Origin of the sequence: Pseudomonas sp. NY11955 (genome assembly GCF_048068035.1) — a bacterium.
Classification (GTDB): domain Bacteria; phylum Pseudomonadota; class Gammaproteobacteria; order Pseudomonadales; family Pseudomonadaceae; genus Aquipseudomonas.
Map to the genome: position 1 here is coordinate 114,635 of NZ_JBLUPS010000010.1, position 55,751 is coordinate 170,385.

At 62.9% G+C, this 55,751-nt stretch carries 54 protein-coding genes and 1 pseudogene (2 of these 55 running past the window's edge); 30 read left to right on the forward strand and 25 right to left on the reverse strand.

What is annotated here, in order from left to right; genetic code table 11:
• Both ACNFBR_RS19290 and ACNFBR_RS19295 read left to right on the forward strand, forming a co-directional pair.
• A protein-coding gene (locus tag ACNFBR_RS19290; protein ID WP_416736337.1) for a sigma-54-dependent transcriptional regulator crosses the window boundary here: on the forward strand, positions 1 to 754 show its 3' portion. Its footprint begins 653 nt before the window's first position; 754 of the gene's 1,407 nt are visible here — the last part of the coding sequence; its start codon lies beyond the left edge, outside the window; it ends in the stop codon at positions 752 to 754.
• Positions 754 to 1,209, forward strand: coding sequence for a YiiD C-terminal domain-containing protein (locus ACNFBR_RS19295; protein WP_416736338.1), 456 nt, complete (start codon positions 754 to 756; stop codon positions 1,207 to 1,209). Before ACNFBR_RS19290 ends, ACNFBR_RS19295 begins: the two co-directional genes overlap by 1 nt.
• A gap of 120 nt (positions 1,210 to 1,329) precedes the next feature.
• On the opposite strand, the gene cysQ is transcribed toward ACNFBR_RS19295, so the two are convergent.
• Both cysQ and nudE read right to left on the reverse strand, forming a co-directional pair.
• A complete protein-coding gene (gene cysQ / locus ACNFBR_RS19300; RefSeq protein ID WP_416736339.1) occupies positions 1,330 to 2,148 on the reverse strand; it encodes a 3'(2'),5'-bisphosphate nucleotidase CysQ in 819 nt (272 codons plus the stop codon).
• The gene (nudE, locus tag ACNFBR_RS19305; protein WP_060501240.1) at positions 2,145 to 2,711 is read right to left on the reverse strand and encodes an ADP compounds hydrolase NudE; all 567 of its coding nucleotides are present in this window, start codon (positions 2,709 to 2,711) and stop codon (positions 2,145 to 2,147) included. The genes cysQ and nudE overlap by 4 nt, the downstream gene beginning before the upstream one ends.
• A 64-nt stretch (positions 2,712 to 2,775) precedes the next feature.
• Between nudE and yrfG the strand changes: the two genes are divergently transcribed.
• Complete coding sequence (gene yrfG / locus ACNFBR_RS19310; RefSeq protein ID WP_416736340.1) at positions 2,776 to 3,438, forward strand: GMP/IMP nucleotidase; 663 nt, start codon at positions 2,776 to 2,778, stop codon at positions 3,436 to 3,438.
• Positions 3,439 to 3,588: 150 nt separating this feature from the next.
• On the opposite strand, the gene lysM is transcribed toward yrfG, so the two are convergent.
• On the reverse strand, positions 3,589 to 4,029 hold the full coding sequence (gene lysM, locus ACNFBR_RS19315) for a peptidoglycan-binding protein LysM (RefSeq protein WP_416736341.1): 441 nt from the start codon (positions 4,027 to 4,029) through the stop codon (positions 3,589 to 3,591).
• 176 nt (positions 4,030 to 4,205) lie between these two features.
• On the opposite strand from lysM, the gene fdhD reads away from it, so the two are divergent.
• The 3 genes and pseudogenes from fdhD to ACNFBR_RS19330 all read left to right on the forward strand — a co-directional run bounded on the left by fdhD (position 4,206) and on the right by ACNFBR_RS19330 (position 6,003).
• Positions 4,206 to 5,036, forward strand: coding sequence for a formate dehydrogenase accessory sulfurtransferase FdhD (fdhD, locus tag ACNFBR_RS19320; protein ID WP_306578822.1), 831 nt, complete (start codon positions 4,206 to 4,208; stop codon positions 5,034 to 5,036).
• Between the two features lie 126 nt (positions 5,037 to 5,162).
• Positions 5,163 to 5,327, forward strand: a pseudogene (locus tag ACNFBR_RS19325) (hypothetical protein); the annotation flags it as partial.
• A 196-nt stretch (positions 5,328 to 5,523) separates the two neighbouring features.
• Positions 5,524 to 6,003: a glycine zipper domain-containing protein gene (locus tag ACNFBR_RS19330; RefSeq protein ID WP_012270060.1), complete on the forward strand. Its 480-nt coding sequence runs from the start codon at positions 5,524 to 5,526 to the stop codon at positions 6,001 to 6,003.
• A 55-nt stretch (positions 6,004 to 6,058) separates the two neighbouring features.
• Here ACNFBR_RS19330 and ACNFBR_RS19335 read toward each other — a convergent pair whose 3' ends face one another.
• A complete protein-coding gene (locus ACNFBR_RS19335) occupies positions 6,059 to 6,499 on the reverse strand; it encodes an acyl-CoA thioesterase (RefSeq protein WP_416736342.1) in 441 nt (146 codons plus the stop codon).
• A gap of 125 nt (positions 6,500 to 6,624) precedes the next feature.
• Between ACNFBR_RS19335 and ACNFBR_RS19340 the strand changes: the two genes are divergently transcribed.
• Entirely contained in the window at positions 6,625 to 7,068 is a 444-nt protein-coding gene (locus ACNFBR_RS19340) for a hypothetical protein (RefSeq protein ID WP_416736343.1), read from the forward strand.
• Complete coding sequence (locus ACNFBR_RS19345) at positions 7,068 to 7,340, forward strand: type II toxin-antitoxin system RelE/ParE family toxin (protein ID WP_416736344.1); 273 nt, start codon at positions 7,068 to 7,070, stop codon at positions 7,338 to 7,340. The genes ACNFBR_RS19340 and ACNFBR_RS19345 overlap by 1 nt, the downstream gene beginning before the upstream one ends.
• Before the next feature lie 59 nt (positions 7,341 to 7,399).
• Here the strand turns inward: ACNFBR_RS19345 and ACNFBR_RS19350 are convergent, their stop codons facing one another.
• The gene (locus ACNFBR_RS19350) at positions 7,400 to 8,941 is read right to left on the reverse strand and encodes a phosphoenolpyruvate carboxykinase (protein ID WP_003255806.1); all 1,542 of its coding nucleotides are present in this window, start codon (positions 8,939 to 8,941) and stop codon (positions 7,400 to 7,402) included.
• Between the two features lie 179 nt (positions 8,942 to 9,120).
• A complete protein-coding gene (hslO, locus tag ACNFBR_RS19355; RefSeq protein WP_416736345.1) occupies positions 9,121 to 10,020 on the reverse strand; it encodes an Hsp33 family molecular chaperone HslO in 900 nt (299 codons plus the stop codon).
• A 119-nt stretch (positions 10,021 to 10,139) separates the two neighbouring features.
• Here hslO and ACNFBR_RS19360 point away from each other — a divergent pair, with 119 nt between their 5' ends.
• The gene (locus ACNFBR_RS19360; protein WP_416736346.1) at positions 10,140 to 10,934 is read left to right on the forward strand and encodes a phosphatase PAP2 family protein; all 795 of its coding nucleotides are present in this window, start codon (positions 10,140 to 10,142) and stop codon (positions 10,932 to 10,934) included.
• A 26-nt stretch (positions 10,935 to 10,960) separates the two neighbouring features.
• Here ACNFBR_RS19360 and ACNFBR_RS19365 read toward each other — a convergent pair whose 3' ends face one another.
• Complete coding sequence (locus tag ACNFBR_RS19365) at positions 10,961 to 11,362, reverse strand: RNA-binding S4 domain-containing protein (RefSeq protein ID WP_416736417.1); 402 nt, start codon at positions 11,360 to 11,362, stop codon at positions 10,961 to 10,963.
• 109 nt (positions 11,363 to 11,471) lie between these two features.
• Here ACNFBR_RS19365 and ACNFBR_RS19370 point away from each other — a divergent pair, with 109 nt between their 5' ends.
• Positions 11,472 to 11,954, forward strand: coding sequence for an ATP-dependent zinc protease (locus tag ACNFBR_RS19370; protein ID WP_416736347.1), 483 nt, complete (start codon positions 11,472 to 11,474; stop codon positions 11,952 to 11,954).
• Entirely contained in the window at positions 11,951 to 12,856 is a 906-nt protein-coding gene (rimK, locus tag ACNFBR_RS19375) for a 30S ribosomal protein S6--L-glutamate ligase (RefSeq protein WP_012316721.1), read from the forward strand. Before ACNFBR_RS19370 ends, rimK begins: the two co-directional genes overlap by 4 nt.
• A 115-nt stretch (positions 12,857 to 12,971) precedes the next feature.
• Here rimK and ACNFBR_RS19380 read toward each other — a convergent pair whose 3' ends face one another.
• On the reverse strand, positions 12,972 to 14,285 hold the full coding sequence (locus ACNFBR_RS19380) for an ATP-binding protein (protein WP_416736348.1): 1,314 nt from the start codon (positions 14,283 to 14,285) through the stop codon (positions 12,972 to 12,974).
• Positions 14,286 to 14,298: 13 nt separating this feature from the next.
• The gene (gene ompR, locus ACNFBR_RS19385; protein WP_012270052.1) at positions 14,299 to 15,039 is read right to left on the reverse strand and encodes a two-component system response regulator OmpR; all 741 of its coding nucleotides are present in this window, start codon (positions 15,037 to 15,039) and stop codon (positions 14,299 to 14,301) included.
• A 217-nt stretch (positions 15,040 to 15,256) separates the two neighbouring features.
• On the opposite strand from ompR, the gene ACNFBR_RS19390 reads away from it, so the two are divergent.
• The 4 genes from ACNFBR_RS19390 (at position 15,257) to ACNFBR_RS19405 (ending at position 20,327) form a co-directional block, all read left to right on the forward strand.
• The gene (locus ACNFBR_RS19390) at positions 15,257 to 17,581 is read left to right on the forward strand and encodes a Tex family protein (RefSeq protein WP_416736349.1); all 2,325 of its coding nucleotides are present in this window, start codon (positions 15,257 to 15,259) and stop codon (positions 17,579 to 17,581) included.
• On the forward strand, positions 17,581 to 17,964 hold the full coding sequence (locus tag ACNFBR_RS19395) for a PaaI family thioesterase (protein ID WP_416736350.1): 384 nt from the start codon (positions 17,581 to 17,583) through the stop codon (positions 17,962 to 17,964). Before ACNFBR_RS19390 ends, ACNFBR_RS19395 begins: the two co-directional genes overlap by 1 nt.
• 153 nt (positions 17,965 to 18,117) lie before the next feature.
• Positions 18,118 to 19,695 carry a glutamate--cysteine ligase gene (gene gshA / locus ACNFBR_RS19400; protein WP_416736351.1) on the forward strand — a complete coding sequence of 526 codons (1,578 nt, stop codon included), beginning with the start codon at positions 18,118 to 18,120 and terminating at the stop codon, positions 19,693 to 19,695.
• On the forward strand, positions 19,695 to 20,327 hold the full coding sequence (locus ACNFBR_RS19405) for a TetR/AcrR family transcriptional regulator (protein ID WP_416736352.1): 633 nt from the start codon (positions 19,695 to 19,697) through the stop codon (positions 20,325 to 20,327). The genes gshA and ACNFBR_RS19405 overlap by 1 nt, the downstream gene beginning before the upstream one ends.
• 123 nt (positions 20,328 to 20,450) lie before the next feature.
• On the opposite strand, the gene ACNFBR_RS19410 is transcribed toward ACNFBR_RS19405, so the two are convergent.
• The 8 genes from ACNFBR_RS19410 to ACNFBR_RS19445 form a co-directional block, all read right to left on the reverse strand.
• A complete protein-coding gene (locus ACNFBR_RS19410; RefSeq protein WP_008095172.1) occupies positions 20,451 to 20,666 on the reverse strand; it encodes a TOBE domain-containing protein in 216 nt (71 codons plus the stop codon).
• Positions 20,667 to 20,710: 44 nt separating this feature from the next.
• Entirely contained in the window at positions 20,711 to 21,523 is an 813-nt protein-coding gene (gene ssuB / locus ACNFBR_RS19415; RefSeq protein WP_416736353.1) for an aliphatic sulfonates ABC transporter ATP-binding protein, read from the reverse strand.
• Positions 21,520 to 22,317: an aliphatic sulfonate ABC transporter permease SsuC gene (gene ssuC, locus ACNFBR_RS19420; RefSeq protein WP_012270045.1), complete on the reverse strand. Its 798-nt coding sequence runs from the start codon at positions 22,315 to 22,317 to the stop codon at positions 21,520 to 21,522. Before ssuC ends, ssuB begins: the two co-directional genes overlap by 4 nt.
• Before the next feature lie 10 nt (positions 22,318 to 22,327).
• Entirely contained in the window at positions 22,328 to 23,476 is a 1,149-nt protein-coding gene (ssuD, locus tag ACNFBR_RS19425; RefSeq protein WP_416736354.1) for an FMNH2-dependent alkanesulfonate monooxygenase, read from the reverse strand.
• A gap of 60 nt (positions 23,477 to 23,536) precedes the next feature.
• On the reverse strand, positions 23,537 to 24,502 hold the full coding sequence (locus tag ACNFBR_RS19430) for a sulfonate ABC transporter substrate-binding protein (protein WP_416736355.1): 966 nt from the start codon (positions 24,500 to 24,502) through the stop codon (positions 23,537 to 23,539).
• An 85-nt stretch (positions 24,503 to 24,587) separates the two neighbouring features.
• The gene (ssuE, locus tag ACNFBR_RS19435; protein ID WP_416736356.1) at positions 24,588 to 25,181 is read right to left on the reverse strand and encodes an NADPH-dependent FMN reductase; all 594 of its coding nucleotides are present in this window, start codon (positions 25,179 to 25,181) and stop codon (positions 24,588 to 24,590) included.
• A 228-nt stretch (positions 25,182 to 25,409) separates the two neighbouring features.
• Positions 25,410 to 26,048: a peroxiredoxin gene (locus tag ACNFBR_RS19440; RefSeq protein WP_019096904.1), complete on the reverse strand. Its 639-nt coding sequence runs from the start codon at positions 26,046 to 26,048 to the stop codon at positions 25,410 to 25,412.
• 165 nt (positions 26,049 to 26,213) lie between these two features.
• A complete protein-coding gene (locus tag ACNFBR_RS19445; RefSeq protein WP_258654642.1) occupies positions 26,214 to 27,542 on the reverse strand; it encodes an OprD family porin in 1,329 nt (442 codons plus the stop codon).
• Positions 27,543 to 28,060: 518 nt separating this feature from the next.
• Between ACNFBR_RS19445 and tauA the strand changes: the two genes are divergently transcribed.
• From tauA to tauD, 4 genes are read left to right on the forward strand one after another with little or no spacing between them, the layout of a single operon-like run.
• Positions 28,061 to 29,032, forward strand: coding sequence for a taurine ABC transporter substrate-binding protein (gene tauA / locus ACNFBR_RS19450; RefSeq protein ID WP_416736357.1), 972 nt, complete (start codon positions 28,061 to 28,063; stop codon positions 29,030 to 29,032).
• A gap of 13 nt (positions 29,033 to 29,045) precedes the next feature.
• A complete protein-coding gene (tauB, locus tag ACNFBR_RS19455; protein WP_416736358.1) occupies positions 29,046 to 29,834 on the forward strand; it encodes a taurine ABC transporter ATP-binding subunit in 789 nt (262 codons plus the stop codon).
• Positions 29,831 to 30,670: a taurine ABC transporter permease TauC gene (gene tauC / locus ACNFBR_RS19460; protein ID WP_416736359.1), complete on the forward strand. Its 840-nt coding sequence runs from the start codon at positions 29,831 to 29,833 to the stop codon at positions 30,668 to 30,670. The genes tauB and tauC overlap by 4 nt, the downstream gene beginning before the upstream one ends.
• Positions 30,671 to 30,718: 48 nt before the next feature.
• Positions 30,719 to 31,552 carry a taurine dioxygenase gene (gene tauD / locus ACNFBR_RS19465; RefSeq protein ID WP_416736360.1) on the forward strand — a complete coding sequence of 278 codons (834 nt, stop codon included), beginning with the start codon at positions 30,719 to 30,721 and terminating at the stop codon, positions 31,550 to 31,552.
• A gap of 99 nt (positions 31,553 to 31,651) precedes the next feature.
• Here the strand turns inward: tauD and betT are convergent, their stop codons facing one another.
• Complete coding sequence (betT, locus tag ACNFBR_RS19470; RefSeq protein ID WP_416736418.1) at positions 31,652 to 33,613, reverse strand: choline transporter BetT; 1,962 nt, start codon at positions 33,611 to 33,613, stop codon at positions 31,652 to 31,654.
• A 313-nt stretch (positions 33,614 to 33,926) separates the two neighbouring features.
• Positions 33,927 to 34,859 (reverse strand): serine O-acetyltransferase EpsC, encoded by a 933-nt coding sequence (gene epsC / locus ACNFBR_RS19475; protein ID WP_416736361.1) that lies wholly within the window; start codon positions 34,857 to 34,859, stop codon positions 33,927 to 33,929.
• A 391-nt stretch (positions 34,860 to 35,250) separates the two neighbouring features.
• On the opposite strand from epsC, the gene tcyJ reads away from it, so the two are divergent.
• The 9 genes from tcyJ (at position 35,251) to ACNFBR_RS19520 (ending at position 44,287) form a co-directional block, all read left to right on the forward strand.
• Positions 35,251 to 36,045 (forward strand): cystine ABC transporter substrate-binding protein, encoded by a 795-nt coding sequence (gene tcyJ, locus ACNFBR_RS19480; RefSeq protein ID WP_233691831.1) that lies wholly within the window; start codon positions 35,251 to 35,253, stop codon positions 36,043 to 36,045.
• Entirely contained in the window at positions 36,042 to 36,710 is a 669-nt protein-coding gene (gene tcyL / locus ACNFBR_RS19485; protein WP_051099126.1) for a cystine ABC transporter permease, read from the forward strand. Before tcyJ ends, tcyL begins: the two co-directional genes overlap by 4 nt.
• Positions 36,711 to 36,712: 2 nt before the next feature.
• On the forward strand, positions 36,713 to 37,471 hold the full coding sequence (tcyN, locus tag ACNFBR_RS19490; protein WP_010951607.1) for an L-cystine ABC transporter ATP-binding protein TcyN: 759 nt from the start codon (positions 36,713 to 36,715) through the stop codon (positions 37,469 to 37,471).
• Between the two features lie 326 nt (positions 37,472 to 37,797).
• The gene (locus tag ACNFBR_RS19495) at positions 37,798 to 39,039 is read left to right on the forward strand and encodes an SfnB family sulfur acquisition oxidoreductase (RefSeq protein WP_416736363.1); all 1,242 of its coding nucleotides are present in this window, start codon (positions 37,798 to 37,800) and stop codon (positions 39,037 to 39,039) included.
• Between the two features lie 137 nt (positions 39,040 to 39,176).
• Positions 39,177 to 40,358, forward strand: a complete 1,182-nt coding sequence (locus ACNFBR_RS19500) for an SfnB family sulfur acquisition oxidoreductase (protein WP_416736364.1) — start codon at positions 39,177 to 39,179, stop codon at positions 40,356 to 40,358.
• Positions 40,358 to 41,749, forward strand: coding sequence for an LLM class flavin-dependent oxidoreductase (locus tag ACNFBR_RS19505; protein ID WP_416736365.1), 1,392 nt, complete (start codon positions 40,358 to 40,360; stop codon positions 41,747 to 41,749). Before ACNFBR_RS19500 ends, ACNFBR_RS19505 begins: the two co-directional genes overlap by 1 nt.
• Positions 41,742 to 42,542 carry a MetQ/NlpA family ABC transporter substrate-binding protein gene (locus ACNFBR_RS19510; protein WP_416736366.1) on the forward strand — a complete coding sequence of 267 codons (801 nt, stop codon included), beginning with the start codon at positions 41,742 to 41,744 and terminating at the stop codon, positions 42,540 to 42,542. The genes ACNFBR_RS19505 and ACNFBR_RS19510 overlap by 8 nt, the downstream gene beginning before the upstream one ends.
• Before the next feature lies 1 nt (position 42,543).
• Entirely contained in the window at positions 42,544 to 43,653 is a 1,110-nt protein-coding gene (locus ACNFBR_RS19515) for a methionine ABC transporter ATP-binding protein (RefSeq protein WP_416736367.1), read from the forward strand.
• The gene (locus ACNFBR_RS19520; protein ID WP_105947411.1) at positions 43,643 to 44,287 is read left to right on the forward strand and encodes a methionine ABC transporter permease; all 645 of its coding nucleotides are present in this window, start codon (positions 43,643 to 43,645) and stop codon (positions 44,285 to 44,287) included. The genes ACNFBR_RS19515 and ACNFBR_RS19520 overlap by 11 nt, the downstream gene beginning before the upstream one ends.
• A 252-nt stretch (positions 44,288 to 44,539) precedes the next feature.
• Here the strand turns inward: ACNFBR_RS19520 and dibA are convergent, their stop codons facing one another.
• A complete protein-coding gene (dibA, locus tag ACNFBR_RS19525) occupies positions 44,540 to 46,435 on the reverse strand; it encodes a phosphodiesterase DibA (protein ID WP_416736368.1) in 1,896 nt (631 codons plus the stop codon).
• A 241-nt stretch (positions 46,436 to 46,676) separates the two neighbouring features.
• Here dibA and desA point away from each other — a divergent pair, with 241 nt between their 5' ends.
• Together desA and ACNFBR_RS19535 are read left to right on the forward strand one after the other, a co-directional pair.
• Positions 46,677 to 47,861: a delta-9 fatty acid desaturase DesA gene (gene desA, locus ACNFBR_RS19530; RefSeq protein WP_416736369.1), complete on the forward strand. Its 1,185-nt coding sequence runs from the start codon at positions 46,677 to 46,679 to the stop codon at positions 47,859 to 47,861.
• Positions 47,862 to 47,960: 99 nt separating this feature from the next.
• The gene (locus ACNFBR_RS19535) at positions 47,961 to 48,989 is read left to right on the forward strand and encodes a GGDEF domain-containing protein (protein WP_416736370.1); all 1,029 of its coding nucleotides are present in this window, start codon (positions 47,961 to 47,963) and stop codon (positions 48,987 to 48,989) included.
• 248 nt (positions 48,990 to 49,237) lie between these two features.
• Here the strand turns inward: ACNFBR_RS19535 and ACNFBR_RS19540 are convergent, their stop codons facing one another.
• The 5 genes from ACNFBR_RS19540 to ACNFBR_RS19560 all read right to left on the reverse strand — a co-directional run.
• Positions 49,238 to 50,497, reverse strand: coding sequence for a response regulator (locus ACNFBR_RS19540; RefSeq protein WP_416736371.1), 1,260 nt, complete (start codon positions 50,495 to 50,497; stop codon positions 49,238 to 49,240).
• Positions 50,498 to 50,635: 138 nt separating this feature from the next.
• A complete protein-coding gene (gene gabT, locus ACNFBR_RS19545) occupies positions 50,636 to 51,913 on the reverse strand; it encodes a 4-aminobutyrate--2-oxoglutarate transaminase (protein ID WP_416736372.1) in 1,278 nt (425 codons plus the stop codon).
• A 182-nt stretch (positions 51,914 to 52,095) separates the two neighbouring features.
• Positions 52,096 to 53,538 (reverse strand): NADP-dependent succinate-semialdehyde dehydrogenase, encoded by a 1,443-nt coding sequence (gene gabD / locus ACNFBR_RS19550; protein WP_012270020.1) that lies wholly within the window; start codon positions 53,536 to 53,538, stop codon positions 52,096 to 52,098.
• 489 nt (positions 53,539 to 54,027) lie between these two features.
• Positions 54,028 to 55,704, reverse strand: a complete 1,677-nt coding sequence (locus ACNFBR_RS19555; protein ID WP_416736373.1) for an aryl-sulfate sulfotransferase — start codon at positions 55,702 to 55,704, stop codon at positions 54,028 to 54,030.
• A 17-nt stretch (positions 55,705 to 55,721) separates the two neighbouring features.
• Positions 55,722 to 55,751 carry the 3' end of a TonB-dependent receptor gene (locus ACNFBR_RS19560; RefSeq protein WP_416736374.1) on the reverse strand. 2,307 nt of this gene lie beyond the right edge of the window, so 30 of the gene's 2,337 nt are visible here — the last part of the coding sequence; its start codon lies off the right edge, out of view — the gene reads right to left on this strand; the stop codon is at positions 55,722 to 55,724.

Sequence of the window (55,751 nt, forward strand, 5' to 3'; positions counted from 1 at the left end):
AAGCGAGCTGTTCGGCCATGAACCAGGCGCATTCACCGGCGCGCAGAAGCGCCGTATCGGCAAGTTCGAATTTGCCAACGGCGGCACGCTGTTCCTCGACGAAATCGAGAGCATGAGCCTGGATGTGCAGGTGAAACTGCTGCGTATGTTGCAGGAGCGCGTGGTCGAACGCCTGGGCGGCAACCAGCTTATCCCGCTGGATATCCGCATCATCGCCGCCACCAAGGAAGACCTGCGCCAGTCCGCCGACCAGGGGCGCTTCCGCGCCGACTTGTACTACCGCCTGAATGTGGCACCGCTGCGTATTCCACCGCTGCGCGAACGCGGCGACGACATTCTGGTGCTGTTCCAGCATTTCGCCGATGCCGCCAGCCAGCGTCATGGTCTGTCGCCGCATGCGCTGCAACCCGCACAACGCGCCCTGCTGCTGCGCCACGACTGGCCAGGTAACGTGCGTGAACTGCAGAACGCTGCCGAGCGTTTCGCCCTTGGCCTGGAGCTGGCCCTGGATGGCCAGGCACCACCGGCGGCAGCACCCGCGGCGCCAGTGCTGGGTGGCAATCTCAGCGAGCAGGTGGAGCGGTTCGAACGCTCGCTGATCGCTGCCGAACTGGCCCAGCCGCACAGCTCCATGCGCAGCCTGGCCGAAGCGCTGGGTATTCCCCGCAAGACCCTACACGACAAGCTGCGCAAACATGCCTTGAGCTTCGACGGTGGCAGCGGCGGGCATGACGATCAAGAGGACAACCGTTGATGAGCACCAATAGCCAGTACCTGCAGTCCGTATTGCACAGCGACATCCCCCTGACCCGTGAAATGGGCCTGGAAGTGATCGATTGGCAGCAGCACACCTTGCGCCTGCAATTGCCGCTGGCGGCCAACGTCAACCACAAGAGCACCATGTTCGGCGGCAGCCTGTACTGCGCGGCGGTGCTGGTGGGTTGGGGCTGGCTGCACCTGCGCCTGCGGGAACTGGGGATCGATGACGGGCACATCGTCATCCAGGAAGGGCAAATCAGTTACCCGCTGCCAGTTACCGGCACGGCGGTGGCGCGCTGTGCGGCGCCGGATGAGAAGGCGTGGGAGCGGTTCCTGAACATGTACCAGCGGCGTGGGCGGGCGCGGTTGACACTGGAGACCACGGTGAGCAATGCCGACAGTGACGAGCCTGCCGTTAACTTCAGCGGCCAGTACGTTCTGCACCGCTAACCCAACAGCCTTGCGCAAAACCCAAAGGCTGGCGCAATACCTGTGGGAGCGGGCAAGCCCGCGAACACCGGCGAAGCCGGTGCCATATATCGCACTGCCCGCTCCCACAGCGAAACCCCGTCAGATCAGGTTCAGGAACGCCTGGCGCCAGGCAGCCTTTGCCGGCAACGCCAGGAAATACGGGTTAAGCAACGACTCGCGCGGTGGATACCGGAACGGCAAGCCATCCAGCCCGATCACCTCGCCCCCGGCCCCTTCCACCACGCCCTGCGCCGCCGCGGTGTCCCACTGCGAAGTCGGCGCCAGGCGCGGATAGCAATCGGCGCTGCCCTCTGCCAACAGGCAGAACTTGAGCGAACTGCCGATATTGGCCAGTTCCAGCTCTCCCACAGCAGCCCCTAAACCTGCCAGCAGCGCTTCCTGTTCCGGGCTGGAGTGCCGACGGCTGGCGACCACGGTGAAACACTCACCCGCAGGCGGCGCGTTACGCACCTGAATCGGCTTGGCCGCCTCACCTGCCTCTGCACGCCAGGCCCCCAAATGGCGGCCACCGAAGTAGCAGCGCCCGTTGGTCGGCATCGACACCACGCCGAACACCACCTCGCCGTTTTCGACCAGGGCAATGTTGACTGTAAATTCCTCGCTGCCGGCAATGAACTCCTTGGTGCCATCCAGCGGGTCGACCAGCCACCAGCGGCTCCAGCCCTGGCGCTCGGCCAGCGGAATGTTGCAGTCCTCTTCGGACAGCACCGGAATCTGCGGCGCCAGCGCCAGCAGGCCATCGGCAATCACCCGGTGCGCGGCCAGATCGGCGGCGGTTACCGGCGAATCGTCAGCCTTGTTGGTCACCGCTACATCGGCGCGCCAGTACGGCAGGATCGCCTCGCCTGCTGTCAGCGCCAGCTTGACCACTTCTTGCATCAGTTGCAGGTCGTTCATAGCTCCAGCAACCCCCGCTGAATCAGCAGGTCACGGGCCAGGTACAGTGCCGCCAGGGCGCGCCCCTCGGTGAACTGCGGGTGCATGGCCAAGGCCGACAGCTCACGCAGGTTGACCTTGTCGACACGCATTGGCTCCGGCTCATCGCCTTCCAGGCGTTCTTCATACAGGTCGCTGGCCAGCACCACCTGGATCTTCTGGCTCATGTAGCCCGGCGACAGCGACAGCTCGGTCAGGTGCTCCAGCTGGCGTGCGCCAAAGCCGGCTTCTTCCTTGAGCTCCCGGTCGGCGGCCGCCAGCACGTCCTCGCCCGGCTCGATCAGGCCCTTGGGCAAGGACAGTTCGTACTCATCGGTGCCGCCGCAGTATTCCTCCACCAGCACGGCGTGCTCGGCATCGAGCATGGCCACGATCATCACCGCGCCGTAGCCGTTACCCCGGCCCACCAACCGCTCGTAGGTGCGCTCGTTGCCATTGCTGAAACGCAATTGCACGGCTTCGACGCGAAACAGGCGGCTACTGGCGACGATTTCGCGGCTGAGTACGGTGGGTTTCTGGCGCATGGGGCGGCTCCTTGGCGTGAACGGGTTACTATACCGTGGCTTGCCGACTGATCGAGAGTTTCCCATGCCTGTTCTTCCCTGGTCTGCCATCGATACCGTCCTGCTGGATATGGACGGTACCCTGCTCGACCTGCATTACGACAACCGCTTCTGGCTGGACCACCTGCCCCAGCGCTATGCCGAGCTGCACGGGGTAAGCCGGGCCATGGCGGAAATGGAGCTGCAACCGCTGTTCGAACGCAATGCCGGAACGCTGAACTGGTACTGCCTGGATTTCTGGAGCCGTGAATTGCGCCTGCCGATTCGTGAGCTGAAGCGGGAAATCGCCGACCTGATCGCCCTGCGCCCGGATGCCGATACCTTCCTGGCGGCGATCCGCCAGGCGGGCAAGCGCGTGGTGATGATCACCAATGCCCACCGTGATTCACTGTCGCTGAAGCTGGAGCGTGTAGAGCTGGCGCCGTACTTCGAGCGGCTGATCAGCTCCCACGACTATGGCTACCCCAAGGAGAGCCCACAGTTCTGGGATGCCTTGCAGGCGGATATCGGCTTTGAGCCGGGGCGCAGCCTGTTCATCGATGACACGCTGGCGATACTGCGCAGTGCGCGGCGTTTTGGTGTGGGGCATCTGCTGGCGGTGCGGCAGCCAGATAGCCAGGCGCAGCCACGCGATACCGAGGAGTTTGCGGCGGTCGAGGATTATCGGGCGTTATTGGTAGGCCTGTGAGGGCAGCCCAGCGCTGTAGGAGCAGCCTTGTGCTGCGAAGAGGCCAGTACTGTCAAAGCGCATCTATTGCCATGTTGGCCCCTTCGCAGCACAAGGCTGCTCCTACCGGAGCGGGCTTGCCCGCGAAAGGGCCGGTACAGGCTGCAGAGATTACTCAGGAATACGCAGCACCTGGCCTGGGTAGATCTTGTCCGGGTGCTTGAGCATCGGCTTGTTGGCCTCGAAGATCTTGTTGTACTGATTGGCGTTGCCATAAACCACAACAGAGATGGCCGACAGCGTGTCGCCCTTCTTCACCGTAACAAACCTGGCCGCCGCCACCACCGGCCCGGTCACGGTAATCTGGTCATCGACACTGGCCACGCCACTGATGTTGCCCGCCGCCAGGATGATCTTCTCCTTTTCTTCCTGGCTGGCCACTTCACCCTTGAGGACGATCTTGTCTCCCTCTACAGTGGCGGTGATGTTCGGGTTGCCCAGGCCGACACTTTCCACGTGTTTCTTCAACTGCTCTTCGGCATTGGCGTTGCCAGGGGTCAGCAGGTCGATCAACTTCTCGCCGGCTTCCTTCACAAAACTGAACAGGCTCATTGCGCTCTCCTTGTTGACGAATCCTCGGACACAGGAGTCTAGGCCAGCTTTTCCACTCCCGCCCCCATGCGACCTATCGACGCGGTCTATCACGGCATAGACCCTAGCGATTAGACGCCGCCGGCCCGCAAGCCTAGGCTTGTGCTATCAGAAAGCCGCCGGTATTCAGCGCCCCGATGAACAGCAAGCCTCCGGTCTGCGCGGCCTCATCGCCTTTGTCCATGCCCGCCGCCAGCAACACCTACGATTACGTCCAGCTCAGCGATGCCAAACGCGACAGCACTCCTCTGGCCGAGGAAGTGGCCCTGGCCATCGTCTATAACGGCCTCAACCAGGCGGTGATGCTGGTCAGCCCTACCGACCTGGAAGATTTCGCCGTCGGTTTCAGCGTCGGCAGCGGCATTGTCGAAGGCACAGCGGAAATCTACGACCTCAAACTCTCCGGCAGCGGCTCGGCGATGTATGCCGACCTGGAAATTTCCAGCCGGGCGTTCTGGAACCTCAAGAATCAGCGCCGCCAACTGGCTGGCACCAGCGGTTGTGGCCTGTGTGGCGTCGAAGCCCTGGAGCAGGCCCTGCCAGACTTGGCGGTGCTTCCTGGCGCCCCCCTGCCCCCGGCCCAGTGGCTGGTCGGCCTGCGCGAGCGCATCGATGCCTTTCAACCTCTGGGGCAGCACTGCGGCGCCGTGCATGCGGCACTGTTCATGGACCGCCACGGCGAACTGCTGCTCGGCCGCGAAGACATCGGCCGGCACAACGCCCTGGACAAGTTGATAGGCGCCTTGCTGCGCCAAGGCATCGACAGCCAAGGCGGCCTGGCCATCGTCACCAGCCGCTGCAGCCTGGAACTGATCCAGAAAGTGCTGCGTGCCGGCATCCAGACCCTGGTCAGCCTGTCGGCTCCCACCGGCCTTGCCCTGCAATGGGCACGCAAGCACAACCTCAACCTTATCCATTTGCCCAAGCACAGCGCACCGCGGGTCTACAGCCCAGCGGCGGAGTCGTAACTGGCTGGAGTACCAGGGGCGCCTGACCGAGCCGATGGTCTACGACGCGCCAAGCGACCGTTATCTGCCGATCAGCTGGGACGCCGCCTTCGCCCTGATCGTCCGCGAGCTGAACAAGCTGGCTTAACCCTGCTGGCCTTCGACATCCCGGCCGGCCAGGCAGCGGCGTATTACCCCGAGGTGAACCCGCTGGTGCCGCTGGAGAGCATTGGCGAGGGCAGCCACACACCGACTTCGAAGTTCATCGCCATCAAACTGGAGCGCGCGCGGGACGACGGGCGCATCCTGTAAAAACGAAAAAAGCCCTGTTCCGTGGCGGTTCAGGGCTTTGTCATAAAGGTCTCAGACAGCCGAAAATCGATAAAGTTTCACAGCAAATACAGTAACTTAGAGAATTGTGTACAACTCGTGTTACTCGTCGGATTTCGTTTGCCAGCCACGCCGCTTAGCCTCAAATTCGCCTCGTCTTCCCTATGAGGCTCTCTTGATGAAGAAGTACTCCTCGATTCTGTTGTTGTCTTTCAGCTTGCTCAGCGGCGTGGCCATGGCAGGCGGCACCACCGAGGCCGGCATTGGCGGCGCATTGGGTGGGGTACTGGGCTCGGTAGTGGGCAACTCCATCGGCGGTAGCACCGGCGGCGCCATTGGTGCCGGCCTGGGCGGCGCGGCCGGTGGTGCGCTGGGCGCCGACAAGCGCCAGCGCGGTGAGGCCGCTATCGGCGGCGCGCTGGGCGCTGCAGGCGGTAACGTGGTCGGTCGCTCGGTGGGCGGCACCACCGGTAGCTACATTGGCGCGGCAGCCGGCGGCGGTGCCGGTGGCGCACTGGGTAACTACATGGGCAACAAGGCCGACGAAGACGAGCGCCATGATGATCGTCGCTACCGTCGCGGCTACGACGACCGTCGCCACTATGACCGTGGCCACCATTACGGCCACCGCAAGCACAAGCGCCACTGGCGCGACTAATGCCTGAGGGCCCTGCCCCGGCAACAAAAGCCCCGCCCCTGCTGGCGGGGCTTTTTTATGCCTGCTGCGCCAGTACGAGGCCAGACAGGATCACCTGCAGCCCCTCTGACAGTGCCACAGGCCGGCCACTGGCACGCTCGATGAATACCTGCACCACCGTGCCTGCCGCGCACGCCTGCGCTTCGCCTGGGCGGTACAGCGCCAGGCGGTACTCCACCGTACTGCCGGCCAGACGCGTCACTCCCAGCCCCACCTCCAACACGTCCGGGAAGCCCGGTAGTGCATAGAAGTCTGCCGCCGAACTGACCACGAAGGCCGCCAGTTCGCCGTCACGCAGGTCCAGTTCGGCCTGTTCGACGAGAAATGCCTGGATAGCGGTTTCGAAAAAGCCATGCACGGTAGCCCCGGCGATATGGCCGTTGACGTCGTTGTCCGAAGGGCGGGTGAGGATGGGGTGGAAGTGGGAGAAGGCAGTGCGCTGAGGGGATTCGGTCATGAGTTATCCACAGTAGATCGCAATCGATAAGGAAGCTTCCCACAACAAGTTCGGAAGGCATATAGTCGCAATCAACTATAGATTGCATAGCATGGCGAGTCCCGATGAATCCGAGAAATACCCCCATGCCTACTCATAATCTCGACCATGCCAACCTGAGCCGCATGGCGCAATCCGGGCGCATCAACGCCACGCACATCGTAGGTCAGCCAGGGGGCTGGGCAGTCCAGGTAGACATCAACCATCAGGAACACGTGCTCACCGCGCAGCGCAGCGGCAACGTCAGGCTTTTCAAAAAGCTCGAGACGCTGGTCGCTTACCTGCTGGGTCTTGGAATCGACCATTTCAATGTCGACGCATCCACTTTCGACCCTGACCAGATGAGTACCTATCAACGGCCTGACCGCGCCCAGGCGCTGAAGCGTGCCCATGAAGCAGTTGCCTACGAAGCTTGGTTCCACGAGCAAGTAACAGCGAGCCTTGATGACACGGCGCCTGTGGTGGGCGATGAGGAGGCCGAGCGACTGTTTGCTGCTCGTCGTGACAGGCTCGCAGCCAAGGTACGTTGATGCGTCTGATCTGGCGCCAGATGGCGCTTAAAGACCGCGTGAGCATCATGGACCATATCGCTCAGGACAACCCTGCAGCGGCGATCGAACTAGACGAAACCTTCAGGGACAAAGCCAGGCGCGCAGCACAGAATCCGGCCCTCTACAAAGTGGGTAGATACCCCGGAACCAGGGAAATCGTAGTCAAGCCTAACTATTTGATGATCTATCGCGTCGTAGACGACCGTGTCGAGATCATTCGCATCCTCCATGCCCGACAGCAATGGCCTTGAACATCAGATACAAAAAAGCCGCCCCTGGGGGCGGCTTTCTCGTTACGGCTGGGCTCAGCTTACAGCTGTGGGCCAGCGGCCTTGATGGCGTCGGAAACTTCGAACTTCTTGAAGTTTTCGATGAACAGCTTGGCCAGGCCTTTGGCGGCCTCGTCGTAGGCAGCTTTGTCAGCCCAGTTGGTGCGCGGGTTGAGCAGCTCGGTTTCAACGCCCGGAACGGCCTTCGGCACGTCCAAGTTGATGATGTCCAGGTGCTCGGTTTCGGCACCGACCAGCGCGCCGCTCTGGATCGCAGCGATCACCGCGCGGGTGGTCGGGATGCTGAAGCGCTTGCCCACGCCGTAGCCACCACCGGTCCAGCCGGTGTTGACCAGGTAGACCTTGGAGTTGAAGCCGTTGATACGCTTGATCAGCAGCTCGGCATACTCGCCGGCTGGGCGCGGGAAGAACGGTGCGCCGAAGCAGGTGGAGAAGGTCGACTTGATGCCGCCGCCCGAACCCATTTCGGTGGAACCGACCAGCGCGGTGTAGCCGGACAGGAAGTGGTAGGCCGCCTGCTCGTTGTTCAGGATCGAAACCGGAGGCAGAACACCGGTCAGGTCGCAGGTCAGGAAGATGACGGCGTTAGGCTCGCCGCCCAGGTTCGCTTCGGAACGCTTGGCAACATGCTCCAGCGGGTAGGCCGCACGGCTGTTCTGGGTCAGGCTGACATCGGTGTAGTCGGCGTGCTTGTTGGCGTCGAGAACGACGTTTTCCAATACTGCGCCGTGCTTGATGGCTTTCCAGATGACCGGTTCGTTCTTCTCGGACAGGTCGATGCACTTGGCGTAGCAGCCGCCTTCCATGTTGAAGACAACGCCTTCGCCCCAACCGTGCTCGTCGTCACCGATCAGGTAACGGCTTTCGTCGGCCGACAGGGTGGTCTTGCCGGTGCCGGACAGGCCGAAGAACAGGGTCACATCGCCTTCTTCGCCGATGTTGGCCGCGCAGTGCATTGGCAGTACGTCGGCAGCCGGCAGCAGGAAGTTCTGCACCGAGAACATGGCTTTCTTCATTTCACCGGCGTAGCGCATGCCAGCGATCAGTACTTTCTTCTGGGCGAAGTTGATGATCACGCAACCGTCGGAGTTGGTGCCGTCACGCTCAGGCTCGCAAACGAAGTTGGCGACGTTGAGGATCTGCCACTGGTCGCGGCCAGCCGGGTTGAACTGCTCCGGGTTGATGAACAGGCAACGGCCGAACAGGTTCTGCCAGGCAGTCTGGGTGGTCATCTTCACCGGCAGGTAGTGCTCGGCGGCGGCCCCTACGTGAACGTAGGAAACGAAGTGATCCTGAGCGTTATTGAACGCCTCGACGCGAGCCCATAGGGCATCGAACTTGTCGGCCGGGAACTTGCGGTTGATCGGGCCCCAGGAAATGGCGTCCTGGGTGGAAGGTTCTTCGACGATGAAACGGTCAGCCGGCGAACGGCCAGTACGGTGACCAGTCTCCACGACCAGTGCGCCAGTATCGGCTAGTACGCCTTCACCGCGTTGCAGCGCTTCTTTTACCAGCTCATCGACGCTCAGGTCGGTGTACACGGTGTTGTTGGCTTGCGTCATGAGATACCCCATCCGGCCCGAGGCCGAGTGCTCCAAACGTTTTGTAGTTGTCTTGAAAAAACTACTACAGCGAAAAAAGTGGCCGGATTATGCCAGAAACGCCCAAAAAAAGTAGGCCCCTCCTGTCAGAACTGCGCTTTTGCGCAATTCGACAGGAGATTGTCCTGTGATTAACCGTTTCAGTGGCGAGTTTCTGAGGCTACGTCAGTACCGCCACCGGCAAACAGTTGCGCCACATCGCTGGCATCGAAGAAATAGCGCTCGTTGCAGAACTGGCAATCGATCTCCACCGTCCCGCCACATTCTTCCACCAGCGCCTTGGCATCGTGCTCGCCCAGGCTGACCAGCGCATTGCCGGAGCGTTCGCGCGAACAGCTGCAATTGAAGCGCAGCGGCTGGATATCGAACAGGCGCACGGCATCTTCGTGGTACAGGCGATGCAGCAGGGTTTCGTTGCCTTCGGCCCACTCTTCGGGCTTGAGGGTCTTGGCCAGGGCCACCACGTGCTGCCAGCTGTCCTCACGCTCTTCATCATCCGGTTGGCGGTCACGCGGCAGTTGCTGCAGCAGCAGGCCACGTGCCTTACCCCCTTCGGCGTTGAGCCAGAAGCGCGTATTGAGCTGCTGCGACTGGACGAAGTAGTTGGTGAAGCATTCCGACAGGTTGGCGCCATCGAGGTCGACAGTACCCTGGTAACGCTGGCCCTTGACCGGGTCGATGGTCAGGGTCAGGTGGCCGTCGGGCATCAACTGCGACAGGCTGGCATCCGCCGGGATCTGCTCCGCTTCGTAGCGGGCCATGCCGCGGATTTCGCGGTCACCCGAACACTCCACCATCAGCAGCGGAATGGGCCCTGCCGAACGCGCCTGCAAAATCAGCAAGCCATCGAACTTCAGAGCACCCACCAGCAAGGCGGTGGCGGCCATCAATTCGCCGAGCAGCGCCTGGACCGGCTGCGGGTACTCATGACGCGCCAAGACTGCGGCGTAGCTGTCATCGAGAGACACCCACTCGCCGCGCACATCGCGCTCGTCGAAGATGAAACGTTGGGTGAAATCGGTATCAGGCAAATCGCTCATAGGTTTTGGCTATCTAAAAATGATGACAAAATGGTTACAAGGGTTATCGGAAACCTGCGAGAACCCGTGACAGAGCGCTCACAAGGCGCTCCGATTCCTGTTTGCAATAGAGGTATTTTATGGACAATCGACCACTGTTCCAAGCAAGGTGGTCCTTGGGGCCATTGGCAGCCTGTACGCTGCTTCCCATCGCTCTACTGTGTTTCTGGTTATGGCCCATTGGCCAGATCCTGTGCCTGACTTTCGACGAGTGGCTGTTCCATAGCCTGAATGCGCCGCTGGCCGACAACACCACTTGGCGCTACATCTGGACCGTCGGCAGCCTGCGCCCGTTCGACATCGTCGTCGGCCTGATCCTGCTGGCAGTACTCATCCGTGGTGACTGGGTGTTCAAGGCAGCGCAGGTTCGCCAGGCATTTTTCGGCTTTCTGGTCACGCTACTCCTCTTAGTGGTGATTCGCGCGCTGTTTTCCAAGTGGGTGGATGCAGCCGGCTGGCAACACAAGAGCCCGTCGATGATTTTCGACGACGTCGTGCACCTCAGTGACTACTACCCGAACCTGGAGGCGGCCTGGGAGCTCAAGGACCGTTCCAGCAAAAGCTTCCCGGGCGACCACGCCTCGGTGCTGCTGATCTGGGCGCTGTTCATGAGCGTGTTCTGCCGCCGCCTGTTGCAGTACCTGGTGGTCTGGGGGCTGGCGTTGCTGTTCATGCTGCCGCGCCTGGTGGCCGGTGCCCACTGGGGGCAGGATGACTACATCGGCGGGTTGCTGATGGCGGTGCTGGCGTTGGGCTGGAGCTATTACACGCCGTTGGCGGCCAAGGGTAGCGAGGCGTTGATGCGTTGGACGGCGCCATTGTTCACGATCGCGGCCAAGCTACCGTTGGTCGGCAAGTTGGCGGTAGTCCGCTAACCCCTGGGGCCGCTCTGCGGCCCCGGCTATTCAAAGCTCCCATGCAGCTGGTGAATCTGCCGCCGCTGCTTCTTGGTCGGCCGGCCATCGGTAGTCACCCCCATGGCCCCCGCCTTGCGCATATCGGCCGCCTGCTCACGGCGGCGCACACTCTCTTCGGTTTCCTCGTACAACGTCTGCGCCTCCGGCGCCCCACGCCGCACCACCGACAACGCCTTCACCACCACGGTGCGTTCATCGAACCCGGTGCGCAGCACGAATTCGTCACCTACCCGCGGCTCCTTGCCCGGCTTGCAACGCTCGCCCCGGCAATGCACCTTGCCACTCTCGATCGCAGCCTTGGCCAGCGCCCGCGTCTTGTAGAAGCGCGCCGCCCACAGCCATTTGTCCAGACGAACCTTGTCGTCGTCTTCGGCTTTTTGTGCCATCCCGTTACCTCGAATTCTGTCTTTCATCGAACTGTACTACCTTCACATACGGATGCAAAAAGTCCCCGCCGTGCTTACAGTTCACCACCTCATTCGCAGGGTGTGCTTCGTGAAGACATTTGACCATTTGACTGTGATCGGCCTGCGCGAGTGGGTTGCCCTGCCTGACCTCGGCGTGGCCGGGCTGCGTGCCAAGATCGACACCGGTGCCAGCACCTCCAGCCTGCACGCCACCGAGGTGGAACCGTTCGAGCGCGACGGCCAGCCCTGGGTCCGCTTCACTGCGCGCCTGGGCTCGGTGGTGCAACTGCGCCACCGCCGCTGCGAGGCACCACTGGTGACCATGAAGACCATCAAAAGCTCCAACGGCCAGGCCCAGACCCGCTATGTCATCCGCACGTCACTGGCGCTGGGCGATGGTGTGTGGGAGGTGGAATTCACCCTGGCTTGCCGCAAAAACATGCGTTATCGCCTGTTGCTCGGCTCCAAGGCCCTGATCCACGGCCAGTTGGTAGTCAACCCCGGCCTGAAATACGTACAAGACAAACCGGCCTTCCCGGCCACCCTTTCCCCTGTCACAGGTGCTGCATGAAGATCGCTGTGCTGTCGCGCAATCCGCGTCTGTATTCCACCCGCCGCCTGGTCGAAGCCGGTACCCAGCGTGGCCACGAAATGGTAGTGATCGATACCCTGCGGGCCTACATGAACATTGCCAGCCACAAGCCGCAGATCCACTATCGCGGCAAGCCGCTGGAAGGCTTCGATGCGGTCATCCCGCGCATCGGCGCCTCGGTAACCTTCTACGGCTGCGCAGTGCTGCGCCAATTCGAAATGATGGGCGTCTACCCGCTCAACGAATCGGTGGCCATTGCCCGCTCACGCGACAAGTTGCGCTCGTTGCAGTTGCTGTCACGGCGCGGCATCGGCCTGCCGATCACCGGCTTCGCCCACTCGCCGGACGACATCCCCGACCTGATCCAGATGGTCAACGGTGCACCGCTGGTGATCAAGGTGCTGGAAGGCACCCAAGGTATCGGCGTTGTGCTGTGCGAAACCACTCAGGCGGCCGAATCGGTGATCGAGGCGTTCATGGGCCTCAAGCAGAACATCATGGTTCAGGAGTACATCAAGGAGGCCGGTGGCGCCGACATTCGCTGCTTCGTGGTGGGCGACAAGGTGATTGCCTCGATGAAGCGTCAGGCCAAGCCGGGCGAGTTCCGTTCCAACCTGCACCGAGGGGGCGTTGCCAGCCTGATCAAGATCACCCCTGAAGAGCGGATTACCGCGATTCGCGCAGCCAAGGTGATGGGGCTGAGCGTGGCGGGCGTGGATATCCTGCGCTCCAACCATGGGCCGCTGGTGATGGAAGTGAACTCTTCGCCGGGGCTGGAAGGGATTGAAGTGACCACCGGCAAGAACGTGGCCGGGATGATCATCGAACACCTGGAGAAGAATGGCGGGCCGAATCAGACCCGGACCAAGGGTAAAGGCTGAGATCTTGGGGCTGCTTTGCAGCCCATTCGCAGCACAAGGCTGCTCCTACAGGAGTACGCGATCCCTTGTAGGAGCAGCCTTGTGCTGCGAATGGGCCGCAAAGCGGCCCCGGCAATCACACAGCATTACGCGGCAGCAACAACCCTAACGGCAACCGAACCCGCGCCTCGATCCCGCCACCAGACCGGTTACGCAGCTCCACATTCCCGCCATGCTGCGCCGCGATCCGCTTGACGATCGCCAACCCCAGCCCGGTGCCCTTGCCACCCCGCGCCCGATCACCACGAATGAACGGGTTGAAGATAGTTTCCAGCTCCGACTCGTCGATCCCGGTCCCGCGGTCCAGCACGCTGAGCACCACGTACGGCGCGCTCTCGTCACCCGACACGTAGGCAGCCACCTCGACCCCCTTGCCGGCATGGTGCAAGGCGTTGCCGATTAGGTTGCCCAGCATGCGCTTGAGCGAAACCCGGCGCAGCGGGAACGGTGGAATCGGCTCCAGGCACAAGCGCACGCGCTCTACCGGCTGGTTGTACGGTGCTACCACCTCGCGCACCAGGTCAGCCAGGTCGACCTCCTCCACCGGCTCGTCACGGCCATCGCGGATAAAGGCCAGGAACTGATCGAGAATCGCGTCCATGTCCTCGATATCGCGAACCATGTCGTCACTCAGTTCGTTGTCGCTGTTCAGCAACGACAGCGACAGGCGCAGGCGCGTCAGTGGTGTGCGCAGGTCGTGGGATACCCCGGCCAGCATCAGCTCGCGCTCGCGCCCGGCCTGCTCGACATCCTCGGCCATCTGGTTGAAGGCCTTGTACACCTCGGTCATCTCGCTGGGTGTATCGCTGATCGGCAGGCGCACACTGCGCCCCTGGCCAAGCTGGCGGGCAGCGAACACCAGGCGCTTGAGCGGCTGGTTCAGCTGGCGCACGAAAATCCACGCCGAGGCGGTCGACAGCAGGCCGATGGCCAGGAACCAACCCAGCACGTTCCAGATCTTCTGCCCACGCAACGGGTGCGGGTAGAGCGGCACTTTCAGCCAACCAGGCCCAAGGCTTGGCGCATTGACCCACAACGCTGGCGGCGCGTGGATGCGCAGCCGTACCTCGGTGTCTTCGCCCAACTCCGCTTGCATTTGCCGTTGGTAGATTTCGCTGTAGGGCCAGTGCTGTTCACCTTCGGGCACACCCGCACCGGTCACGCGGATAAGGCCTGCAGCCTCGGCGATCTTGTCGCGGTTTTCTTCGTCGGCAGCCCAATAGGCGCGCAAGGTCAGCGCCACACCATGGCTGTACTGACGGTCGACCAGCACGTCCTCGTTCATCAGCAGGTAGACCAGGGTCAGGGCCTTGGAGAACAGAACGACGATCAACACCAGCCACAGGGTGCGGGCGAAGAAGCTTTGCGGAAACCAGACCGGTGCTTTCATGGACGGCGAGGCATCATTTGCCGGCGTTTCCGTCCGGTACGAACACGTAGCCCACGCCCCAGACGGTCTGGATGTAACGCGGCTTGGACGGGTCCGGCTCGATCATGCGGCGCAGGCGCGAGATCTGTACGTCGATGGAACGCTCCAACGCATCCCATTCACGGCCACGGGCCAAGTTCATCAGTTTGTCGCGGGTCAACGGCTCGCGGGCGTGCATCACCAGGGCCTTGAGCACGGCGAACTCACCGGTGGTGAGCATGTGCACTTCGTCGCCACGCTTGAGTTCGCGGGTCGCCAGCGACAACTCGTAGTCACCGAAGGTGACCGACTCGTCTTCGCTGCCCGGCGCACCCGGTACGCTTGGCGCCTGACGGCGCAGCACGGCCTTGACCCGGGCCATCAGCTCGTCGGGATTGAACGGTTTGCCCAGGTAGTCGTCGGCGCCCAGCTCCAGGCCCTTGATGCGGCTGAGCTCATCGCCCTTGGCGGTCAGCATGATGATCGGGATCTGGTTGTTCTGCTGGCGCAGGCGCTTGCACGCGGACAGGCCATCCTCACCCGGCAGCATCAGGTCGAGCACCACCAGGTTGAACACCTCGCGCTGCAGCAGACGGTCCATCTGTTCGGTGTTGGGCACCGCGCGGGCCCGGTAGCCCTTGCTGGTGAAGAAACGTTCCAGCAGGCTGCTCAGCCCCGGATCGTCGTCGACGATGAGAATCTTGTCACCTTCAGCGGTGTTTGGCGTGCCGGTCATGAATAACTCCTCTGATTTCGCCGCGCATTATGGCGTAGCCATTGCTGCACGTTGCGTGAGCATTGTTAGCAGATTTTTCCCCCGGCGCCAGTTCCGGCTGGCCGGGCGCCATCACCGCAAGCCGTTTGCGATGGGTATAATGCGCGGCTTTCATCCAGCGCCGCCGGGCGAAAAGCCCACAGGCGACCCCCGTATTCACAAATGTCAGGTGGTTTACATGGACAGCATCAACAGCCGTATCGCCGAGGAACTGGGCGTACGCCCCCAGCAGGTCGAGGCGGCCGTGGGCCTGTTGGACGAAGGCTCGACCGTGCCTTTCATCGCCCGTTACCGCAAGGAAGTGACCGGTAGCCTGGACGACACCCAGTTGCGCCATCTGGAAGAACGCCTGCGCTACCTGCGCGAGCTCGACGAGCGCCGTGCCAGCATCCTGTCCAGCATCGAGGAACAGGGCAAGCTGACCCCGGAACTGGCCCGCGAGATCAAGCTGGCCGACACCAAGACCCGCCTCGAAGACCTGTACCTGCCGTACAAGCAGAAGCGCCGCACCAAGGGCCAGATCGCCCTGGAAGCCGGCCTCGGCGAGCTGGCCGACGGCCTGTTCAACGACCCGACCCTGGCCCCGGAAAGCGAAGCCGCACGCTTCGTCGACGCGGAAAAGGGCGTGGCCGACGTCAAGGCGGCACTGGAAGGCGCCAAGTACATCCTGATGGAGCGTTTCGCCGAAGACGCCGCCCTGCTCGACAAGCTGCGCAGCTTCCTCAAGCAGGAGGCCGTGCTCAGCGCCCGCCTGGTGGCCGGCAAGGAAGAAGAAGGCGCCAAGTTCCGCGACTACTTCGCCCACGACGAACTGCTGCGCACTGCGCCGTCGCATCGTGCCCTGGCCATCTTCCGCGGGCGCAACGAAGGCGTGTTGAGCGCCTCTCTTAAGGTTGGCGAGGAGCTGCCCGGCACCCTGCACCCGTGCGAACTGATGATCGGCAACCACGTCGGCATCGAAAACCGCAGCCGCCCCGCCGACAAGTGGCTGGGCGAGGTGGTGCGCTGGACCTGGAAGGTCAAGCTGTACACCCACCTGGAAACCGACCTGTTCGGCGAACTGCGCGACAACGCCGAAGGCGAGGCGATCAATGTGTTCGCCCACAACCTGCACGACCTGCTGCTGGCCGCCCCGGCCGGCCCACGCGCCACCCTGGGCTTCGACCCGGGCCTGCGCACCGGCTGCAAGATCGCCGTGGTCGATGCCACCGGCAAGTTGCTGGACCACACCACGGTCTACCCGCACGCGCCGAAGAACGACTGGGACCGCACCATTTCCATCATGGCCGCACTGTGCGCCAAGCACTCGGTGGAGCTGATCGCCATCGGCAACGGCACCGCCAGCCGCGAAAGCGACAAGCTGGTGGCCGAGCTGGTCAAGAAATACCCCGCACTGAAAATCACCAAGATCATGGTCTCCGAGGCCGGCGCTTCGGTGTATTCGGCATCGGAACTGGCGGCCCGCGAGTTCCCGGACCTGGACGTGTCGATCCGTGGCGCCGTGTCGATCGCCCGCCGCCTGCAGGACCCGCTGGCGGAGTTGGTGAAGATCGACCCGAAATCCATCGGTGTCGGCCAGTACCAGCACGATGTGTCCCAGCTGAAACTGGCGCGTGGCCTGGACGCCGTGGTCGAGGACTGCGTGAACGCCGTGGGCGTGGACGTGAATACCGCCTCGGTTGCGCTGCTCACGCGCATCTCCGGCCTCAACGCCACCCTGGCGCAGAACATCGTCGCCCACCGCGATGCCAACGGCCCGTTCGCCACCCGTGCGGCACTGAAAAAGGTCAGCCGCCTGGGTGAGAAAACCTTCGAGCAGGCCGCCGGCTTCCTGCGTGTGATGAACGGCGACAACCCGCTGGACGCCTCCGCGGTGCACCCCGAAGCCTACCCGCTGGTGCAACGCATAGCCGCCGGCACCGACCGCGACATCCGCTCGCTGATCGGCGACAGCAGCTTCCTCAAGCGCCTCGACCCGAAGCAGTTCACCGACGAAACCTTCGGCCTGCCGACGGTCACCGACATCCTCCAGGAGCTGGACAAGCCTGGCCGCGACCCACGCCCGGAGTTCAAGACCGCCACCTTCCAGGATGGTGTCGAAGACCTCAAGGACCTGGAGCCGGGCATGATCCTCGAAGGCGTGGTGACCAACGTCACCAACTTCGGCGCCTTCGTCGACATCGGCGTGCACCAGGACGGTTTGGTACACATCTCGGCGCTGTCGGAGAAGTTCATCAAAGACCCGCGTGAAGCGGTCAAGGCCGGCGATGTGGTCAAGGTCAAGGTCATGGAAGTGGACATCCCGCGCAAGCGCGTCGGTCTGTCCATGCGCATGAGCGACACCCCTGGCGAGAAGGTGGAAGGCAACCGCGGCGGTAACCGTGGCAATGCTGGTAACCGCCAGCAGCAGGCCCCGCGCCAGCGCGAAACCGCCACTGCCGCGCCGGCCAACAACGCCATGGCCTCCCTGTTCGCCAACGCCAAGCAGTTGAAGAAGAAGTGATGGACGTTCCGCGCGAATACGTCGAAAGCGCCTTCAGCCAGCTGTTGGGCTGCCGCCTGCAACACCTGGACACAGGTGTTGCCGAGGTGGCCCTGGCCCTTGAACCGCACCTGCGCAACCGTGGCCAGAAGCTGCACGGCGGGGCGATCTTCAGCCTGGTCGATATCGCCATGGGCCTGGCCTGCTCGGCCAGCCATGGCTTCGACCAACAAAGCGTCACCATCGAGTGCAAGATCAACTACATGCGCGCCGTCAGCGACGGTGAAGTGCTGTGCATCGCCCGCGTGCTGCATGCCGGGCGGCGCACCCTGGTGGTCGACGCCGACGTAGTCCAGGGCGACAAGCTGGTGGCAAAAGCGCAAGGAACCTTCGCGGTTCTCTAGCTCACCAAGCAGTATCTGCGGTATTTTCAGCAGTGCGCTGGCACTGCTGGATCCGCGTTAACCAGGCGACAACGCCAGTTCCTTTCTTCCTACCCTTGTAGACCGTTATCTCTACCCCCATATTGGGGCGACTGACGCGTGAAGGAATACATCTTGAGCGACCTCCTCAACCGCCGCCTGAGCCTGCTCGGCGCCAATCTCCCCCTGCTCAAGCAGTGCCTGCACGGCATTGAGCGCGAATGCCTGCGCGTGACCGACGAAGGTCGCCTGGCCCAGACCCCGCATCCAGAAGCCCTGGGATCGGCGCTGACCAACGAGCAGATCACCACCGATTATTCCGAGTCGCTGCTGGAGTTCATCACCCCAGCCCTGCCCGACCCGGCCAAGGTGCTCGAAAGCCTCGAAGAGACCCACCGCTTCGTCTACAGCAAGCTGGCCGACGAATACCTGTGGAGCCCATCGATGCCGTGCACGCTGCCGGCCGAGGAGGACATTCCGATCGCCGAGTACGGCAGCTCGAACATCGGCAAGCTCAAGCACGTCTACCGCAAGGGCCTGGCCCTGCGCTACGGCCGCACCATGCAGTGCATTGCCGGTATCCATTACAACTTCTCGCTGCCCGAGGCGCTGTGGCCACTGCTGCGCGACGCCGAAGGCAGCACTGAAGACGACCGCGACTACCAGTCGTCGGCCTACATCGCGCTGATCCGCAATTTCCGCCGCTACAGCTGGTTGCTGATGTACCTGTTCGGCGCCTCGCCGGCCCTGGACAAAGGCTTCCTGCGTGGCCGCCCGCACCAGCTCGAAGAGCTGGACGCCGAAACCCTGTTCCTGCCCTACGCCACCAGCCTGCGCATGAGCGACCTGGGCTACCAGAGCAATGCCCAGGCGGGCCTTACGCCGTGCTACAACAACCTGGCCAGTTACACCGACAGCTTGCGCAAAGCGGTGGGCACACCCTACCCGCCCTACGTTGAAGTCGGCACGCACGTGGACGGCGAATGGGTGCAGCTGAACACCAACATCCTGCAGATCGAAAACGAGTACTACTCGAACATTCGCCCCAAGCGCGTCACCTACACCGGCGAGCGGCCGATCCAGGCCCTCACCTCGCGCGGCGTGCAGTATGTGGAAGTGCGTTGCCTGGACATCAACCCGTTCCTGCCAGTGGGCATCGACCTCACCGAAGCGCGCTTCCTCGACGCCTTCCTGCTGTTCTGCGCCCTGGAGGACAGCCCGCAGCTGGACAACGGCGAGTGCGGCCAGTGCACCAACAACTTCCTGACCGTGGTCAAGGAAGGCCGTCGCCCGGGCCTGGAACTGCATCGCAATGGCCAGCCGATCCTCCTGAAGGATTGGGCCAGCGAGCTGATCGAGCGTATCCGGCCACTGGCCGACCTGCTCGACCAGGCGCAAGGCTTGGATGCGCACGGCAAAGCCCTGGATGCCCAGCAGGCCAAGGTCGACGACACCTCGCTGACCCCGTCGGCCCAGGTGCTGGCACGCATGACCGAACACGACGAAAGCTTCGTGCAGTTCTCGCTGCGCCAGAGCCGGATCCACGCCGAGACCTTCCGCGAGCAACCACTCGACAACGCAAAGCAGCAGGCATTCGAAACGCTGGCCCGCGAGTCGCTCGCCAGGCAGTCCGAGCTGGAGCAAGAAGAAGTCGGTGACTTCGACCTGTTCGTCGGTGCCTACCAGGCCAGCATCCTGGCAATCAGCAACTGATGACCCGTGCCGCCTCCCAGCGCAAGCCGCGCGCCAGCAGCCAGGCCAGGATCGAGGCGATCCTGGCGGCGGCGCGTGAGCTGCTGGCCGAACAAGGGGTGGCGGCGCTCTCTATCTACAGCGTGGCCGAGCGGGCGCAGATTCCGCCGTCGTCGGTGTATCACTTCTTCGCCAGCGTGCCGGCCTTGCTGGAAGCGTTGACGGCCGATGTGCACCGGGCATTTCGCGAAGCCTTGAGCGCACCCATCGACAGCAGCGCGTTCAGCACCTGGCACCAACTGTCGCGGCTTATCGAAGAGCGCATGCTCGATGTCTACAACGAGGACGCGGCGGCGCGGCAGTTGATCCTGGCGCAGCACGGCCTGAGCGAGGTGGTGCAGGCCGATCGGCAGCACGACATGGAATTGGGCGACTTGATGCACAAGTTGTTCAACCAGCATTTCCACCTGCCGGTGATGCCGCTGGATGTGGATGTGTTTGCCCTGGCCATGGAGCTAAGCGACCGGGTGTATGCACGGTCGGTGCAGTTGCACGAAGCGATCACCCCTCGCATGGCCGAGGAAGGCAAACGGGTGTTCGAAGCGTATCTGGGGTTGTATCTGCCGCCGTTTCTGGCCAAACGCCCTTCCTGAATGCGGGCGAATTTTTTGTAGGAGCAGCCTTGTGCTGCGAAGAGGCCGGTGAATGCCCCCATCATCAGGGTGCATGGGCCGGCCTCTTCGCAGCACAAGGCTGCTCCTACACAGCGCCTGGCATCACAGCTTGGCGATGGACACTTCAGTCGACTTCACAAAGGCAATCACTTCGCTGCCCACCTGCAGTTCCAGCTCTTTTACCGAGCGGGTGGTGATGACCGAAGTCACGATACCCGAGGCAGTCTGCACGTCGATTTCCGACAATACCGGCCCTTCGAGGATTTCTTTCACGGTGCCTTTGAACTGGTTGCGGACGTTGATGGCTTTGATGGTCATGGTGTCATTCCTTCTCTATGGCTTCAGTCTGGTAAGAGAGTCAATCAGTGCGCCCAACGCAACTGCGTGGGCAGAGGGGCTACAGGATCCGGCTCGGGCGCAGCGCCCGGGGCCGACAGAACACGGTTGAGCACTTCGCTTTCCAGCGCGGCCAGACGGTGCGAACCACGCGCCCGGGGCCGTGCCAGGTCGACAGTGAGGTCGAGCCCGACCTCGCCGTCTTCGATCAGGATCACCCGGTCAGCCACGGCAACCGCCTCGCTGACGTCGTGGGTGACCAGCAGCACGGTGAAACCGTGCTGACGCCACAGGCGTTCGATCAGTTGCTGCATCTCGATACGGGTCAATGCATCCAGCGCACCCAGCGGCTCGTCCAGCAGCAGCAAGCGCGGCTGGTGGATCAACGCCCGGGCCAGCGCCACGCGCTGCTTCTGGCCACCGGAAAGGGCTGCCGGCCATTCATTGGCGCGGTCAGCCAGGCCTACCGCCTCCAGGGCCTCCAGCGCCCGTGGGCGCCAGTCGCCAGACAGGCCAAGGCCAACGTTGTCGATCACCTTCTTCCATGGCAGCAGGCGTGCGTCCTGGAACATCAGGCGGGTTTCTTCACGGGCCTCTTCCAGCGGCGCCGCGCCGGCCAGCAACTGGCCGGCGGTGGGCTGGTCGAGCCCCGCCAGCAGGCGCAGCAAGGTGCTCTTGCCACAGCCGCTGCGGCCGACGATGGCCACGAACTGCCCCGCCGGAATGTGCAGGTCGATACCCTTCAACACTTCGCGCTGGCCAAAGGTCTTGCGCAGGCCGTTGCAGGCCAGCGGGATGCCACGCAGCAGGCGTGGCGGCTGTTCCTTGAGCACGGTCATGCGCCCTCCTTCTTGGCCACTTGATAGGCCGGGTGCCAGCGCAGCCACACACGTTCCAGGCCGCGGGCGGCGAGGTCGGCGAGCTTGCCGAGCACGGCGTACAAGACGATGGCCAATACCACCACGTCGGTTTGCAGGAACTCTCGGGCGTTCATGGCCAGGTAACCGATGCCGGCGTTGGCCGAGATGGTTTCGGCAACGATCAACGTCAGCCACATGAAGCCCAGGGCGAAGCGCACGCCCACCAGGATCGAAGGCAACGCCCCCGGCAAGATCACCTGGCGGAACAGGCCGAAGCCGGACAAGCCGTAGCTGCGCGCCATTTCCACCAGCGCCGGGTCGACGTTGCGGATGCCGTGGTAGGTGTTCAGGTAGATCGGGAACAACGTACCCAGCGCGACCAGGAAAATCTTTGCCGACTCGTCGATACCGAACCACAGGATTACCAGCGGGATCAGCGCCAGGTGCGGCACGTTGCGGATCATCTGCACCGAGCTGTCGAGCAGGCGTTCGCCCCAGTTCGACAGGCCAGTGATGAAGCCCAGCACCAGGCCAATGCTGCCACCAATGACGAAGCCCAGCCCGGCACGCCAGCCACTGATGGCCAGGTGGGTCCAGATTTCGCCGCTACGCACCAGCTCGACACCGGCGCTGACCACTGCGCTGGGCGCCGGCAGGATGCGCGTCGACAGCCAGCCAGCGCTGACCGCCAGCTGCCAGGCTGCCAACAGCAGCACCGGCAACGCCCACGGCGCCAGGCGCTGGGCCAGGTTGGAGGAAGTTGCACGACTCATGGCCCGGCCCTCAGCTCTGCGACACGGACTTGGGCAGGATGTCGTTGGCCACCATCTCGCCGAACGGGCTCACGTAGCCACCGGTTTTCGGTTGCTCCGGGCGCTGTACATCGAGGTGCGGGAACAGCAGTTCAGCCACGCGATAGGACTCTTCCAGGTGTGGGTAACCCGAGAAGATGAAGGTATCGATGCCCAGCTCGGCGTATTCCTTGACCCGCGCCGCCACGGTTGGGCCGTCGCCAACCAGTGCGGTTCCGGCGCCGCCACGTACCAGGCCAACACCCGCCCATAGGTTGGGGCTGACTTCGAGGTTGTCGCGATTGCCGCCGTGCAGCGCTGCCATGCGCTGCTGGCCCACCGAGTCGAAGCGCGCCAGCGACGCTTGGGCACGGCTGATGGTGTCATCGTCCAGGTGCGAGATGAGGCGGTCGGCGGCGGCCCAGGCTTCTTCGTTGGTTTCCCGCACGATCACGTGCAGGCGGATACCGAAGCGCACCTCGCGGCCTTGAGCAGCAGCTTTTTCCCGCACTTGGGCAATTTTTTCGGCAACGGCTGCCGGTGGTTCGCCCCAGGTCAGGTACAGCTCGACCTGTTCGGCGGCCAGGTCCTGAGCGGCCTCGGACGAACCACCGAAGTACAGTGGCGGACGTGGTTGCTGAATCGGCGGGTAAAGCAGCTTGGCGCCCTTCACCTGAATGTGTTTGCCCTCATAGTCGACGTTCTCGCCTTCCAGCACCTTGCGCCAGATACGGGTGAACTCGACCGAAGCTTCGTAGCGTTCCTGGTGGTTCAGGTGCAAGCCGTCACCGGCCAGCTCGTCCGGGTCGCCACCGGTCACCAGGTTGAACAGCGCACGTCCGTTGGACAGGCGGTCCAGGGTTGCCGCCTGGCGAGCGGCCACGGTCGGCGAAATGATGCCGGGGCGCAGGGCCACCAGGAACTTCAGGCGCTGGGTCACGGGGATCAGCGATGCTGCCACCAGCCAGGAATCCTCGCAGGAGCGGCCGGTAGGGATCAGTACCCCACCAAAGCCCAAGCGGTCGGCGGCCTGGGCGATCTGCTGCAGGTAACCGTGATCGACCGCACGTGCGCCGTCGGAAGTGCCCAGGTACTTGCCGTCACCGTGGGTTGGGAGGAACCAGAAAATGTTAAGGCTCATTGGAGTTGTCTCCTCAAGGGTGGCTCAAGCCGGAGCGGCGCCCCGGCACAGGCGAATCAATCAAGGCGCGCTAGCGACCTTGGCCGGGGGTGTCCAGATCACGTCCTTGATGCTCAGCGGCTTGGGTATCAGCTTGAGCGCCTGGAAGGTGTCGGCGATCTTCTGTTGTGCCGCCACGACCTCGGGGGTCAATGCCGCGGCACCGTAGCCTTGGCGCTTGACCGAGGTCAGGGTGATGTCGGCGGGCAGGCCAAGCAACGGCGCGACCTGGTCGGTCACTTCCTGCGGGTTGGCCTGGGACCATTCGCCCACGGCGCGCACTTCCTCGATCACGGTGTTGATCACGGCCGGGTGCTGGGTCGCGTAGTTGCGGGTGGCCAGGTAGAACTGGTGGTTGTCCACCAGGCCCTTGCCGTCACGCAGGGTGCGCGCCTGTAGCTGTTGTTCGGCGGCGGCCTGGTAGGGGTCCCAGATCACCCAGGCATCGACGCTGCCGCGCTCGAAAGCAGCGCGCGCATCGGCCGGGGGCAGGTAGACCGGCTGGATATCGCTGTACTTGAGACCGGCGTCTTCCAGGGCGCGGACCAACAGGTAATGAACGTTGGAACCTTTGTTGAGGACGACTTTCTTGCCCTTCAGGTCCTTGACCGACTGGATCGGCGAACCCTTCGGCACCAGGATCGCCTCGCTGTGCGGTGCTGGTGGCTCGTACGCCACGTAGAGCAGATCGGCGCCAGCGGCCTGGGCGAACACTGGCGGGGTCTCACCTGTTACGCCGAAATCGATGGAGCCGACGTTCAGCCCCTCAAGCAGCTGCGGGCCGCCAGGGAATTCGGTCCACTGCACCTGCACGCCCTGCTCGGCCAGGCGCTTTTCCAGCGTGCCCTTGGCCTTGAGCAGCACCAGGGTGCCGTATTTCTGGTAACCGATACGCAGGCTTTCGGCCTGGGCTTGGGTAATGGCGCCGAAGGACACAGCCGCCGCAAACAGGGCGACCAGACCGCGACGCAAGAAGACTGTGCGCATGGCGCTCTCCTGTGCGAATGAGGTTCGGGTTGCACCTGCTTGCCTCGTTATCGGGCGAGTAAGGTGGTGAAGCGGGTAGTGCCGTTCAAATGCTCCAGCGAGCGCTGATCAAGCGTTCGTTGAGTACGCCGGGGGCCACGGGGCGCGGCCGCCGAGCCAGGGCAACGTGGAAGGTTTCCAGCGAGTCATGCAGGCGCTCTTGCAGAGCGGGTGCCAACTGTGCCGGCCGGGTGCCTTCTGCGTAGGCAACCTGGCTGTCGTCGGCGAAGATCCCTTGCAGGGTCTCTTGCGCCTTGAGTGCCGACAGCACCGGTTTCAATGCGTAGTCCACCGCCAGCATGTGGGCGATGCTGCCGCCGGTGGCGATTGGCAGTACGATCTTGTGGGCCAATGCGCGTTCAGGCAGCAGGTCGAGCAGTGTCTTCAATGCCCCGGCGAACGATGCTTTGTACACCGGGGTGGAAACGATCAGGCCATCGGCCTGGGCTACCAGCTGTTGGAAGTGCTGCACCTGTGGGCTGTCGAAACGGGCATGCAGCAGGTCTTCGGCGGGGAAATCACGCACCTGGAAGGTCACCACTTCAACGCCACGATCCTGCAGCCACTGGCGCGAGCGCTCGAGCAGCACGCCGGAGCGTGAACGGAGACTTGGGCTACCACCGATTGATACGACCAGCATTGCAGCGCTTCCTTGTGTTCTGTTGTGGGTGACATTAACAGTTGCTACATATATCTAGAAATCATATTTTTTCATTTGTTTATTCCATTTTTACCTTATCTCAAACCCTATCTGTGGGAGCGGGCATGCCCGCGAAGAATCCCCCTCCGCTCCCGCAGGCATAAAAAAGGGCCGTCGAAACGGCCCGAAAATCCCTGCTTGGCTAAGAGCAATGCAACGAATAATCCATTAACGATTGGGCTGAGGGGTCAGCCGCAGATAGGGTTTGACCGCCCGGTAACCTTTGGGGAAGCGCTGCTTGATCTCTTCCTCATCTTTGAGCGAAGGCACGATCACCACCTCGTCGCCGTCCTGCCAGTTACCTGGCGTGGCGACCTTGTGGTTGTCGGTCAGCTGCAGCGAATCGATCACCCGCAGAATTTCGTTGAAGTTGCGCCCGGTACTGGCCGGATAGGTGATGGTCAGGCGCACCTTCTTGTTCGGGTCGATGACGAACAGCGAGCGCACGGTCAGGGTATCGCTGGCGTTCGGGTGAATCAGGTCGTACAGGTCGGAGACCTTGCGGTCGGCGTCAGCGATGATCGGAAAGTTGACCACGGTGTTCTGGGTCTCGTTGATGTCATCGATCCAGCGATGGTGCGAGTCGACCGGGTCCACCGACAGGGCGATGGCCTTGACCCCGCGTTTGGCGAAATCGTCTTTCAGCTTGGCAGTCAGGCCCAGCTCGGTGGTGCACACCGGGGTGAAATCGGCTGGGTGGGAGAACAACACTCCCCAGCTGTTGCCCAGCCACTCGTGGAAGCGGATCTTGCCTTCGCTGGAATCCTGTTCGAAATCGGGGGCGATATCGCCGAGTTTGAGGCTCATGGGCTGCGGCTCCTTGGCTGGGTTCTGTACCGTATGGGTTCAATGTGCCTGCATTCGGTTAAAAACAAAAAGAATAAATAACGATTTATTTATAACCACAATGCATACGAATTTGCAGGCACAAAAAAGCCTCGCACTAGGCGAGGCTTCTGGTTCAGCTACGGCTTACAGGAAGTTGTAAGTGTAGTTGAAGATCAGGCGGGTCTGGTCCTGGTCAGCCAGCGAGCTGGTGCCGGTGCCACGGTATACGCCGTGACGCAGGCTGGCGCCCAGGCCCTTGAAGGTGCCTTCCTGGATGACGTAGTCGATACGGGCATCACGTTCCCACTCGCTGAAGTGGCCGTTGCCGTTGGCGTTCTTGCCGTCTTCACCTTTCAGGTAGGCAACCGAGGCTTTCAGGCCCGGTACGCCCAGGCGAGCGAAGTCGTAGGCGTACTGACCGAAGGTGGTGTTTTCACCGGCCTTGGCGAACTGGTTGATCATGCTGTCGGTGAACAGGTAGAAGCTGGAACCACCGGCACCTTCGTTGCGGCCGTTGCCGTCAACCACGTTGCCCTGGTTCAGCCAGACGAAACCACCGTCGTCATTGACGCGCTGGTGGCCGAGCATCAGCGAGTGGCCACCCAAGGTGTAGGTGAACATCGCGGACCAGGTCTTGTTGTCGACCTCGCCAGTGTTCTTGGCATAGCCACCGTTGTTGCTGAAGCGGTAGCCGGCCTCACCGTTCTTGCCGTCGCTGCTGCTGTCGAAGTAGCGCAGGTCAGTCTTGAACGACTGGTCGTCAGCAATCTTGAACACGTGGGTCGCGCCCAGGAAGTGCTGCTTGTAGAAGTCTTCCAGGTTCGAGTAGTAGTACTGCAGGGTCAGGTCTGGAGTGAGCTTGTAGTCCAGGCCGCCGTAACGGAACTTGTTGCTGTCCTGGGTAGCACCCGCGACCGACAGACCGGTACGGTTGCTCGATGCACGGCCCATGGCGTGGGTCAGCTGACCGGCGTTGATGGTCAGGTTGTCGATTTCCTTCGACTGGATGGTGCCACCCTCGAAGGTTTGTGGCAGCAGACGACCATCGTTGGAGACCAGGATCGGCAGGTTCGGCGCCAGGGCGCTACCGTAGTGAACTTCGGTCTTCGAGAAGCGCGCCTTGGCGTTACCACCAACGCGAGCCCACTGGCTTACAGCCGAGCCGTCGGTGTCGCTTGGGAAGAAGGAGCTGTTGTCTGGGTGCTTGCCGCGACCGCCGTCCAGGTGAATACCCCACAGGGCCTGAACGTCAACGCCGAAACCAACGGTGCCTTCGGTGAAACCGGACAGGTAGTCGAGCTTGAAGCCCTGACCCGACTCGCGGTTGTCGGCACCGCCGTCACGGTTGTCGTTGTTGAAGTACATGGTGCGCGAGCTGAGCGACAGTTTGCTGTCTTCAACGAAACCGGCAGCGCCTGCTTGTTGGGCGAGAACCCCCAGTGCCACGGCCAGAGCCAGGCTGGACTTGTACATGTTTTGCTCCTCTACGTTCTAATTCTTGTGTATCTCTGGCGGTGGGGTCTGCTGCCCCGCTCACCGTGGATTGGCGATTTAGTCCCAAAGCGTGACCATTAAGTCAATCGTTTCTAAACGTTTCGAGACTTTGGTCTAAGGCGCCACCTGCGCTACAGGATAATGACAATCCTATAAATCCAAAATGACCGTTTTATGAATTTGTAAGATTTTTACGGAATATGGTTGGAACCTTTACTACCAAACGCTGTAGCCACCCCACCGCTCATAACCACTGGTTATTTGCAAACGTTTGCTCATAACCTAATTCCGTATTGTTCTATGAGGACGAAAAAGCCTAGCAGGCGTTCCCGATTTCGCCACCGAGCAAGGTCATCGCCCTCCCGCGCAGCGTTCACCCTTCTGGCCTTAAAGCATTTGGCTCCTAAGCTAATGCTAAAAAGTTATTTATTTTAACTTTCTTAGATCATTTAGCCTTCTCGTCATCCAAAGCCCATTGCCTGACGAGAGGTTCAACCATGATCCCGCACGCTCCGCTGCGCCTGTTCGCTGCCCTGACCCTCGCCAGCACCAGCTGGTTGGCCCAGGCTGCCGACCTGACCGTGGCCTACCAGACCACCGTCGACCCGGCCAAGGTGGCCCAGGTCGATGGCGACTACGAAAAAGCCAGCAAGGCCAGCATCGACTGGCGCAAATTCGATAACGGCGCCGACGTGATCACCGCGGTGGCCAGTGGCGACGTGCAGATCGGCTACCTGGGTTCCAGCCCGCTGGCCGCGGCCGCCACCCGCAAGCTGCCGGTCGAGACCTTCCTCATCGCCACGCAGATCGGTGCCGGTGAAGCGTTGGTGGCTCGCGACAGCATCAAGACGCCGCAAGACCTGATTGGCAAGAAGGTCGCCGTGCCATTCGTGTCCACCGGCCACTACAGCCTGCTGGCGGCACTGAAAAGCTGGAACATCGACCCGTCCAAGGTACAGATCCTCAACCTGGCACCACCGGCCATCATTGCTGCCTGGAAGCGCGGCGACATCGACGCCACCTACGTGTGGGACCCCGCCCTTGGCGTGGCCAAGGAAAATGGCAAGGTACTGATCACCTCCGGCGAACTGGCCCAGAAAGGAGCGCCTACCTTCGATGCCTGGATCGTGCGCAAGGACTTCGCCGAGAAGCACCCCGATGTGGTCAAGGCCTTCGCCAAGGTCACCCTCGATGCCTACGCCGACTACCGCAAGGACCCCAAGGCCTGGCTGGCCGACAAGGGCAACGTAGACAAGCTGGTCAAGCTGTCCGGCGCCAAGGCCAGCGACATCCCGGTGCTGCTGGAGGGTAACGTCTACCCGCTGGCCGCCGACCAGGCCAACGCCCTGGGCGCGCCGACCACTCAAGCACTGACCGACACCGCCAACTTCCTCAAGCAGCAAGGCAAGGTCGACGCCGTGCTGCCGGACTACTCGCCGTACGTCAGCGCCAAGTTCCTTCCAAATTGATCCGGAGCCCGTCATGGCCTTGCTCGAACTGGAGCGCATCAGCGCACAGTACCCTGGCGCCAGCACCCCGGTGCTGGCCGACATCAACCTGAGCCTGGGACCACGCCAACTGCTGGTGGCCCTGGGGCCTTCCGGCAGCGGCAAGACCTCGCTGCTCAACCTGATCGCCGGCTTCGTCGCCCCCAGCGGCGGGCGCATCACCCTCGACGGGGTACCGGTGCAGGGCCCAAGTGCAGAGCGCGGTGTGGTGTTTCAGGACGATGCCCTGCTGCCATGGCAAAACGTGCTGGGCAATGTCGCCTTCGGCCTGGAGCTGGCCGGCGTGCCTCGTGCCCAGCGTGAGGCCAAGGCCCGCGAAATGCTCGCCCTGGTCGACCTCGACGGCTTCGGCGAGCGGCGCATCTGGCAATTGTCCGGTGGCCAGAAGCAGCGCGTGGGCCTGGCCCGGGCGCTGGCAGCCGACCCTAGGGTGCTGCTGATGGATGAACCGTTCGGTGCCCTGGATGCCTTCACCCGTGAGCAGATGCAGGAGCTGCTGCTGCAAGTGTGGCAGCGCACCGCCAAGCCCGTGTTCCTGATTACCCACGACATCGAAGAAGCCGTGTTCCTTGCCAGCGAGCTGGTATTGCTGGCGCCCAACCCGGGGCGCGTGGTGGAACGCCTGCACCTGGACTTCGGCCAGCGCTATGCCGCTGGCGAATCGGCCCGTGCCATCAAATCCGACCCAGCCTTCATCGAAACCCGCGAGCATGTACTGGCGCGGGTGTTCTCCCAACGCCAAAGCCTGCAGGAGCGCGCATGAGCAGCCTGGACCTGCCGGTCGCCGGCAAACACGACGCCCAAGCCCGGCCAGCCGTCAAGCTGCGCCGCCCACTGTCCACCCGCTGGATCAGCGCCCTGACCCTGGCCAGCCTGCTACTGGCCTGGTGGCTGGTGACGGCCGCCGGCTGGATCGAACCACTGTTCCTGCCCTCGCCAAGCGACATCCTGGCCAGGGCCTGGACGCTGCTGACCCAGGGCTACATGGACGCCAGCCTGTGGCAACACCTGGGCGCCAGCCTGGGGCGCATCGGCGTGGCGCTGCTGGCTGCGACCCTGACCGCCATCCCGGTCGGCATCGCCATTGGCTACAACCGCGTGGCACGCGGCATCCTCGACCCGCTGATCGAGTTCTATCGGCCGATCCCGCCGCTGGCCTACCTGCCGCTGATCGTCATCTGGTGCGGTATCGGTGAGCTGTCCAAGGTGCTGTTGATCTACCTGGCGATCTTCGCCCCCATCGCCATTGCCACCGCCACCGGTGTGCGCACGGTCGACCCGGCCAAGCTGCGGGCGGCGCAATCGCTGGGCGCGACCAAGGCCCAGCTGATCCGCCATGTGATTCTGCCCAGCGCGTTGCCCGACATCCTTACCGGCATCCGCATTGGCCTGGGGGTCGGCTGGTCGACCCTGGTGGCCGCCGAATTGATCGCCGCCACCAGCGGCCTGGGCTTCATGGTGCAGTCGGCGGCACAGTTCCTGGTCACCGACGTGGTGGTGCTGGGCATCCTGCTGATCGCCCTGATCGCCTTCGCCCTGGAAATGAGCCTGCGCGCCCTGCAACGCAAGCTGGTGCCCTGGCATGGGCAGAGCCACTGATTGCCGACTGACCACGCCGGCAACCCGGCGCCTAGCACGAGAAAAGACATGAGCCTGACCGTTACCCCCCTCAGCCCGGCCCTTGGCGCCCAGATCAGTGGCGTGGACATCAGCCGCGAGATCAGCGCGCAAGAGCGTGACGCCATCGAGCAGGCGCTGCTGCAGCACCAGGTGCTGTTCTTCCGCGACCAGCCGATCAATCCGCAGCAACAGGCGCGCTTCGCTGCTCGCTTCGGCGACCTGCACATTCACCCGATCTACCCCAACGTACCGGACACTCCGCAGGTGCTGGTGCTCGACACGGCGGTTACCGATGTACGCGACAACGCCGTGTGGCACACCGACGTGACCTTCCTGCCAACCCCGGCGCTGGGCGCGGTGCTCAGCGCCAAGCAGTTGCCGGCCTACGGTGGCGATACCCTGTGGGCCAGCGGCATTGCGGCCTTCGAGGCGTTGTCGGCGCCGCTGCGGGAAATGCTGGGTGGGCTGACCGCCACCCACGACTTCACCAAGTCGTTCCCGCTGGAGCGCTTTGGCACCACGCCAGAAGACCTGGCGCGCTGGGAGGCCACGCGGCGCAACAACCCACCGCTGTCGCACCCGGTGGTGCGCACGCATCCGGTGAGCGGGCGCAAGGCCTTGTTCGTCAATGAAGGGTTTACCACGCGCATCAATGAGCTGAGCGAGTTGGAAAGCGAAGCGCTGCTGAAACTGCTGTTTGCCCATGCCACCCGGCCGGAGTTCAGCATTCGCTGGCGCTGGCAGGAGAACGACGTGGCGTTCTGGGACAACCGCGTGACCCAGCATTTTGCGGTGGATGATTACCGGCCGAACCGGCGGGTGATGCATCGGGCGACCATCCTTGGGGATGCACCTTTCTGAAGCCTCCATTCGCAGCACAAGGCTGCTCCTACAGGTGCACGCGATCCCCTGTAGGAGCAGCCTTGTGCTGCGAATGGGCCGCAAAGCGGCCCCGGCAATCTAACGGACCAGATGCAGGTACTGCATGTGCCGCTCATACTGGTCGAGGATGTCGTTGATGATCTGCTCCTTGCTGTAGCCCACCAGGTCATAATTCTGGCTGCCTTCGCTCAGGTGCACCTCCGCCCGGTAATAACGGCGGTTCTTCAACTCCTGCGTACCCAACCCACCCAAGGCGAACGATGGCGTGAAGTAGCCACGCATCTGCACCTGGTAAATGAACGGCTGCTCCTCGCCATGGCCAATCTTCAAGCTGACGTTGTCATGGCTCGGGTCGTCCTGGGTAATCAGCACCAGGCCCTTCTGCTCGAACACTTCACGCACGTCGGCGATCGCCGGGCGCACCACGTCATCCATGAAGCGGTACACCTCATCACGCGACGGGAAATGCACCGCCTGGCTCAGGCGTTGGCGCCAGCCACCACGCCCGCGACGTGACTGGGCAAACGGCGCCAGCGAGTGCATCTGCGCGATCTGCCGCTGCGACTCCAGGTAGAACGCCTTGTGCAGCCCCCACATCATGCACAGCAGAATCAGCGAGAACGGCAACGAAGTCAGCACCACCGCCGACTTCAGCGAATCGATGCTGCCGGCGAACAACAGCGCGCTGGTGATCAGCGCGGTCATCGCGCCCCAGAAGATGCGCAGCCAGTTCGGCCCATCCTCATCGGCTTCCCCGCCCTTGGCCGACAAGGTCGACAGCACGACGGTGCCCGAGTCGGCCGAGGTGACGAAGAACACGAAGCTGATGAACACCGTGGTGGCGATCACCGCCTTGCTCCAGGGGTAGGTCTCCAGCAGCAGGTACAGGCTCATCGACGGGTTATCCAAGGCCGACTGGCCCAGCGCGGTCATGCCGTGGTTGATGACCTGGTCCAAGGCGCTGTTGCCGAAGATCGACATCCAGGCCAGGGTGAAACCCAGCGGTATCAACAGCACGCCAAAGACGAACTCGCGAATGGTACGCCCCCGGGAAATACGGGCGATGAACAGGCCCACGAACGGCGCCCAGGCAATCCACCAGGCCCAGTAGAACACCGTCCAGCCACCCAGCCAGTCGCGGTTTTCACCATAGGCATACACGTCGAAGCTCTTGCGCGGCAAAGCCCCCAGGTAATCGCCAAGGTTCTGGATCAACGTGTTGAACAAGTGCTGGGTGGGCCCGGCGAACAGCACGAACAGCAGCAACGCACAGGCCAGGAACAGGTTGATGTCGCTCATCACCCGCACGCCCTTCTCCACCCCAGCGACAGCTACGGCCACCGCCGCGCCCATCATCAGCGCGATCAGGATCACCTGCACCCACTGGCTATGGCTGATACCGAACAGGTAGTCGAGGCCGGCGTTCAGGTGCAGCACCCCAAAGCCCATGTCGGCACCCAGGCCGAACACGGTGGCGATGATGCCGAAGCCGTCCACCGCGTAGCCAATCGGCCCGTTGATGCGTTTGCCGATCAACGGGTACAGCGCCGAACGCAGGGCCAGCGGCAGGTTGTGCCGGTAGGCGAAATAGGCCAATGCCATGCCGACGAAGGCGAACACGCCCCAGCCATGCAGGCCCCAGTGCAAGAACAGGATCTGCATCGCTTGCCGCCCGGCCTCGGCCGTGCCCGCTTCGCCCTGGGGCGGTTGCAGCATGTGGGTCAAGGGTTCGGAAACGCAGAAAAAGAACAGCGTGATGCTGATACCGGCGGCAAACAGCATGCCTGCCCATGACAGGTAACTGAACTCGGGTTCGTCGTGGTCGGCACCGAGCTTGATCTTGCCGTAGCCGGACAAGGCGGTGACCACCACGAAGACCAGGTACAGCGTCATCGCCAGCATGTAGTACCAGCCGACCGTGTTGGCCGCCCAGTTCTGCGCCGCCAACAGCCAGTCACCTGCCGCTTGCGGATTGGAAATGACCACCAGGCCAAAGATGAGGATGAAACTTGCCGCAAAGTAGAACACCGGGGGGTTCATGCGGATCTTGCCAGTGGCAAGGGAAGGGTTCGGCGCACTCATCGGGCGTGCACCTCGTCAAATGACGTAAGGTTCGGAATGAACGGGTTCAGCAAAGGAATCCTCCTGTTGAACACCGGCAGCGGACCAGCGTTTTTCATTGAACAAGCGTTCAAGTTAAACATGGATCGGAATTCAATGCGAATTGGGGTGCTGATTGGTGCCCTGCAGCAAGGGCCTCTTCGCGGGTACTGCACAAACCTAAGGCCTGTGAGTTTCCTGTAGGAGCGGGTTTACCCGCGAAGAGGCCAGTGCAGGCTAAAGCAGTGCTAGATCAATGCTTGTCCTGGCAATCGAGCTGCAAGTTGGCCTGGGTGATGTTGCTTTCGGCCGGCACACTGCGGGTCAGCCACACATTGCCGCCAATGGTCGAGCCTTTGCCGATGGTAATGCGCCCCAGCACGGTGGCCCCGGCATAGATCACCACATCGTCCTCGACAATGGGGTGGCGCGGCAGGCCTTTGTGCAGGGTCCCCGACTCATCGCTGGGGAAGCGCTTGGCGCCCAGGGTCACCGCCTGGTAGATGCGCACGCGCTCGCCGATGATCGCGGTTTCGCCAATCACCACGCCGGTGCCGTGGTCGATGAAGAAGCTCGGGCCAATCTGCGCGCCAGGGTGAATATCGATACCCGTGGCCGAATGCGCCAGCTCCGAACTGATCCGCGCCAGCAGCGGCAGGCCGACCTGGTACAGGTGGTGCGCCAGGCGGTGGTGGATGATCGCCAGGATGCCCGGGTAGCACAGCAGCACTTCATCGACGCTGCGCGCCGCCGGGTCGCCGTGGTAGGCGGCCAGCACATCGGTGTCGAGCAGTACGCGCAGTTCCGGGAGTGCAGCCGCAAAGCCTTGGATCAGGCTCAGCGCGTGGGCATCGACGCCAGCCAGCTCGGCCTTGCTCTGCCGTGCCGCATAGCGCAGTTCAAGACGTGCCTGGGCAAGCAAGGCAGTCAACGCGGCATCCAGGGTATGACCGACGTAGAAGTCTTCGCTTTCTTCGCGCAGGTCGACCGGGCCGAGACGCATGGGGAACAGCGCGCCGCACAGTTGCTCGAGAATCTGCCGCATCGCCTCGCGCGATGGCAGCTCGCGCCCGCCCTGCTCGCCGATACTGCGGCCATTGCGGGTGCGCCATTGCTCACGGGCGCCGCGCAGGCCGCTGACGATGCTCTGCAACTGCCAGTGCGCGGATGAAGGTTGTTCGCTCACGGTTTTCTCCTGCCGTATGGGCCATCTAATTGTTTCGCCAGGCCCGGCCCTTTCGCGGGCACGCCCGCTCCCACAAAGACTGCACAAACAGTGAGCCCTGTGCAGTACCTGTGGGAGCGGGCGTGCCCGCGAAGAGGCCGGGCCTGCCTGCATGCAATCCACTCTACGGCAAATCAGCCCCTTGGAAAAAACAACGCTTTATTCCATCCTGCGCTAAGTCAGGCATAAGCCGCGATGACGGCGTGGGCATCGTCGCCTACCCTCAAAGCAGCCAGCACCTGGCACAAACCAAAAAGGGAATAACAAAATAATTTTTTAGTATTTCCTGGCCTAAGCAGCCGACCCTATAGTCGCCACCTCACTACTTACACAACAAGCGCGGGGCTCTGACATGTCGAAATTCGCCAAACCGCTACTCAACGCCAGCCTGGCCCTCCTGCTGGGTGCCGGCCTGCTCAGCCAGGCCTTCGCCGGCGAGCAATTGAAGACTATCCAGGAAAAAGGCGTGATCAACGTCGGCCTCGAAGGCACCTACCCGCCGTTCAGCTTCCAGGACGAAAACGGCAAGCTGACCGGCTTCGAAGTGGAACTGTCCGAGCTGCTGGCCAAGGAACTGGGGGTCAAGGCCAAGATCCAGCCGACCAAGTGGGATGGCATCCTCGCCGCGCTGGAATCCAAGCGCCTGGACGTGGTGGTCAACCAGGTGACGATTTCCGAAGAGCGCAAGAAGAAGTACGACTTCTCCGAGCCCTACACCATCTCCGGCATCCAGGCGCTGATCCTGAAGAAAAAAGCCGAACAGCTGAACATCAAGGGCGCGCAGGACCTGGCTGGCAAGAAGGTCGGCGTTGGCCTTGGCACCAACTACGAGCAGTGGGTGAAAAAGGACGTGCCGCAAGCCGATGTGCGCACTTATGAAGACGACCCAAGCAAGTTCGCCGACCTGCGCAACGGCCGTATCGACGCCATCCTGATCGACCGCCTGGCCGCGCTGGAATACGCGCAGAAAGCCAAGGACACCGAGCTTGCCGGCGATGCCTTCTCGCGCCTGGAAAGCGGCGTGGCCCTGCGCAAGGGCGAGCCCGAGCTGCTGGCGGCCATCAACAAGGCCATCGACAAGCTCAAGGCTGACGGCACGCTGGCCAAGCTGTCCGAAAAATACTTCGGTGCCGATGTCACCAAATGATCGCTGAAAGCCTGCAACTCGTTGTCGACTCCACGCCCTTCCTGCTGAAGGGCGCGGGTTATACGGTGCTGCTCAGTGTCGGCGGCATGTTCTTCGGCCTGGTGCTGGGCTTTGCCCTGGCGCTGATGCGGCTGTCGAAGATATTGCCGCTCAACTGGCTGGCGCGGGTCTACGTGTCGTTCTTCCGCGGCACGCCGCTGCTGGTGCAGCTGTTCGTGATTTATTTCGGCATGCCGCAAATCGGCATTGAGCTCGACCCCATCCCGGCCTCGCTGATTGGCCTTTCGCTGAACATGGCGGCCTATATCTGCGAGATCCTGCGCGCCGCGATCTCCTCGATCGACCGTGGCCAGTGGGAAGCCGCTGCCAGCATCGGCATGACCCGCGTGCAAGCCATGCGCCGGGCAATCTTGCCACAGGCCTTGCGCACCGCCCTGCCACCGCTGGGTAACAGCTTCATCTCGCTGGTCAAGGACACCGCCCTGGCGGCGACCATCCAGGTGCCCGAGCTGTTCCGCCAGGCGCAGTTGATTACCGCACGCACCTTCGAGGTGTTCACCATGTACGTGGCGGTCGCGGTTATCTACTGGGTGCTGTGCAGTATCCTCGCGCACTTCCAGAACCGCATGGAAGCGCGGGTCAACCAGCATGACCAGGAGCACTGAGCATGATTGAAGTCAAAGGCCTGACCAAGCGGTTCAAGGGCCAGACCGTGCTCAACGGTATCGACCTGACCGTGCAGCCCGGTGAAGTGGTGGCCATCATTGGCCCCAGTGGCTCGGGCAAGACCACCTTCCTGCGCTGCCTGAACCTGCTGGAGACGCCCGATGCAGGGCAGATACAGATCGGCGCCATCAGCATCGATGCCAACCGCCCATTGGGCGGGCAGCAAAGTGCGATCCGCCGTTTGCGCCAGCAGGCCGGGTTCGTGTTCCAGAACTTCAACCTGTTCCCCCACCGCACCGCCCTGGAGAACGTGATCGAGGGGCCGGTGATCGTCAAGAAGACCCCCCGCGAACAGGCCATCGAGCTTGGCCGGCGCCTGCTGGCCAAGGTTGGCCTGGCGGGCAAGGAAGACGCCTACCCGCGACGCCTGTCCGGCGGCCAGCAGCAGCGGGTGGCCATTGCCCGTGCTCTGGCCATGGAACCGGAGGTAATCCTGTTCGACGAACCGACCTCGGCGCTGGACCCGGAGCTGGTCGGTGAAGTGTTGGCGACCATCCGCGGCCTGGCCGAAGAGAAGCGCACCATGATCATCGTCACCCACGAGATGAGCTTTGCTCGGGATGTGGCGAACCGGGTGATCTTCTTCGACAAGGGCGTGATCGTGGAACAGGGCGAGGCCAAGGCGCTGTTTGCGGCACCCAAGGAAGAGCGTACCCGGCAGTTCCTGCGCAAATTCCTCGGTACCGCAGCTTCCGAGTAAGCCTGTTCCGGCCTCTTCGCGGGCACGCCCGCTCCCACAGGTGTAGCACCGGTTTCAAGACCTGTGCAGTACCTGTGGGAGCGGGCGTGCCCGCGAAAGGGCCAGCACATTTGTAGTAAATCCCTCCTTCTATACATATTCCAAAGAGTTAGTTCATAAACTTTTTATAAAGCATTAGGGTATATAAACCGGACCACCGAACCAGCACATATCTGTCGCGATCAGCTGTAGCGGCACAACTATCTTGTGAGGTCAGGAATGGTCAGGATCACAATCACCCCAGTGCGTATCGCCAGGGCATTGAGTGCAGCCAAGGAGCGGTACTGATGTCCAGCCAGCCAAATACCCAATTCCACCGCGATCTCGACAGCTCGCCATTGCTGTTGCCGGCCAAGGTACTGCGTAACGACGCCGAAGCCCTGCAAGCGGCCCGCGAACTGGCCGAGGTCGCCCGCGAGCAAGCTGCCCGCCGCGACCAGCAACGCAAACTGCCCTGGGCCGAGATCGAGCTGTTCACCCGCAGCGGCCTGGGCAGCATCAGCGTACCCAAAGCCCACGGCGGCCCCGACGTGTCGTTCGAAACCGTAGCCGAAGTGTTCCGCCTGATCAGCGCCGCCGACCCGGCCCTGGGGCAGATCCCGCAGAACCAGTTCGGCATGCTGCAACTGATTCGCCTGACGGCCACCGAGGCACAGCAGGCGCTGATCTTCCGCAGCGTGCTCGACGGCTGGCGCATCGGTAATGCCGGCCCCGAACGCGGCACCAAGGACACCCTCACCCTCAAGGCCCGGATCACTCGCGCCGGCGACAGCTATCGCATCAGCGGCGAGAAGTTCTACTCCACCGGCGCCCTGTTCGCCCACTGGGTGGCGGTGAAAGCCCTCGACGACGAAGGCCGCCAGCGCCTGGCATTCGTGCGCCGGGGCAGCCCGGGGCTGCGCATCGTCGACGACTGGTCCGGGTTCGGCCAACGCACCACTGCCAGCGGCACCGTGCTGCTGGACCAGGTGCCGGTAGATGCGGAGCTGGTGATCGACAACTGGCGCCAGCGCGACATCCCCAACATCCAGGGCGCAGCTTCGCAGCTGATCCAGGCGGCGATCGACGCCGGCATCGCCGAGGCGGCGATCGATGACGCGATCACCTTCGTGCGTGAAAAGTCCCGCCCGTGGATTGAGGCCAAGGTGGACCGCGCCAGTGACGACCCTTATGTGATTGCCGACATTGGCCGCCTGAAGCTCGAACTGCATGCCGCCGAAGCACTGCTGCGCAAAGCCGCGCGGGTACTCGACGAGGTCAATGCCGCGCCAATCGACGCCGCCAGCGCGGCACGCGCCTCGATTGCAGTGGCCGAGGCCAAGGTACTGACCACCGAGGTCGCCCTGCAGGCCAGCGAGAAGCTGTTCGAGTTGGCCGGCAGCCGCGCCACCCTCGCCGAGTTCAACCTCGACCGCCATTGGCGCAATGCCCGGGTGCACACCCTGCATGACCCGGTGCGCTGGAAGTACCACGCGGTGGGCGCGTACCACCTCAACGGCACCCTGCCTGCGCGGCATTCCTGGATCTGAATTTTTAGGCCTTGGGGCTGCTCGCAGCCCTTCGCGGCACAAGGCCGCTCCTACAAAGCCGTGCGCGATTCCTTGTAGGAGCGGCCTTGCGCCGCGAAAGGGCCGCAACGCGGCCCCGATGGCCCTGGAGAAACACCATGACTACAAGAATCATCACCAGCGACACCGAAGCCCTGAATGTCGCCGAAGACATCGCCCAGCAACTGCGCCGCGACAGCGCCCTGCGCGACCGCGAGCGCCGCCTGCCGCACGCCGAACTGGAGCTGTTCACCCGCTCCGGCCTATGGGCCATCAGCGTGCCCAAGGCCTTCGGCGGCGCCGGCGTGTCCAACGTCACCCTGGCCAAGGTCATCGCCCGTATCGCCCAGGCCGACGGATCGCTCGGGCAGATCCCGCAAAACCATTTCTACGGCCTGGAAGTGCTGCGGGTAAACGGCAGCCCCGAACAGCAACAGCGCCTGTACGCCGAAGTACTGGCCGGCCGCCGTTTCGGCAACGCCTTGGCCGAGCTGGGCACCAAGACCGCCAACGAGCGCACCACCCGGCTGAGCCGTGACGGTAACGGCTTCCGTATCAACGGCCGCAAGTTCTATTCAACAGGCGCCATCTACGCCCAGCGCATTCCCACCTCGGTCGTCGACGACCAAGGCGTGCAGCAACTGGCCTTCGTCCCAGCCGACAGCCAGGGCTTGCAAGTGATCGATGACTGGAGCGGCTTCGGCCAACGCACCACCGGCAGCGGTTCGGTGGTGTTCGACAACGTGTACGTCGACGCCGCCGACGTGGTGCCATTCCAGAGCGCCTTCGAGCGCCCCACCCCGGTCGGCCCGCTGGCGCAGATCCTCCATGCCGCCATCGACACCGGCATTGCCCGCGCCGCCTATGAAGACGCCCTGCACTTCGTGCGCACGCGCAGCCGCCCGTGGGTCGACTCCGGCCTGGACAAGGCCACGGATGACCCGCTGACGCTGAAAAGCTTCGGCCATCTGGCGATCCGCCTGCACGCCGCCGAAGCCCTGCTGGAGCGCGCCGGCGAATACCTCGACCGCGCGCGCGACGACAGTACCGCCGACAACGTCGCCGCCGCCTCCATCGCCGTCGCCGAAGCACGGGCCATCAGCACCGAGATTTCCCTCGCCGCCGGCACCGCGCTGTTCGAACTGGGCGGCAGCCAGGCCACCCTGGCCGAACACAACCTCGACCGCCACTGGCGCAACGCTCGCGTGCACACCCTGCACGACCCGGTGCGCTGGAAGTACCACGCCATCGGCAACTACTACCTCAACGATGCCAACCCGCCACGCCGGGGGACCATCTGATGGCCAAGCAGATTCTGCTCAATGCCTTCAACATGAACTGCATCGGGCACATCAACCACGGCCTGTGGACCCATCCACGGGACACCTCGACCCAATACAAGACCCTGGACTACTGGACCAACCTGGCCCGCCTGCTGGAGCGGGGCCTGTTCGACGGGTTGTTCATCGCCGATATCGTCGGTACCTACGACATCTACGGGCAGTCGCTGGACGTGACCCTCAAAGAGTCGATTCAACTGCCGGTCAACGACCCACTGCTGCTGGTTTCGGCCATGGCCGCGGTTACCCGCCACCTGGGTTTCGGCCTTACCGCCAACCTCACCTACGAGGCGCCATACCTGTTCGCCCGGCGCCTTTCCACCCTCGACCACCTGAGCAATGGCCGGGTGGGCTGGAACATCGTCACCGGCTACCTCGACAGCGCCGCCCGGGCCATGGGCCTGGAGCAGCAACCGGAGCATGACCGCCGCTACGACCAGGCCGATGAATACCTGCAGGTGCTTTACAAGCTGCTGGAAGGCAGCTGGGCTGACGACGCCGTGGTCGCCGACCGGGAGCAGCGCGTCTATGCCCAGCCCGACAAGGTGCGCAAGGTCAGCCACCACGGCGAGTTCTACAACGTCGAAGGCTACCACCTGTGCGAACCCTCGCCGCAGCGCACCCCGGTGCTGTTCCAGGCGGGCAGCTCGCAGCGTGGCCTGGGGTTCGCCGGCAACCATGCAGAATGCGTATTCATCAGTGGCCAGGACAAGGCGGCGACCCGCGCCCAAGTCGACAAGGTGCGCGCAGCCGCCCAGGCCGCCGGCCGCGACCCGCAGGCGGTCAAGGTGTTCATGGGCATCACGGTGATCGTCGCTGCCACCGAGCAACAAGCCCAGGCCAAGCATGCCGAGTACCTGCGCCATGCAAGCCCAGAAGCCGGCGTCGCACACTTTGCCGCATCCACCGGCATCGACTTTGCGGCCTATGGGCTGGACGAGCCGATCGGCTTCAGCCAGGGCAATGCCATCCAGTCGGCCACGCGCCAGTTGCAGGACAACGCCTGGACCCGCCGACGCCTGCTGCAGCAGCACGCCCTGGGAGGCCGCTACGTCACCCTGGTCGGCGCGCCCGAACAGGTGGCCGAGCAGTTGATCGCATGGATTGATGAAACCGGCCTGGACGGTTTCAACCTGACCCGCACCGTCACCCCGGAAAGCTTTGAGGACTTCATCGACCTGGTCATCCCGCAACTGCAGCAGCGTGGCCGCTACAAGACCGCCTACGCCGAAGGCACCCTGCGCGAAAAGCTGTTCCAGGCCGACCACCCGCACTTGCCCGCCGACCACCCAGGTTCGGCTTACCGCTTTACCCCAACCCCTGCCCCGACTGGAGCCCTGCACCATGCTTGAGAAACTGTTCCGGCCCGTCGTGGCCATTGCCTTCACCCTCGGCCTGTCCGCCAGCGCCCTGGCTGCCGAACCGCTGAAGATCGGCACCACCTCGGCCTTTGCCATTCCGCTGGAAGCCGCGGTAGAAGAAGCGCACAAACAAGGCCTGGAAGTGAAGCTGATCGAGTTCAGCGACTGGATCGCGCCCAATGTCAGCCTCAACAGTGGCGACATCGACGTGAACTACTTCCAGCACATCCCATTCCTCGAGAACGCCAAAGCTGCTGCAGGCTTCAACCTGGTGCCTTACGCCTCGGGCATCATCAACAACGTTGGCCTGTACTCGAAAAAGTACAAAAGCTTCGCCGATCTGCCAGAAGGCGCCAGCGTGGCCATCGCCAACGACCCGATCAACAGTGGCCGGGGCCTGCAACTGCTGGCCAAGGCTGGGCTGATCAGCCTGAAGCCAGGCGTTGGCTACAAGGCCACCGAGGACGACATCGTCGCCAACCCGAAAAAGTTGAAAATCCTGCAGGTCGAGGCGGTTCAGCTGGTACGCGCCTACGATGACGCCGACCTGGTGCAGGGTTACCCGGCCTACATCCGCCTGGCCAACACCTTCGATGCCACCTCGGCATTGCTGTTCGACGGCCTGGAAAACAAGGAATACGTGATTCAGTTCGTCATCCGCCCACAGAGCAAGGACGACCCGCGCCTGGCCAAGTTCGTCGACATCTACCAGCACTCGCCAGCCGTGCGCGCGGCACTCGACAAGGCCCATGGCAAACTCTACCAAGCCGGCTGGGAAGGCTGACATGAGCCAGGCCAACGCGCTCAGGGCGCCTACCCCACAACCATTGCCGCCAACGGTCAAGGAACAGGCCCTGCGCCCGGAAGTCAATGAAGCCCATGTGCGCTTCATCGGCCTGGGCAAGACCTACCCTGGCCAGGCGCAACCGGCCTTGCAAGGCATCGACCTGAACATCCGCCATGGCGAGATTTTCGGCATCATCGGCCGCAGCGGCGCCGGCAAGTCATCACTGCTGCGTACCATCAACCGCCTGGAACAACCCAGCCAAGGCCGGGTGCTGATCGACCAGGTGGACATCGCGCCTTTCGACGAGGACCACCTGGTGGCCCTGCGCCGACGCATCGGCATGATCTTCCAGCACTTCAACCTGATGTCGGCCAAGACCGTGTGGCAGAACGTCGAGCTGCCGTTGAAGGTGGCCGGCGTGGCCAAGGCCGAGCGCCAGCGCAAGGTGCGCGAGCTGCTGGAGCTGGTTGGCCTGCAGGAAAAGCACCATGTGTACCCGGCGCAGCTGTCCGGTGGGCAGAAGCAGCGCGTGGGCATTGCCCGGGCGTTGGTGCACGACCCCGAAATCCTGCTGTGCGACGAGGCTACCTCGGCGCTGGACCCGGAGACCACGGCCTCGATCCTTGAGTTGCTGCGCGACATCAACCAGCGCCTGGGCCTGACCATCGTACTGATCACCCACGAAATGGCGGTGATCCGCGATATCTGCCACCGAGTGGTGGTACTGGAGCGCGGCGCGGTGGTCGAGCAGGGCGAAGTGTGGCGGGTGTTCGGTTCGCCCCGCCACGAGGTTACCCGTACCCTGCTCGCCCCGTTGCAAGCCAGGCTGCCCGCCGCGTTGCAGGCCAGCCTGCAGGCCAGCCCGGTAAGCCGTGACAGCGCCGTGGTGCTGAAACTGACAGTGCTCGGTGAGCCAGAGCTGTCTGCCCTGTTCAGCGACCTGGGTGGGCGCGTGCGCCTGCTGCAGGGCGGTGTGGAAACCATCGGCGAACATGCCCTGGGACAGCTGATCCTCTCGGTGCGACACTCGCCGCACGACACCCATCAATTGCTGGAGCGTGCCCGTCGTTGGGCCGAAGACGTGGAGGTACTGGGCCATGTGGTTTGATCGCCTGCTCGAAGGCTTGCTCGATACCCTGCTGATGGTTGGCGTGTCATCGCTGATCGCTCTGCTGGTGGGTGTACCGATGGCGGTACTGCTGGTCACCAGCGACAAGGGCGGGATCTTCGAAGCGCCGCTGCTGAACCGGGTGCTGGGCGCCTTCGTCAACCTGTTCCGCTCGATCCCGTTCCTGATCCTGATGGTCGCGCTGATCCCCTTCACCCGTCTGCTGGTAGGCACCACCTACGGCGTGTGGGCGGCGGTGGTGCCGCTGACCATTGCTGCCACGCCGTTCTTTGCGCGCATTGCCGAGGTCAGCCTGCGTGAGGTCGATCATGGATTGGTGGAAGCCGCACAGGCCATGGGCTGCCGGCGCTGGCACATTGTCTGGCACGTGCTGCTGCCCGAGGCGCTGCCGGGTATCGTGGGCGGGTTCACCATTACCTTGGTGACCTTGATCAACTCCTCGGCGATGGCCGGGGCGATTGGTGCCGGAGGGTTGGGGGATATCGCCTACCGGTATGGCTACCAGCGTTTCGACAGCCAGATCATGCTGACCGTGATTGCCATGCTGGTGGCGTTGGTGGCGTTGATCCAGCTGGGTGGGGACCGCCTGGCGAAAGGCTTGAACAAGCGTTGAGCAGGGTTTGAGTAATTTGTGAGGGCGTAGATCGAGCGCCGCCTGCGCGGCGCATCGCGAGCAAAGCTCGCTCCTACATTTGTTTCGGGCCAATTATTCCTGTGGGATCTGCGCGCGAACGCCTTGGCGCACGGCTCGATATTGCGTTGTACAAACAAGGCGGTCGCGCGCGCCTGCCACAGGCGTGACTGGCCCGAAACAAATGTAGGAGCGAGCTTCGCTCGCGATGCGCCGCGCGGGCGGCGCTCGATCTCAAACCCAATGCAAATCGGCAGCCGGTACCGGCCGCCCGAACCAGTACCCCTGCCCCAACTGACAGTGTTCCTGCAGCAGGAAGCTGGCCTGCTCTGCCTGCTCGATGCCCTCGGCATGCACCTGCATGCCCATGCTACGGGCCAGGGCGATGATCACCCGCACGATTGCGATGTCATCCTCGTCCAGCGGCAACCCGGCCACAAAGCCCTGGTCGATCTTCAGCTTCTGCACCGGCAAACGCTTGAGCCGCAGCAGCGACGAATACCCGGTGCCAAAGTCGTCGATGGCCAGGGTCACCCCAAGCTCACGCAAACGGTGCAGTTGCTCCAGCGCCACTTCAGGGTCTTCCATCACCGCGCTTTCAGTCACTTCCAGCTCCAGCAAGGCCGGGGCCAGGCCAGTCTCATGCAGCACCTCGGCGACCTGCCGGTACAGCTCGTGCTGGCCAAACAGGCGGCTGGAAATGTTCACCGCCACAAACGTCAGCTGCCGGCCTTCGGCCTGCCACTGCACCATTTGCCGGCAGGCCTGGCGCAGCACCCAGGCATCGATTTCGGCAATCAGCCCGGTGCGCTCGGCAATCGGGATGAATTCGCCCGGCGGCACCAGGCCGCGCTGGGGGTGCTGCCAACGCACCAGCGTCTCGACCCCGACTTGTCGGCCTGTCGCCAGGTCATGCACCGGCTGGAAGAACACCCGCAGCTCATCCTGCTCCAGGGCCCGGCGCAGCTCACCGGCGGTCTCGACCCGGTGCTGGGCGTGGGCGGTAAGCTCTTCGGTGTACAGCGCGTAGCAGGCTCGCCCATTGCTTTTGGCCTTGTACAACGCCGCGTCGGCATTGCGCAGCAACTGCTCGGCGCTCAAGGCATCGCTGGGGAACAGGCTGATACCGACGCTGGCGCTGATGAACAGGCGATTTCCATCGAACATGAAGGGCTCGCGCATGCGCTCGATAATGCTCTGCGCCAGCTTGCCCGCCTGGCCGACCTGCTGGCAGCTCTCGGCCAGCACGCCGAACTCGTCGCCGCCCAGGCGCGCCAGGGTCACGCCGGCACCCAACGCTTCACCCAGGCGCTCGCCCACCAGTTTCAGCAACTGGTCGCCGACCGTGTGGCCCAAGCCGTCGTTGATGCTCTGGAAGTGGTCCAGGTCCAGCAGCAACAAGGCACAACCGCGCTTGTTGGCCTGCGCCGCCGCCAATGCCTGCTCGACCCGGTCGGTGAACAGCAGGCGATTGGGCAGACCGGTAAGCGGGTCGTGATGGGCCAGGTAGGCCAGTTCCTGTTCCGAATGCTTGATCGCGCTGATATCACTGAACACCGCCACGTAATGGCTGAGCTCACCTTCGTCATCGCGAATGGCGCAAATGGTCTGCCACTGCGGGTAGATTTCGCCGCTCTTGCGCCGGTTCCAGATTTCACCGCTCCACTCGCCCTTTTCGGCCAGGGTGGCGAAAATCTGCTGGTAGAAGGCCAGGCCATGGCGGCCCGACTTGAACTTGCTCGGGCGCTGGCCGATGACCTCGTCCTGCTGGTAGCCGGTGATGCGCATGAAGGCACGGTTGACGTGCACGATCAGGCCCTGGCGGTCGGTCACCAGCACGCCTTCGAGAGTACTGTCGAACACCGCGGCAGCCATGCGCAGCCGTTCACGGTCTTCACAACGCAAGCGCGCGCCATGGCCGATGAAGTTGAGCAGGCGCACCCGCGACACATAGATCAGCATGGCACTGAGCAGCACCCAGAGCACCACGTTGATTTGCCGCCCCACGGTCAGCGCCAGGGGGTCTTCAGTCATGCCGTGCAGCATCACCTCGGCCAGCGCCAGCCAGAGGATCGAGAGCACCACATACAGCGCAGCCATGCGCAAGGCGTCGCGAACGGAAACAGACATGTCGGGTGGGATAGACCATCAAAAAGGAGTGGCGATTATAAAGGTTCTGGTGCTCGACGTGCGGTTTGAGGTGGTTTCAAGATCGAGCGCCGCCCGCGCGGCGCTTCGCGGCACAAGGCCGCTCCTACATTTGTTGCAACGTGCCATGCCTGAAACATCGCGTTGTCAGCTTTGGCTGGTTTTATTTCCCCCTCAAGGGATAATCAGCGCCTCCTGCTGCATTTCGAGGGTATTTACACCTATGTGGTACAACGGCCTGCTCGACTTGTCGGCCTGGCAACTGGTCGGCATCACTCTGTTGATGACCCACGTGACCATTGTCAGCGTCACGGTCTACCTGCATCGCTACTCCGCGCACCGGGCCCTGGAGCTCAACGGCGCGCTCAAGCATTTCTTCCGCTTCTGGCTGTGGCTGACCACGGCGCAGAACACCCGCGAGTGGACCGCCGTCCACCGCAAGCACCACGCCAAGTGCGAAACCCCAGACGACCCGCACAGCCCGGTGTACAAGGGCTTGAGCACGGTGCTGCGCAAAGGTGCCGAGCTATACCGTGAAGAGGCACGCAACCCCGAAACCCTGCGCATCTACGGCAAGAACTGCCCGGACGACTGGATCGAGCGCAACCTCTACTCGCGCTACAAACTGGGCGGTATCGTGCTGATGGCGGTGATCGACCTGCTGCTGTTCGGCACCATCGGCATCACCATCTGGGCGGTGCAGATGATGTGGATTCCGTTCTGGGCCGCTGGCGTGGTCAACGGCCTGGGCCATGCCCTTGGCTACCGCAACTTCGAATGCCGCGACGCCGCCACCAACCTGGTGCCGTGGGGCATCGTCATCGGTGGCGAAGAGCTGCACAACAACCATCACACCTACCCCAATTCGGCCAAGCTCTCGGTCAAGCGCTGGGAGTTCGACATGGGCTGGGCGTGGATCCGCCTGTTCTGCCTGCTGCGCCTGGCCAAAGTGCAGCGCGTGGCGCCCATCGCCCACCGGGTGGCCGGCAAGGCCAACCTGGACATGGACACCGCCATGGCCATCCTCAACAACCGCTTCCAGATCATGGCCCAGTACCGCAAGCTGGTGATCGGCCCGCTGGTGCAACAGGAACTGGCCCGCGTCGATGCCTCGGTGCGTCACCGCTTCCGCCGTGCCAAACGCCTGCTGTCGCGTGAAACCAGCCTGTTGGAGGACCGCCACCACGTGCGTATCGAGTCGATGCTCGCGCACAGCCAGGCACTGAAAACCATCTACGAAAAGCGCCTGGCCCTGCAGCAGATCTGGGCACGCACCAGCGCCAACGGCCACGACATGCTGGCGGCCATGAAGGACTGGGTCCACGAGGCCGAAACCAGCGGCATCCACGCCCTGCGCGACTTCGCGGCACAACTCAAGACCTACTCCCTGCGCCCGACCGGCGCCTGACCGCCGTTGATCGGCACGCCCCAACGTGGGGCGTGCCGTTCGGAACTTAGCCCCCAGGTTTCCACTCAAATTCGGCACATCGCCCGCGTGGCGGGCCGGATGCTGGCCGCACGCTTTCACGTTGAGACCCGCTTCGTGCACATGGCCAAGAATATTCCAACGACATTGCCCGGCACCCCACCTCCTGAAGCCGCCCAGACGTTACTGGCGCTCCTCCATGCCCAAGGCGAGGTTGCCCGCCTGAGCGAGCGCGATCAGCTGTTCAGCTCGCTGCTCGACAGCGTCAACGCTGTGCTCTGGGCCTTCGACTGGGAGACCCGCCAGGTGCTGTATGTAAGCCCTGCCTACGAACGCATCTTCGGCCGCCCGGTCAGCCTGGTGCTGGCCGACTACAACGAATGGCGCGACAGCATCTACCCCGACGACCTCGAGTTCGCCGAACGCAGCCTGGCCCAGGTGCTGCTCAAGGGCGCAGTGGAGGACCGCGAGTACCGTATCCTCAATGCCGACGGGCAACTGCGCTGGCTGAGCGACAAGTGCTACATCAACCAGCAGCACGAGGGCGACCGGGTCATCATTGTCGGTATCGCCGAAGACATCACCGAGAAGAAGCAACTCGAAGGCGAACTGCAGCGCCTGGCCACCACCGACGTGCTGACCCAAAGCAGTAACCGCCGGCACTTCTTCGAGTGTGCTCAGCAAGCGTTCGACAGCGCCCGCGAAGACGGTACCCCGCTGGCCTTTCTGCTGCTGGATATCGATGACTTCAAACGCATCAACGACAGCTATGGCCACCAGGAAGGCGACCAGGTGCTGCAACACATTGCCGACAGCGGCAAGGCCGTGCTACGCCGTGGCGACCTGTTCGGGCGCATTGGCGGCGAGGAGTTCGCGGCGGTGTTCCCAGGCTGCAGCGCCGAAGTCGCAGAACAGATTGCCGAGCGCTTGCAGCGGCAGATTCAGCGCTTGAGCTTCAGCCATGGGCAGCAGACGTACGGAGTGACGGTGAGCCAGGGGCTGACTGGGCTGACCGAAGAAGATGTGACGCTGGATAGCCTGTATGCCCGGGCCGATGCGGCGATGTACCAAGCCAAGCGGCAAGGCAAGAACCAGATAGTCCGCGGCTGATCAGCCAGCGTGAAGGATGGCACCGGCGTTGGCCGGTGTTCGCGGGCTGTGGGAGCAACTGTCTTCTTGTGGGAGCTGGTCTTGCTGGCGAGTCTCGAAAATTGCACATTGGCGTAACGGGTGTATTGCCAGTACCGGCCTCTTCGCGGGCTTGCCCGCTCCCACAGGCTCACCACAGCCCTCAAGGCTTGCGCAGTACCTGTGGGAGCGGGCGAGCCCGCGAAGGGCCGCAAAGCGGCCCCAATATTTCACCCGCTAACCTCAGCCTCAGCCTCCGGCGGTTCTCCCTGTGGCTTCACCTCCGGGTTATCCACCTTGCGCAGCCGGTTGAGCTCCGGCAAGCCCAGCTTGAGCAAGCGTGCGGTCTTGCCGCTGGCCACTTTCTCCAACCCCTGCTCGGCCGGCAACCGCGATAGCTGCCCAGCCAGGTTCATGGCCAGGATCTCCCGCGAATACACCCCGCCTCCCAACTGGTAGATCGCCGCGATCAACTCGCGCAAGGCCAGCGGCAAGCGCCAGCGAGTACGCAACGCCGAACCGAATGCCGCCGCAAATTCATCCATCGATTGCTGCACCTTGCGTTCATCCAGCTCACCCCCAGCCAAGCGCCATTCCTGCAGGCAGCGCAACACCGCCAGGTCGCCCAGGCAATGCAGCAAGCCGGCGCAATAGCAACGCCCTTCGTCCAGTTCGAGCATGCGCGCCAAGGTACGGCCATATTCCGCCGTATGCAGCGACAGTTCCCAGTAACGGGCCGCGTGCTCTGCCAGCAGCGGGTCGCTGAGGCGCGCGCTGCGCTTGAGGGTCATGCCCAGGATCAGGTTCATGCTCTGGGTACTGCCAAGCTTGTTCAGGGCTTGCAGCAACGTCTGCACCGGCGCTTCACGGTGCAAGGCCGCGCTATTGGCCGCAGCGATCAATACTGCCGTGACCTGCGGGTCGTTACGCACTTCCTCTTCAAGCACCCTCAAGTTCAGGCCCTGGGGGTTGAGTGCGCGCTTGATCGCCAGTTGCACATCGGCCAGCAGCGGCCCGCCATCGGCGGTCGCGCGGCGCTGCTCAAGGTAGGCCGGCAGGCTGGCACCCGCCTGCAACGCCGGCACCGGGCAGGCGATTTCTTCGCCCACGGCCAGCAGCAGCTCTTCCAGGCGCTTGCGCAGGTTGTCCAGGTTCAACGGTTTGCTCAGGTAGGCCGTGGGGTGCAGGGGCAATGCCTCGCGCACACTGGCGCTGTCACTGCGGTTGCTCATGAGGATGAACGGCAACCCCGGCCCCTTGGCGCGCACCTTGCGGAGCAGGTCGAGGCCATCGACACCGGCCAGCTCGCGGGCGGCGATGATCAGGTCGGGCTTGCTGGACAAGGCACTGAGCGCCTGGGAGCCGTCGGCGCATACCTGCAGGCGGGCGTCACAGCGCACGCTGAGCAGCATCTCGCTGAGCATGTCACGAACCCAAGGGTCACCTTCGACAATCAGCACGCTTGGTGGGGTGGGGTCTGCAGCGTTCATCGCCAACTACTCCTGAATAGCCTGACACACAGTCCGTCGCAGCTTCCAAAGCCAGTCCTCCGACAACCATAGCGCCACATGGCTTTTCTGGGCATAAAAAAAACCCGCCTAGGCGGGTTTTTTCTGAAGCGCGTCACATCAGGCGATTTCAGCGAAGCACTCTTCGATGATGGCCAGGCCTTTGTCCAGCAGTGCGTCTTCGGCGGTCAGCGGAACCAGGATACGCAGGACGTTGCCGTAGGTGCCGCAGGACAGCAGGATCAGACCCTTTTCACGTGCCTTGGCCACAACCTGGCCAACAGCGGCAGCGTTCGGGGTGTGAGTGCCTTTCTCGAACACTTCGACGGCAATCATCGAGCCCAGACCACGGACGTCGCCGATGATCGGGTGCTTCTTCTGGATTTCGCGCAGGCCAGTGGTCAGGCGCTCACCCACAGCCTTGCTGCGGTCCAGCAGTTTTTCTTCTTCGAACACTTCGATCACGGCCAGGGCCGCGGCGCAAGCGATCGGCGAACCGGCGTAGGTACCGCCCAGGCCGCCCGGCGCGATAGCGTCCATGTACTCGGCCTTGCCGCACACACCGGCCAGCGGGAAGCCGCCAGCGATGGATTTGGCGAAGGTGGTCAGGTCAGGCGCAACGCCCATCTGTTCCATGGCGAAGAAGGTACCGGTACGGCCAGCGCCAGTCTGTACTTCGTCGGCGATCAGCAGGATGCCGTGCTGGTCGCACAGGGCGCGCAGGCGCTTCATCAGCTCTTTCGGCGCTGGCAGGAAGCCGCCTTCGCCTTGTACTGGCTCGAGGATGATCGCGGCGATGTCGCGCGGCTCGGCGTCGTTCTTGAAGATGCGCTCGACCGAGGCGATGGCGTCGTCAACGCTGATACCGTGCAGTTCGCTCGGGAACAGGGCGCGGAAGATGCCGCCTGGCATCAGGCCCATGCCAGCGGAGTACGGCACGACCTTGCCGGTCAGGCCCAGGGTCATCATGGTACGGCCGTGGTAGCCGCCGGTGAAGGCGATCACGCCAGCGCGGCCAGTGGCGGCACGGGCGATCTTGACGGCGTTTTCAACGGCTTCGGAGCCGGTGGTGACCAGCAGGGTCTTCTTGTCGAAGTCGCCTGGGACCAGCTTGTTGATCTTTTCGCACAGCTCTACGTAAGGTTCGTAGGCCAGCACCTGGAAGCAGGTGTGGCTGACCTTGGTCAGCTGGTCTTGCACGGCCGCAACCACTTTCGGGTGCAGGTGGCCGGTGTTCAGTACTGCGATGCCGCCGGCGAAGTCGATCAGTTCGCGGCCTTCAACGTCGATCACAGTCGAGTTCTTCGCGGTGTCGACGAAGATCGGGTGGATCTGGCCAACGCCACGTGGGACGGCAGCTACACGACGTTGCATCAAGGATTCGTTGGTCTTGCTCATAATGCCCTCATTGCGCCGACAGGAATGGCGCTTTTATTCGGGGGTGGCTGGGAGTGCTCGCGAACAGTATTCGTTGATCGACTGTCGTAAACGCCCTGGCCACCAGGTACTGCGATGTAAAAAAGGCCAGCGAGACGTCGCTCTCGCGCCCCACTGGCAGAGGTAAAGCCTTTACCGTGCTATCAGACGCTGATGCACAGGTATTTGATTTCGAGGTAGTCCTCGATACCGTACTTGGAACCTTCGCGGCCCAGGCCCGAAGCCTTGATGCCACCGAACGGCGCCACTTCGTTGGAAATCAGGCCGGTGTTGATACCCACCATGCCGTATTCCAGCGCTTCGGCAACACGGAACACACGGCTCATGTCGCGGGCGTAGAAGTACGAAGCCAGGCCGAACTCGGTGTCGTTGGACATGGCGATGACTTCGGCTTCGTCTTTGAAGCGGAACAGCGGCGCCAGTGGGCCGAAGGTCTCTTCCTTGGCGACGGCAGCGGTCTTCGGCACGTCGACCAGGATGGTCGGCTCGAAGAAGTTGCCTTCGATCAGCTTGCCACCGGACAGTACCTTGGCGCCTTTGCCAACGGCGTCTTCGATGTGCTCCTGAACCTTGGCGACAGCCTTGCCGTCGATCAGCGGGCCAGTGGTGGTGCCTTCTTCCAGGCCGTTACCGATCTTCAGCTTGGCAACTGCGGCGGCCAGCTTCTGGGCGAACGCGTCGTAGACGCCGTCCTGCACGTAGATACGGTTGGCGCAGACGCAAGTCTGGCCGTTGTTGCGGTACTTGGAGATGATCGCGCCCTCGACCGCCTTGTCCAGGTCGGCGTCGTCGAACACGATGAACGGGGCGTTGCCACCCAGCTCCAGGGAAACCTTCTTGATGTCCTTGGCGCATTCTTCCATCAGCTGGCGACCGATTTCGGTCGAGCCGGTGAAGGACAGCTTGCGTACCAGGGAGTTGCCGGTCAGCTCGCCGCCAACTTCGCCGGCGCTGCCGGTAACCACGCTCAGCACGCCAGCCGGGATACCGGCACGGTGAGCCAGCTCGACCAGGGCCAGGGCGGAGTATGGGGTTTGCGAAGCAGGCTTGAGCACCATGGTGCAGCCAGCGGCCAGGGCCGGGCCGGCTTTACGGGTGATCATGGCGGCCGGGAAGTTCCACGGGGTGATGGCCGCGGTAACACCGATTGGCTGCTTGATGACGATCAGGCGCTTGTCTGGCTGGTGGCCGGGGATGGTATCACCGTAGATGCGCTTGGCTTCTTCGGCGAACCACTCGATGAACGAGGCGGCGTAGGCGATTTCGCCCTTGGCTTCGGCCAGTGGCTTGCCTTGCTCGGTGGTCATCAGGCGAGCCAGGTCGTCCTGGTTCTCGATCATCAGTTCGAACCAGCGACGCAGCTTGGCCGAACGCTCTTTGGCGGTCAGGGCACGCCAGGCCGGCAGGGCCTTGTCGGCGGCTTCGATGGCGCGGCGGGTTTCCGCGGTGCCCATCTTCGGCACGGTACCGATGACTTCACCGGTGGCCGGGTTGGTCACCTTGATGGTCTGGCCGTTGTCCGCATCCAGCCACTCACCATTGATATAGGCTTGCTGGCGGAACAACTGAGCGTCTTTGAGCTGCATGTCGGCTTCCCGAATTGTTGATTGTTGAAAAGCGCCCAAGGCAGGGCATCGAGCGTTTGAAATCTCAAACGAATGCTAAGCGGCTGCTGGGGTGTTGGACAATAGGCTGTTCGAAAAAAAGAACGAATGGTTGAACAGCCCGTCCGGAAATGTTGCTTCAGGTTAGACGATCGAGCGGAGGGAAATGTGAAAAGTGGGGGTAAGACGTGGGATGTTTAGCGCTTGTCAGATCGAGCGCCGCCCGCGCGGCGCATCGCGAGCGAAGCTCGCTCCTACATTTGTTTCGGGCCAATGTCTCCTGTGGGATTTGCGCGCGTACGCTTTGGCACATGGCGTGATATCGCGTCTTACAAACAAGGCGGTCGCGCGCGCCTGTCACAGGCGTTACTGGCCCGAAACAAATGTAGGAGCGAGCTTCGCTCGCGATGCGCCGCGCGGGCGGCGCTCGATGTACGCATCAACACAAAATTTACGTCAGGCCTACCAAGCTCAGAACGCCTTGGCCAAGTCGATCACCAGTGCTCGATAACCGACCGAGCCCGGCTGTCGGCTGTACACCTTCAGTTCCACCAACACCTCTTGGGTCCCGCGCCGCACCTCGTTGAGCACGGTAGTGGTCAATTTTTCGGGGGTGAGGAAGTTCACCGAAGCCGAGTAGATGAACTGGGTGTCCGTCTCCGGCCGGTAAGCCACCACCGAGGTCACCGGGCTGTACCACTCGTCGCCACGTTCCTTGCCATACTCCCACACCTGCTCGACCGTACCCTTGGACTCGTCGATGCGGTACTCCACCGCCCGGCTGTAGTTGCCGCTCAGCTTGGTCGGCGCAAAATTGCGCCCCCAGCCGTTATCGAACACGGTCAGCGTGCCTTTGCCGGTCAGCCAGGCGGTATGCTGGGTCCACGACCAATCGAAGCCCTCACTTTCGACCGGTTTCAGCACCTTCTCACGCAGAGGCTGCGGCCAGCCTTGGGGGGAGGCGAGAATCCATTTCACCTGTTTGTCACGGCCAATCTTCACCACACCCTGGTGACGTGCTGAAACGATGATGCTGTCGTCATCGGCGTCGTAATCGATGGCATTGACGTGGGCCCAGTTACGCCCGGTACCCACCCCTGGCGTGTCACCAAAGGGCAAGTCGCCCTCCGCCAATTCGTTGGCCAGCCGCTCGTCCTGTTTCTGCACCCCAGGCGGCAGTTGGATCGCCGCCTTGCCGAGGGTTTCCAGCAAGTCGCCACGGTAGGGGTCGAGGATTTGGTTGAGGTCCCAGAAATCGAGCACATCCCCGGCCTCGCTGACCTCGATGATATGGTCACGGATCGAGCGCACGCGTTTGCCGTCGGGGCGGCGGTAGTCGCTGGTGCCAACCCGTAGCAAGTAGGTGCCATTGCTGGTTTCGCGGATCTCATGGGAAAAATCGGCGAACTTGTCGGGCAGGCTGCGCTGCCAGATGCGTCGGCCCAGCAGGTCATACTTGGAATAGGTCTGGCCCTGGCCCCAGATCAGCTTGCCGTCGCGGGTCTGCTGGAAGCCCATGGTGCCGCCCAGGCTATCGCGGCGGTTGGAGTCGTGGATCTGTTCGATATCCAGGTACCAGCGCACATCGCCATTGCTGTCGGCAATCCAGTTGTTGCCCACCTGGTCCCATTCCGCCGCACCACCCAGGGCATTCCACTTGAAGGCGCGGCCGCCCGGAATGTCGCCCTGCAAATGGTTGAACAGGTACAGGCGCTTTTCGAAGCCTGGCGCGACTTTGACCGGCTCCACCTCTGGCAACGCGGCAGTCTGCTTCGCCACCACCGGCAGGCGCACGGCCGGGGCGTAGATCCGGTACTGCTCGCGAATGCGTTCGCCATCGAGCTTGTAGCTTACTTCTACCTGATTGACGTGGTCCGGGTACAAGCCGAATACCGGGATACCGCCGTAGGTCCACAGCGAACGGTCAGACACGTCGTAGACAATGTCCACCCCGCGTTCGCCACGCCCCAGCACACGGACATGCGCATCACTCAGGCTGCGCCCGCCGTCGCGGATGATCGCGGTCAGCGGCGCAAGGCGGTACGGGTTGACCACCACGTCGCCGAGCAGCGCCTCTTCTCGCTCGGGTACTTTGGCCGTCAGGCAGGCGCCTTCAGGCAGTGCAGGGGTTTGGGTCTTGGCATTCATGGCAAAGCTCCTTGTGCTCAGAAGTCGTAACGGGCGGTTGCGCCGAA

Coding starts and splice junctions, on each gene's coding strand:
- ACNFBR_RS19295 (WP_416736338.1), top strand. CDS start 754: ATGAGCACCAATAGCCAGTACCTGCAGTCCGTATTGCACAGCGACATC.
- cysQ (WP_416736339.1), bottom strand. CDS start 2,148: ATGAACGACCTGCAACTGATGCAAGAAGTGGTCAAGCTGGCGCTGACA.
- nudE (WP_060501240.1), bottom strand. CDS start 2,711: ATGCGCCAGAAACCCACCGTACTCAGCCGCGAAATCGTCGCCAGTAGC.
- yrfG (WP_416736340.1), top strand. CDS start 2,776: ATGCCTGTTCTTCCCTGGTCTGCCATCGATACCGTCCTGCTGGATATG.
- lysM (WP_416736341.1), bottom strand. CDS start 4,029: ATGAGCCTGTTCAGTTTTGTGAAGGAAGCCGGCGAGAAGTTGATCGAC.
- fdhD (WP_306578822.1), top strand. CDS start 4,206: ATGAACAGCAAGCCTCCGGTCTGCGCGGCCTCATCGCCTTTGTCCATG.
- ACNFBR_RS19330 (WP_012270060.1), top strand. CDS start 5,524: ATGAAGAAGTACTCCTCGATTCTGTTGTTGTCTTTCAGCTTGCTCAGC.
- ACNFBR_RS19335 (WP_416736342.1), bottom strand. CDS start 6,499: ATGACCGAATCCCCTCAGCGCACTGCCTTCTCCCACTTCCACCCCATC.
- ACNFBR_RS19340 (WP_416736343.1), top strand. CDS start 6,625: ATGCCTACTCATAATCTCGACCATGCCAACCTGAGCCGCATGGCGCAA.
- ACNFBR_RS19345 (WP_416736344.1), top strand. CDS start 7,068: ATGCGTCTGATCTGGCGCCAGATGGCGCTTAAAGACCGCGTGAGCATC.
- ACNFBR_RS19350 (WP_003255806.1), bottom strand. CDS start 8,941: ATGACGCAAGCCAACAACACCGTGTACACCGACCTGAGCGTCGATGAG.
- hslO (WP_416736345.1), bottom strand. CDS start 10,020: ATGAGCGATTTGCCTGATACCGATTTCACCCAACGTTTCATCTTCGAC.
- ACNFBR_RS19360 (WP_416736346.1), top strand. CDS start 10,140: ATGGACAATCGACCACTGTTCCAAGCAAGGTGGTCCTTGGGGCCATTG.
- ACNFBR_RS19365 (WP_416736417.1), bottom strand. CDS start 11,362: ATGGCACAAAAAGCCGAAGACGACGACAAGGTTCGTCTGGACAAATGG.
- rimK (WP_012316721.1), top strand. CDS start 11,951: ATGAAGATCGCTGTGCTGTCGCGCAATCCGCGTCTGTATTCCACCCGC.
- ACNFBR_RS19380 (WP_416736348.1), bottom strand. CDS start 14,285: ATGAAAGCACCGGTCTGGTTTCCGCAAAGCTTCTTCGCCCGCACCCTG.
- ompR (WP_012270052.1), bottom strand. CDS start 15,039: ATGACCGGCACGCCAAACACCGCTGAAGGTGACAAGATTCTCATCGTC.
- ACNFBR_RS19390 (WP_416736349.1), top strand. CDS start 15,257: ATGGACAGCATCAACAGCCGTATCGCCGAGGAACTGGGCGTACGCCCC.
- ACNFBR_RS19395 (WP_416736350.1), top strand. CDS start 17,581: ATGGACGTTCCGCGCGAATACGTCGAAAGCGCCTTCAGCCAGCTGTTG.
- ACNFBR_RS19405 (WP_416736352.1), top strand. CDS start 19,695: ATGACCCGTGCCGCCTCCCAGCGCAAGCCGCGCGCCAGCAGCCAGGCC.
- ACNFBR_RS19410 (WP_008095172.1), bottom strand. CDS start 20,666: ATGACCATCAAAGCCATCAACGTCCGCAACCAGTTCAAAGGCACCGTG.
- ssuB (WP_416736353.1), bottom strand. CDS start 21,523: ATGACCGTGCTCAAGGAACAGCCGCCACGCCTGCTGCGTGGCATCCCG.
- ssuC (WP_012270045.1), bottom strand. CDS start 22,317: ATGAGTCGTGCAACTTCCTCCAACCTGGCCCAGCGCCTGGCGCCGTGG.
- ssuD (WP_416736354.1), bottom strand. CDS start 23,476: ATGAGCCTTAACATTTTCTGGTTCCTCCCAACCCACGGTGACGGCAAG.
- ACNFBR_RS19430 (WP_416736355.1), bottom strand. CDS start 24,502: ATGCGCACAGTCTTCTTGCGTCGCGGTCTGGTCGCCCTGTTTGCGGCG.
- ssuE (WP_416736356.1), bottom strand. CDS start 25,181: ATGCTGGTCGTATCAATCGGTGGTAGCCCAAGTCTCCGTTCACGCTCC.
- ACNFBR_RS19440 (WP_019096904.1), bottom strand. CDS start 26,048: ATGAGCCTCAAACTCGGCGATATCGCCCCCGATTTCGAACAGGATTCC.
- ACNFBR_RS19445 (WP_258654642.1), bottom strand. CDS start 27,542: ATGTACAAGTCCAGCCTGGCTCTGGCCGTGGCACTGGGGGTTCTCGCC.
- tauA (WP_416736357.1), top strand. CDS start 28,061: ATGATCCCGCACGCTCCGCTGCGCCTGTTCGCTGCCCTGACCCTCGCC.
- tauB (WP_416736358.1), top strand. CDS start 29,046: ATGGCCTTGCTCGAACTGGAGCGCATCAGCGCACAGTACCCTGGCGCC.
- tauC (WP_416736359.1), top strand. CDS start 29,831: ATGAGCAGCCTGGACCTGCCGGTCGCCGGCAAACACGACGCCCAAGCC.
- tauD (WP_416736360.1), top strand. CDS start 30,719: ATGAGCCTGACCGTTACCCCCCTCAGCCCGGCCCTTGGCGCCCAGATC.
- betT (WP_416736418.1), bottom strand. CDS start 33,613: ATGAACCCCCCGGTGTTCTACTTTGCGGCAAGTTTCATCCTCATCTTT.
- tcyJ (WP_233691831.1), top strand. CDS start 35,251: ATGTCGAAATTCGCCAAACCGCTACTCAACGCCAGCCTGGCCCTCCTG.
- tcyL (WP_051099126.1), top strand. CDS start 36,042: ATGATCGCTGAAAGCCTGCAACTCGTTGTCGACTCCACGCCCTTCCTG.
- tcyN (WP_010951607.1), top strand. CDS start 36,713: ATGATTGAAGTCAAAGGCCTGACCAAGCGGTTCAAGGGCCAGACCGTG.
- ACNFBR_RS19495 (WP_416736363.1), top strand. CDS start 37,798: ATGTCCAGCCAGCCAAATACCCAATTCCACCGCGATCTCGACAGCTCG.
- ACNFBR_RS19500 (WP_416736364.1), top strand. CDS start 39,177: ATGACTACAAGAATCATCACCAGCGACACCGAAGCCCTGAATGTCGCC.
- ACNFBR_RS19505 (WP_416736365.1), top strand. CDS start 40,358: ATGGCCAAGCAGATTCTGCTCAATGCCTTCAACATGAACTGCATCGGG.
- ACNFBR_RS19510 (WP_416736366.1), top strand. CDS start 41,742: ATGCTTGAGAAACTGTTCCGGCCCGTCGTGGCCATTGCCTTCACCCTC.
- ACNFBR_RS19515 (WP_416736367.1), top strand. CDS start 42,544: ATGAGCCAGGCCAACGCGCTCAGGGCGCCTACCCCACAACCATTGCCG.
- ACNFBR_RS19520 (WP_105947411.1), top strand. CDS start 43,643: ATGTGGTTTGATCGCCTGCTCGAAGGCTTGCTCGATACCCTGCTGATG.
- dibA (WP_416736368.1), bottom strand. CDS start 46,435: ATGTCTGTTTCCGTTCGCGACGCCTTGCGCATGGCTGCGCTGTATGTG.
- desA (WP_416736369.1), top strand. CDS start 46,677: ATGTGGTACAACGGCCTGCTCGACTTGTCGGCCTGGCAACTGGTCGGC.
- ACNFBR_RS19535 (WP_416736370.1), top strand. CDS start 47,961: ATGCTGGCCGCACGCTTTCACGTTGAGACCCGCTTCGTGCACATGGCC.
- ACNFBR_RS19540 (WP_416736371.1), bottom strand. CDS start 50,497: ATGAACGCTGCAGACCCCACCCCACCAAGCGTGCTGATTGTCGAAGGT.
- gabT (WP_416736372.1), bottom strand. CDS start 51,913: ATGAGCAAGACCAACGAATCCTTGATGCAACGTCGTGTAGCTGCCGTC.
- gabD (WP_012270020.1), bottom strand. CDS start 53,538: ATGCAGCTCAAAGACGCTCAGTTGTTCCGCCAGCAAGCCTATATCAAT.
- ACNFBR_RS19555 (WP_416736373.1), bottom strand. CDS start 55,704: ATGAATGCCAAGACCCAAACCCCTGCACTGCCTGAAGGCGCCTGCCTG.